The organism is Pseudorhizobium xiangyangii (assembly GCF_020531965.1).
Lineage (GTDB): Bacteria > Pseudomonadota > Alphaproteobacteria > Rhizobiales > Rhizobiaceae > Neorhizobium > Neorhizobium xiangyangii.
On record NZ_JAJAWH010000029.1, the window covers coordinates 1 to 53,475 of the forward strand.

At 59.7% G+C, this 53,475-nt stretch carries 51 protein-coding genes; 27 read left to right on the forward strand and 24 right to left on the reverse strand.

The features are described from left to right. Window positions 1-82: 82 nt before the first annotated feature. The 8 genes from LH464_RS20540 to LH464_RS20575 form a co-directional block, all read right to left on the reverse strand. Complete coding sequence (locus tag LH464_RS20540) at window positions 83-409, reverse strand: hypothetical protein (RefSeq protein WP_226788280.1); 327 nt, start codon at window positions 407-409, stop codon at window positions 83-85. A gap of 11 nt (window positions 410-420) precedes the next feature. Continuing rightward, on the reverse strand, window positions 421-1,329 hold the full coding sequence (locus tag LH464_RS20545; RefSeq protein ID WP_226788327.1) for a 2-hydroxyacid dehydrogenase: 909 nt from the start codon (window positions 1,327-1,329) through the stop codon (window positions 421-423). Window positions 1,330-1,394: 65 nt separating this feature from the next. Beyond that, the gene (locus LH464_RS20550) at window positions 1,395-2,171 is read right to left on the reverse strand and encodes an amino acid ABC transporter ATP-binding protein (RefSeq protein ID WP_315859705.1); all 777 of its coding nucleotides are present in this window, start codon (window positions 2,169-2,171) and stop codon (window positions 1,395-1,397) included. A gap of 28 nt (window positions 2,172-2,199) precedes the next feature. Further along, a complete protein-coding gene (locus LH464_RS20555; protein ID WP_226788281.1) occupies window positions 2,200-3,000 on the reverse strand; it encodes a transporter substrate-binding domain-containing protein in 801 nt (266 codons plus the stop codon). Between the two features lie 49 nt (window positions 3,001-3,049). After that, on the reverse strand, window positions 3,050-3,706 hold the full coding sequence (locus LH464_RS20560; RefSeq protein WP_226788282.1) for an amino acid ABC transporter permease: 657 nt from the start codon (window positions 3,704-3,706) through the stop codon (window positions 3,050-3,052). A gap of 9 nt (window positions 3,707-3,715) precedes the next feature. After that, complete coding sequence (locus LH464_RS20565; RefSeq protein ID WP_226788283.1) at window positions 3,716-4,384, reverse strand: amino acid ABC transporter permease; 669 nt, start codon at window positions 4,382-4,384, stop codon at window positions 3,716-3,718. A 94-nt stretch (window positions 4,385-4,478) separates the two neighbouring features. After that, window positions 4,479-5,513 (reverse strand): LacI family DNA-binding transcriptional regulator, encoded by a 1,035-nt coding sequence (locus tag LH464_RS20570; protein ID WP_226788284.1) that lies wholly within the window; start codon window positions 5,511-5,513, stop codon window positions 4,479-4,481. A 165-nt stretch (window positions 5,514-5,678) separates the two neighbouring features. Then, window positions 5,679-6,332 (reverse strand): TerC family protein, encoded by a 654-nt coding sequence (locus tag LH464_RS20575; RefSeq protein WP_226788285.1) that lies wholly within the window; start codon window positions 6,330-6,332, stop codon window positions 5,679-5,681. Between the two features lie 483 nt (window positions 6,333-6,815). Between LH464_RS20575 and LH464_RS20580 the strand changes: the two genes are divergently transcribed. Beyond that, window positions 6,816-8,429 carry an FAD-dependent oxidoreductase gene (locus LH464_RS20580; protein WP_226788286.1) on the forward strand — a complete coding sequence of 538 codons (1,614 nt, stop codon included), beginning with the start codon at window positions 6,816-6,818 and terminating at the stop codon, window positions 8,427-8,429. A gap of 11 nt (window positions 8,430-8,440) precedes the next feature. Here LH464_RS20580 and LH464_RS20585 read toward each other — a convergent pair whose 3' ends face one another. From LH464_RS20585 to LH464_RS20600, 4 genes are all read right to left on the reverse strand, one after another. Next, the gene (locus LH464_RS20585) at window positions 8,441-9,454 is read right to left on the reverse strand and encodes an acyltransferase family protein (protein ID WP_226788287.1); all 1,014 of its coding nucleotides are present in this window, start codon (window positions 9,452-9,454) and stop codon (window positions 8,441-8,443) included. 51 nt (window positions 9,455-9,505) lie between these two features. Then, window positions 9,506-10,777: an O-antigen ligase family protein gene (locus tag LH464_RS20590; RefSeq protein ID WP_226788288.1), complete on the reverse strand. Its 1,272-nt coding sequence runs from the start codon at window positions 10,775-10,777 to the stop codon at window positions 9,506-9,508. Window positions 10,778-10,784: 7 nt separating this feature from the next. Further along, a complete protein-coding gene (locus LH464_RS20595; protein WP_315859709.1) occupies window positions 10,785-11,975 on the reverse strand; it encodes a polysaccharide biosynthesis/export family protein in 1,191 nt (396 codons plus the stop codon). Window positions 11,976-12,131: 156 nt separating this feature from the next. Beyond that, complete coding sequence (locus tag LH464_RS20600) at window positions 12,132-12,812, reverse strand: sugar transferase (RefSeq protein WP_226788290.1); 681 nt, start codon at window positions 12,810-12,812, stop codon at window positions 12,132-12,134. 717 nt (window positions 12,813-13,529) lie between these two features. Between LH464_RS20600 and LH464_RS20605 the strand changes: the two genes are divergently transcribed. Together LH464_RS20605 and LH464_RS20610 are read left to right on the forward strand one after the other, a co-directional pair. After that, entirely contained in the window at window positions 13,530-13,820 is a 291-nt protein-coding gene (locus LH464_RS20605) for an exopolysaccharide production repressor protein (protein ID WP_226788291.1), read from the forward strand. Window positions 13,821-13,907: 87 nt separating this feature from the next. Continuing rightward, the gene (locus LH464_RS20610) at window positions 13,908-14,906 is read left to right on the forward strand and encodes a glycosyltransferase family 2 protein (protein WP_226788292.1); all 999 of its coding nucleotides are present in this window, start codon (window positions 13,908-13,910) and stop codon (window positions 14,904-14,906) included. On the opposite strand, the gene LH464_RS20615 is transcribed toward LH464_RS20610, so the two are convergent. After that, window positions 14,897-15,838, reverse strand: a complete 942-nt coding sequence (locus LH464_RS20615; protein ID WP_226788293.1) for a polysaccharide pyruvyl transferase family protein — start codon at window positions 15,836-15,838, stop codon at window positions 14,897-14,899. The two genes, LH464_RS20610 and LH464_RS20615, sit on opposite strands and share 10 nt — an antisense overlap. 39 nt (window positions 15,839-15,877) lie before the next feature. Next, window positions 15,878-16,846 carry a glycosyltransferase family 2 protein gene (locus LH464_RS20620; protein WP_226788294.1) on the reverse strand — a complete coding sequence of 323 codons (969 nt, stop codon included), beginning with the start codon at window positions 16,844-16,846 and terminating at the stop codon, window positions 15,878-15,880. 117 nt (window positions 16,847-16,963) lie between these two features. On the opposite strand from LH464_RS20620, the gene LH464_RS20625 reads away from it, so the two are divergent. From LH464_RS20625 to LH464_RS20665, 9 genes are all read left to right on the forward strand, one after another. Beyond that, window positions 16,964-18,439, forward strand: a complete 1,476-nt coding sequence (locus tag LH464_RS20625; RefSeq protein ID WP_226788295.1) for a lipopolysaccharide biosynthesis protein — start codon at window positions 16,964-16,966, stop codon at window positions 18,437-18,439. Between the two features lie 337 nt (window positions 18,440-18,776). Then, the gene (locus LH464_RS20630; RefSeq protein WP_226788296.1) at window positions 18,777-19,934 is read left to right on the forward strand and encodes an acyltransferase family protein; all 1,158 of its coding nucleotides are present in this window, start codon (window positions 18,777-18,779) and stop codon (window positions 19,932-19,934) included. A 3-nt stretch (window positions 19,935-19,937) separates the two neighbouring features. Next, entirely contained in the window at window positions 19,938-20,735 is a 798-nt protein-coding gene (gene exoK / locus LH464_RS20635; protein WP_315859706.1) for an endo-1,3-1,4-beta-glycanase ExoK, read from the forward strand. A 53-nt stretch (window positions 20,736-20,788) separates the two neighbouring features. Beyond that, the gene (locus LH464_RS20640) at window positions 20,789-21,982 is read left to right on the forward strand and encodes a glycosyltransferase (protein WP_226788297.1); all 1,194 of its coding nucleotides are present in this window, start codon (window positions 20,789-20,791) and stop codon (window positions 21,980-21,982) included. Between the two features lie 9 nt (window positions 21,983-21,991). Beyond that, window positions 21,992-22,981, forward strand: coding sequence for a glycosyltransferase family 2 protein (locus tag LH464_RS20645; protein WP_226788298.1), 990 nt, complete (start codon window positions 21,992-21,994; stop codon window positions 22,979-22,981). Beyond that, on the forward strand, window positions 22,978-23,910 hold the full coding sequence (locus LH464_RS20650) for a glycosyltransferase family 2 protein (RefSeq protein WP_226788299.1): 933 nt from the start codon (window positions 22,978-22,980) through the stop codon (window positions 23,908-23,910). Before LH464_RS20645 ends, LH464_RS20650 begins: the two co-directional genes overlap by 4 nt. After that, window positions 23,907-24,872 carry a glycosyltransferase family 2 protein gene (locus LH464_RS20655; RefSeq protein ID WP_315859707.1) on the forward strand — a complete coding sequence of 322 codons (966 nt, stop codon included), beginning with the start codon at window positions 23,907-23,909 and terminating at the stop codon, window positions 24,870-24,872. The genes LH464_RS20650 and LH464_RS20655 overlap by 4 nt, the downstream gene beginning before the upstream one ends. Window positions 24,873-24,898: 26 nt before the next feature. Next, window positions 24,899-25,804: a UTP--glucose-1-phosphate uridylyltransferase gene (locus LH464_RS20660; protein ID WP_226788300.1), complete on the forward strand. Its 906-nt coding sequence runs from the start codon at window positions 24,899-24,901 to the stop codon at window positions 25,802-25,804. A gap of 73 nt (window positions 25,805-25,877) precedes the next feature. Then, window positions 25,878-28,190 (forward strand): polysaccharide biosynthesis tyrosine autokinase, encoded by a 2,313-nt coding sequence (locus LH464_RS20665; RefSeq protein ID WP_226788301.1) that lies wholly within the window; start codon window positions 25,878-25,880, stop codon window positions 28,188-28,190. Window positions 28,191-28,272: 82 nt separating this feature from the next. On the opposite strand, the gene LH464_RS20670 is transcribed toward LH464_RS20665, so the two are convergent. From LH464_RS20670 to LH464_RS20680, 3 genes are all read right to left on the reverse strand, one after another. Further along, window positions 28,273-29,556, reverse strand: coding sequence for a TRAP transporter large permease (locus LH464_RS20670; protein ID WP_226788302.1), 1,284 nt, complete (start codon window positions 29,554-29,556; stop codon window positions 28,273-28,275). Between the two features lie 52 nt (window positions 29,557-29,608). Beyond that, window positions 29,609-30,118: a TRAP transporter small permease gene (locus LH464_RS20675; RefSeq protein WP_226788303.1), complete on the reverse strand. Its 510-nt coding sequence runs from the start codon at window positions 30,116-30,118 to the stop codon at window positions 29,609-29,611. A gap of 71 nt (window positions 30,119-30,189) precedes the next feature. Continuing rightward, a complete protein-coding gene (locus LH464_RS20680) occupies window positions 30,190-31,182 on the reverse strand; it encodes a TRAP transporter substrate-binding protein (RefSeq protein ID WP_226788304.1) in 993 nt (330 codons plus the stop codon). A gap of 178 nt (window positions 31,183-31,360) precedes the next feature. Here LH464_RS20680 and LH464_RS20685 point away from each other — a divergent pair, with 178 nt between their 5' ends. The 8 genes from LH464_RS20685 (at window position 31,361) to LH464_RS20720 (ending at window position 39,314) form a co-directional block, all read left to right on the forward strand. Further along, a complete protein-coding gene (locus LH464_RS20685; RefSeq protein WP_226788305.1) occupies window positions 31,361-31,909 on the forward strand; it encodes a sigma-70 family RNA polymerase sigma factor in 549 nt (182 codons plus the stop codon). Beyond that, window positions 31,896-32,669 (forward strand): anti-sigma factor family protein, encoded by a 774-nt coding sequence (locus tag LH464_RS20690; RefSeq protein WP_226788306.1) that lies wholly within the window; start codon window positions 31,896-31,898, stop codon window positions 32,667-32,669. The genes LH464_RS20685 and LH464_RS20690 overlap by 14 nt, the downstream gene beginning before the upstream one ends. Window positions 32,670-32,686: 17 nt before the next feature. Continuing rightward, on the forward strand, window positions 32,687-33,403 hold the full coding sequence (locus tag LH464_RS20695) for a Bax inhibitor-1/YccA family protein (RefSeq protein WP_226788307.1): 717 nt from the start codon (window positions 32,687-32,689) through the stop codon (window positions 33,401-33,403). A 155-nt stretch (window positions 33,404-33,558) separates the two neighbouring features. Beyond that, window positions 33,559-34,542, forward strand: coding sequence for a UDP-glucose 4-epimerase GalE (gene galE, locus LH464_RS20700; RefSeq protein ID WP_226788308.1), 984 nt, complete (start codon window positions 33,559-33,561; stop codon window positions 34,540-34,542). Between the two features lie 140 nt (window positions 34,543-34,682). Beyond that, a complete protein-coding gene (locus LH464_RS20705) occupies window positions 34,683-35,216 on the forward strand; it encodes a DUF992 domain-containing protein (protein ID WP_226788309.1) in 534 nt (177 codons plus the stop codon). Between the two features lie 189 nt (window positions 35,217-35,405). Beyond that, the gene (gene gdhA, locus LH464_RS20710) at window positions 35,406-36,767 is read left to right on the forward strand and encodes an NADP-specific glutamate dehydrogenase (protein ID WP_226788310.1); all 1,362 of its coding nucleotides are present in this window, start codon (window positions 35,406-35,408) and stop codon (window positions 36,765-36,767) included. A gap of 169 nt (window positions 36,768-36,936) precedes the next feature. After that, entirely contained in the window at window positions 36,937-38,034 is a 1,098-nt protein-coding gene (locus LH464_RS20715) for a carboxynorspermidine decarboxylase (RefSeq protein WP_226788311.1), read from the forward strand. A 38-nt stretch (window positions 38,035-38,072) separates the two neighbouring features. Continuing rightward, complete coding sequence (locus LH464_RS20720) at window positions 38,073-39,314, forward strand: saccharopine dehydrogenase family protein (RefSeq protein ID WP_226788312.1); 1,242 nt, start codon at window positions 38,073-38,075, stop codon at window positions 39,312-39,314. Between the two features lie 60 nt (window positions 39,315-39,374). Here the strand turns inward: LH464_RS20720 and LH464_RS20725 are convergent, their stop codons facing one another. Beyond that, window positions 39,375-40,100: a response regulator transcription factor gene (locus LH464_RS20725; protein WP_226788313.1), complete on the reverse strand. Its 726-nt coding sequence runs from the start codon at window positions 40,098-40,100 to the stop codon at window positions 39,375-39,377. A 13-nt stretch (window positions 40,101-40,113) separates the two neighbouring features. Next, complete coding sequence (locus tag LH464_RS20730) at window positions 40,114-41,346, reverse strand: GAF domain-containing sensor histidine kinase (protein WP_226788314.1); 1,233 nt, start codon at window positions 41,344-41,346, stop codon at window positions 40,114-40,116. A gap of 266 nt (window positions 41,347-41,612) precedes the next feature. On the opposite strand from LH464_RS20730, the gene LH464_RS20735 reads away from it, so the two are divergent. The 5 genes from LH464_RS20735 to LH464_RS20755 all read left to right on the forward strand — a co-directional run bounded on the left by LH464_RS20735 (window position 41,613) and on the right by LH464_RS20755 (window position 47,023). Next, window positions 41,613-42,629, forward strand: a complete 1,017-nt coding sequence (locus LH464_RS20735; protein ID WP_226788315.1) for an ABC transporter substrate-binding protein — start codon at window positions 41,613-41,615, stop codon at window positions 42,627-42,629. A 97-nt stretch (window positions 42,630-42,726) separates the two neighbouring features. Beyond that, complete coding sequence (locus LH464_RS20740; protein ID WP_226788316.1) at window positions 42,727-44,190, forward strand: ATP-binding cassette domain-containing protein; 1,464 nt, start codon at window positions 42,727-42,729, stop codon at window positions 44,188-44,190. After that, on the forward strand, window positions 44,187-45,128 hold the full coding sequence (locus LH464_RS20745) for an ABC transporter permease (protein WP_226788317.1): 942 nt from the start codon (window positions 44,187-44,189) through the stop codon (window positions 45,126-45,128). Before LH464_RS20740 ends, LH464_RS20745 begins: the two co-directional genes overlap by 4 nt. Beyond that, window positions 45,125-46,072 (forward strand): ABC transporter permease, encoded by a 948-nt coding sequence (locus LH464_RS20750; protein ID WP_226788318.1) that lies wholly within the window; start codon window positions 45,125-45,127, stop codon window positions 46,070-46,072. The genes LH464_RS20745 and LH464_RS20750 overlap by 4 nt, the downstream gene beginning before the upstream one ends. Window positions 46,073-46,114: 42 nt before the next feature. Further along, a complete protein-coding gene (locus LH464_RS20755) occupies window positions 46,115-47,023 on the forward strand; it encodes an SMP-30/gluconolactonase/LRE family protein (RefSeq protein WP_226788319.1) in 909 nt (302 codons plus the stop codon). Window positions 47,024-47,047: 24 nt separating this feature from the next. On the opposite strand, the gene LH464_RS20760 is transcribed toward LH464_RS20755, so the two are convergent. Then, window positions 47,048-47,335, reverse strand: a complete 288-nt coding sequence (locus tag LH464_RS20760; RefSeq protein WP_226788320.1) for a DUF982 domain-containing protein — start codon at window positions 47,333-47,335, stop codon at window positions 47,048-47,050. A gap of 212 nt (window positions 47,336-47,547) precedes the next feature. Between LH464_RS20760 and LH464_RS20765 the strand changes: the two genes are divergently transcribed. Next, entirely contained in the window at window positions 47,548-48,369 is an 822-nt protein-coding gene (locus tag LH464_RS20765; protein ID WP_226788321.1) for a bifunctional allantoicase/(S)-ureidoglycine aminohydrolase, read from the forward strand. A 22-nt stretch (window positions 48,370-48,391) separates the two neighbouring features. Here the strand turns inward: LH464_RS20765 and LH464_RS20770 are convergent, their stop codons facing one another. From LH464_RS20770 to LH464_RS20785, 4 genes are all read right to left on the reverse strand, one after another. After that, on the reverse strand, window positions 48,392-49,012 hold the full coding sequence (locus LH464_RS20770) for a nucleoside triphosphate hydrolase (protein ID WP_226788322.1): 621 nt from the start codon (window positions 49,010-49,012) through the stop codon (window positions 48,392-48,394). Continuing rightward, window positions 49,009-49,788: an ATP-binding cassette domain-containing protein gene (locus LH464_RS20775; RefSeq protein WP_226788323.1), complete on the reverse strand. Its 780-nt coding sequence runs from the start codon at window positions 49,786-49,788 to the stop codon at window positions 49,009-49,011. Before LH464_RS20775 ends, LH464_RS20770 begins: the two co-directional genes overlap by 4 nt. After that, window positions 49,788-50,867 carry an ABC transporter permease gene (locus LH464_RS20780; RefSeq protein ID WP_226788324.1) on the reverse strand — a complete coding sequence of 360 codons (1,080 nt, stop codon included), beginning with the start codon at window positions 50,865-50,867 and terminating at the stop codon, window positions 49,788-49,790. Before LH464_RS20780 ends, LH464_RS20775 begins: the two co-directional genes overlap by 1 nt. 92 nt (window positions 50,868-50,959) lie before the next feature. Then, a complete protein-coding gene (locus tag LH464_RS20785) occupies window positions 50,960-51,985 on the reverse strand; it encodes a sugar ABC transporter substrate-binding protein (protein ID WP_226788325.1) in 1,026 nt (341 codons plus the stop codon). Between the two features lie 207 nt (window positions 51,986-52,192). On the opposite strand from LH464_RS20785, the gene LH464_RS20790 reads away from it, so the two are divergent. Further along, window positions 52,193-53,431, forward strand: a complete 1,239-nt coding sequence (locus tag LH464_RS20790; protein WP_226788326.1) for an ROK family transcriptional regulator — start codon at window positions 52,193-52,195, stop codon at window positions 53,429-53,431. Window positions 53,432-53,475 lie beyond the last annotated feature (44 nt).

A 53,475-nucleotide genomic window follows, 5' to 3' on the forward strand; every position in this document is an offset into this window, starting at 1 on the left:
TCCGTCAGCATGCTGACGGAGAGTTGGCCGCCGATGGGCTTCAGCGCCCGCGCCCATGCGCGGCAGTGTGGAGCCGGCAGGCTTACGATTGATCAGCGAGATCAAGCACGTGGTGGTGGATATGGCCGTCAAACATGGCCAGCAAACCCTTGGTCATCTCCCGGCTTTCGTATCTCACCGGAGAATCCAGCGCTGCCGCCAGCGCTTCGCGGCTGTCATACATGGTTGAGAGCACCATGGGATAGGCCGGTGCGCCGTCGTCGCGCTCGATGGCGTAGAGAACCCGGACTTCCCGGACCCCCGGAAACCGCAGCCACATCGGCATCAGCTTGTCTGTCACGTAGGCCTTGAAAGCCTCTTCCTGGCCGGCATGGATGGTACCTTCGAAGAAGGCCTGGCGAACGATCATGGCGGATCCGATCAGTTGACGGTGGTGGGCGGCTTTTCGCCGGCGAAGTGGGCTGCCAGATTGGCGAGCACGAGCTCTCCCATCGCGATGCGCGTTTCGAGCGTTGCGCTGCCCTGATGCGGCATCAGCACCGTGTTCGGTGCGGTGAGGAATTCCTCGCGGATCTTCGGCTCGTTCATGAATACGTCCAGGCCAGCACCGGCGATCGTGTTGCTGGTAAGTGCTGCCAGAAGCGCGTCCTCGTTCACCACACTGCCGCGTGCGACATTGATCAGAATGCCTTTCGATCCCAACGCTGCAAGAACGTCGGCGTCGACGATGCCTTGCGTACCGGCATTTGCTGCGATGCAAACGGCAAGGACGTCGCTGTCGCCTGCCAACTCGACCGGAGTGGAGCACGAGGTCCAGTCGCTGTCGGCCACCGGAGACCGGTTCCAATAGCGTACCTCCATCCCGAAGGCCTCGGCACGCCTGCCGAGCGCGCGGCCGATCTGCCCAAGGCCGAGGATACCGATCCGCTTTCCCTTCGGGCTGTTGCCGAGGGGAAAGCCCTCGCCGTTCGCCCAACGGCCTTCACGCACGAAGGCATCGCCCGTTACGACATGACGCAGGACAGCAAGCAGGAGCGCCATGCCGGTATCGGCGACATCATCCGTCAGCACGCCAGGCGTGGTGGTGACGTCAATATTTCGGCCGCGCGCAAGCTTCAGGTCCACCTTGTCGGTGCCGACGCCATTGATGGCAATCACGCCGAGTGCGGGCAGCTTTTCGATCCAGTCACTGGAAAGGCCGGTGCCGCCGCCGGTTGCGACCGCCCGGATGGCGGAAAGGTTCGCCTCGATCGCCGATTGCTGGGCCGGATCGTAGAGCCGGTGGACAGTGTAGGCCTCGTCCAGCCGTGCTTCGATAAGGCCCATCATGGGCTCGACCAGCAATAGATGCGGTTTCACGTTCAATGCTCCGTCTAGGGTATGCAGCAGCGATTTTAAGAAATCTGCCCGAGGAAGTTGCGGGTGCGTTCGTGCTTCGGATTGCCGAAGAACTCGTCCGGCGTGCCGATTTCCACGATTTCGCCGCGGTCCATGAAGATCACCCGGTCGGCGACCTGACGTGCGAAGCCCATTTCGTGCGTGACGCACAGCATGGTCATGCCCTCGTTGGCGAGGTCGATCATGGTGTCGAGCACTTCCTTGACCATTTCCGGGTCGAGCGCCGACGTCGGCTCGTCGAACAGCATGATCTTCGGGTTCATGCACAGAGCGCGGGCAATGGCGACGCGCTGCTGCTGGCCGCCGGAGAGCTGCGCAGGATATTTGGCTGCCTGCTCCGGAATGCGGACCCGTTCAAGATACTGACGAGCCGTCGTTTCCGCCTCGGCCTTGGACTTGCCGCGGACCTTCATCGGGGCCAGCGTGCAGTTCTCCAGCACCGTCATGTGCGGGAAGAGGTTGAAGCTCTGGAAGACCATGCCGGTCTCCTGTCTGATGATGTCGACATTCTTGCCGCCTGCCGTCAGGTCATGGCCATCCACGACGATGCGGCCCTTCTGGATAACCTCCAGCTGGTTGATGCACCGGATGAGCGTCGATTTGCCGGAACCGGAAGGGCCGCAGATGACGATGCGTTCTCCCCGGTTGACGGAAAGGTTGATGTCTTTCAGAGCATGGAACTCGGCGTACCATTTGTTGACGCCTTCCATGCAAACGGCCAGATCGGAAGCTCCTCGCACGTCTGCCGATGCGTTTGCAGTCACCTCAGTCATGCGAGGAACTCCTTTTTGAACGTTGCTGTTACTTGGCTTCGGTCACGAAGTCCGGAAGCGGGCTGCCAAGCCACTTTTCATGAATGGCAGTCAGTTCACCGCTTTCCTTCGCCTTGGCGATGAAGGCGTTGACTGCCTCGAGCAGTTCCGCCGAGCCTTTGCGCACGGCGATACCCTGCACCTGCTGGCTCAGTTCAAGCTTCTGGTCGAAGCGGCCGGGTGCTGCCTGCTCGATCTGCGTGGCGACGACGTTGGACACGCCGATCAGTTCCACCTGGCCGGACAACAGTGCCTGAACCGCGCTTGCGTCATCATCGAAGCGCTGGATCTTTGCATCCTGCGGCGCGACCTTGGTGACGGCGGTATCCTGGGTGCTGGCGCGCGCCACACCGATGGTCTTGCCCGACAGATCCTCCGGCTTGGAGACTTCCGTATCGGATGCGCCAAAAACGCCGATCGAAATGCCAGCGTAGGGCTTCGAGAAATCGACGGTCTTGGCGCGCTCTTCAGTAATGCCCAGAGATGCGACGAGCAGGTCTACCTGGTTGCTCTGCAGGTAGGGAATGCGGTTAGGACCGGTAACCGGAACGATCTGGACCTCGACGCCCAATTCCTTGGCCAGCAGCTTTGCAACGTCTGCGTCATAGCCGTCCGGCTGGTTGCTTTCGTTCATGATGCCGAATGGCGGGAAGTCCACCATCATGCCGATCTTGACGGTGCCTGCCGACTTGATGCTCTCGACGGTCTGCGCTGCCGCCGGGAAGGAGATCATACCGGCCATGAGGCCTGCGCCGATCACCGCCATTGCTGTACGTCTTGAAATGCTCATCGTTTCCTACCCTTTCGGTTTTACCGGCCCTCCCGCCGGCTGGGCTCCATCAACGCTGTGTTGCGCGGGAGAATTTGTTTTCCATCCTTTGCGCCAGTAACGAGAGAGGCCAGCAAAGCACGAAATAGATGGCTGCCACCGTTCCGAAGACCATGAAGGGGCTGAACGTGGCATTGTTTATGATCTGGCCCTGGCGGGTCAGTTCGGTGAAGCCGATGATCGCCGCAAGCGATGTTCCCTTGATGAGCTGCACCAGGAAGCCGACAGTCGGGGCCACAGCAATGCGCGCTGCCTGCGGCAGAATGATGTAGCGCATGCGGTTGTAGTAGCGCAGGCCGAGTGCGGTCGAGGCTTCCCGCTGACCGGGCGGCACCGCATCGATGCAGCCGCGCCAGATCTCGCCGAGGAAGGCGCTGGCATGCAGGGTCAGTGCAATCGCTGCGGCGATCCAGGGATTGATGGCCAAGCCCAGGATGTTCATTCCGAAGAACACCAGGAAAAGCTGCATCAGCAGCGGTGTGCCCTGGAAGACCCGGATAAAGGCGAGAGACGCCAGCCGCAGTGGGCGGATGTCGCAGACGCGGGCAAGGGCAATCAGCAGGCCGCCCACGCCTCCGCCGGCGAAGGCGATAGCGGAGAGCGCAATGGTCCACTGCGCCGCCATGACGATGATGAGGAATTCGTTCCAGCCGAAAGGTCTGATCATTGCAGTCTCCTATCGGCTCAGCGGGTACTTGAACGCCATTCGGTCGATGGCTGCAAAGATCGCAGAGAACCCAATCGACATGGCGAGGTACATCAGGGTGATGATGATATAGACCTCGAAGCTTGCGAAGGTTGCCGACTGAAGGTCGTTACCTGCTGCCGCGAGATCGTCGGCCGAAATCACGGAAACCACGCTCGACGTCAGCATCAGGTAGATGAACTGGCTGGTGAGCGACGGATAAACGGTTCGAAGCGCGGGCTTCATGACGACGTAGCGAAAGATCTGCAGCTTCGAGAGGCCAAGGGCGGTGCCGGCCTCGACCTGCCCCTTCTGGATCGACTCGATGCCGGCGCGGATGATCTCGGTGCCGTAGGCGCCGAAGTTCACGACCAGTGCCAGCAGCGCGGCTCCGTTCGGCGACAGACGAAGCCCCAATGAAGGAAGGCCAAAGAAGATGAAGAAGATCTGCACCAGGAACGGCGTGTTCCGGATGATCTCGATATACGCGTTAATCACAAAACGCGCAGGCGCGGGGCCGGATGTTTTTCCCCAGGCGCAGACGATCGAGACGATCAATCCGAGCAGCATCGCTGCGCAGGAGAGACGTATTGTCAGCCAGGCGCCAAGCAGCAACTGATCGAAAGATGCAACGACAGGCGCGAAGTTAAAATCATACACTTGGTAGCCTCCTCGGCCCGACGCACTCCTATTCGCGTCGATTTAGATCGATCTAAGTCCCCCGCCAGCAGCCGTCAACCGGACAAATTGTCCTTTAGGTCACAAAATGCGGAGCAGGTCCGCAGGATTGGCGGATATGAAGATAGGTCGCGCTTACGTTACGGCGAGCGGGCAGGCCCGGATTGGCAATACGTTCGAGAAGCATCCTTGCCGCATTTTCTCCAATGCGAGCCGGGGCAGTCGAGACGGAGGTCAGGCGAGGCCGCATGGCTTCGGCATCTGTGACGTCGTCAAATCCGACGAGAGAAAAATCGCGGCCTACGGTCAGCCCACGGTCATAGAGCCCTGCCGCTACGCCGTGCGCGATAACGTCGTTGAAGCAGATGACGGCCGTTGCCGGTCGTGGTTGCTCGAAAAGCAGACGTGTCGCATCCGCGATCTGCCCGAGCTGATCCGGCACGCGGATAATCATGTCCTCTTGTAGTGCACGCGCTGTCATCGCTTCGCGGAAGCCCTCGACGCGTTCGTGGTAAGCCGAGTGGACTGGCCCGTGAACTGCGAATGCGATGTCCGTGTGGCCAAGGGAGGCCAGGTAGTCCACGGCCTGGCGCATCCCGGCGGCATAGTCCGCTCCAGCATAGTCGGCATTCGCGGTGACTTGCCGCAGGACCTGCACGGCCGGCAGGCCCCATGCCCCGATTTGTGCGGGGAGCGCCTCTTCTGTGTCTGCAGCCGGGCAAAGGATCAGGCCATCCACTCCGTGCTCGCGCATTCGCCGGATGACCGCGGCCTGGCGCGTGAGGAGGTCGCCGCTGTTGGCCAGGATTACCACCATGCCCGCAGTATCGATGGCGTGCTCGATACCTCCGAGAAGCTCGGCGAAGAATGGGTTGGTCAGATTCGGGACGATGACGCCAACGGTATGGCTTCGTTCAGCGCGCAACCGTGCTGCGCCCATATTGTAGATGTAGCCGAGTGCCACGATCGCATCCTCGACCCGCTGGCGGGTCTCGGCGCCGACCAGGGGGCTCTTCCGGATGACGAGCGAGGCGGTCGCACGCGAGACATTCGCCTGTCTGGCGACATCGAGTAACGTAACGCGGCTTCTTCTGGGATCTTCCGGTGCCATGATGACATCTTCACGCAGTTGCAATGCTATCCCAAGGGATAGGGGGAGCGGTGAGGGACATCAAGTCACAGATATTATGTGATTGGTGGCAAAAGCCGGCAGGCGGCTGCAGGGGCTTTCCCTGATGGGAAAAGGCACGGCGTCGGAACGCCGTGCCTTTCTGTCTTAGAAGCCGATATACGGCGAAACTTCGACATATCCGCGCCAAATCATCTCAAGCGCAACATACAGAATGACGGCCAGACCGACATAGGCAATCCAGCGATGCCGCTGCAGCAGGCCTGCGATAAAGGTTGCTGCAAGGCCCATGAGGGCAATCGACAGGACCAGACCAAACACGAGAACGTTCGGATGCTCTCGTGCAGCGCCCGCAACTGCCAGAACGTTGTCAAGTGACATGGACACGTCGGCGATGAAGATCTGCCATGCGGCCTGAGCGAAGGTCTTGCGCGGTGCCCCACCAGCGACCGTTCCGTCCTTGTTGAGATCCTGGTCTTCCAGGGCTTCGCTGGCATTGACCTCCTCGGCGTGAGTGGTCCGCAGTTCGCGCCACATCTTCCAGCACACCCAGAGAAGCAGCACGCCACCAGCAAGCAGAAGTCCGACAATCTGCAGCAACTGCGTTGTTGCTGCCGCGAAACCGATTCTCATAACGGTTGCGGCGATGATGCCGATAAGAATTGCCTTGTTGCGCTGATCCTTCGGGAGACCTGCTGCCGCAAGGCCGATGACGATCGCATTGTCGCCGGCCAGCACCAAGTCAATCATGATAACCTGCATGAGAGCTGTAAGAGCCTCCTGCGTAAAGAATTCACCCATTTGTCACCCTATCCTCTAACGGGATGCGCCGATTCTGCAGCATTGTTGATCCATTGCCTGCCGCTTGCACGTGCAGGACACAGGTATCAAGTCGATCAATGCGGTTATCCATTCACCACCGGGCACCCATACTGAAATTTCCAGTCCGACATCACAGCGTAAGGCTGCCAGAGGGGCCCGGCCTGGTGACCCACCACTACCTTCACGGCCTTGGAAACTCAAGACCTCTGCGACTGCTCTGTAACACTACTTCCTTGTGGTACAATAGGCGGAAGGGAAGCCTGTTTCCTGGCTGAACTGCTTTCAACCGAGCGGTCATGCTGCGGCGATCAGACGGGCTCCGCTCCAACTTTATGCTATCTCTCAGGGGGCAAGAGGGGGCCTAACCACCATCATCGGAGTGAGCGGTTAATGTCAAAAAAAGCCGCCGCTGCAGCTAAACATCTCATACATTGGGAGGCGATTCGCAGAGATTCGAGATAAATGATTTTATCGAAGGCCGACTGGCCGCTCCCCCATGCAGATGTTTGTGTCGTTGGTGCCGGCCCCGTTGGCTTGGCGCTTGCCCTGAAACTGGAAAGTCTGGGACTGACCGTTCTTCTCCTGGAAGCAGGACCGGCGGAGGGCGATGAAGCGTCCAGGTGCGGCGCGATCGATTTCGCGAACGCGCATCATGCTGCTCCGGTGGCGGCAACCCACCAAGGCATCGGCGGGACATCTGCTCTGTGGGGTGGTCGTTGCGTGCCCTATGATGATCTCGATTTCCAACAGCGAGACCATGTGCCGTTTTCAGGCTGGCCTTTTCCGCATTCGGAAATGAGTCGGCACTACAAAGAGGCCTCCGACTTTCTCCTGTGCGGTTCCAATGCGCATGACCGAAGCCCTGCAGAAGAGGGCCAGCTGGTCCTGACCGACGCTATGGAGCGCTGGAGCAGAAGCCCGGTACTGGGACCTCACTATGAGGAGACGCTGAAGCGATCCAAACGGGTCACGTTGCTGACAAAAGCTGCGGTGACGGACATCGTCCTGAGCGATGACGGAGAGCAGGTTCAAGCGCTGCGCGTTCGTCATGCGGGCGAGGTTCGAACGGTGGAAGCCGGACAGTTCGTGCTGGCCACGGGAGGGCTCGAGATTGCGCGTCTGCTTCTCGCTCTGCAGCTGCGACATCCAGAGATGCTGGGCGGACCAGACGGGCCGCTCGGTCGATACTATCAGGGACATTTGACCGGCTACATCGCCATCATCCAGCTAACCGATCAGCATTTGCAGCGCCAGCTCTCGTTCGAGACGGACGATGAGGGTTACAAGATCCGTCGCCGTCTGCAACTTTCACCCCATTTCCAGGCGCAGGAGCGGCTCCTCAATTCGGTCTTCTGGCTTGATTCGATATCGATCTCGGACCCGGTCCACGGCTCCGGAACCCTTTCGATGCTCTACCTCGCGCTCGCGCTCTCAGGTACTTATGGGCGTGTGTCTCGCGGTCTGGCGCCGCGCTCAGGAAAAGCCCGCAAGGGGCAATTGAGCGCGCACCTTGGAAACATAGTGCGTGAGGGTGCCTCGCTCGGAAAGTTCTACTCCTCCCTGAGGCAGGTCTGGCGAAACAAGAAAGGTCCGGCGCTCGCAAACCCCAGCGGACGGTATCTCCTGCGCTATCATGCGGAGCAAACGCCCAATCCCGATAGTCGCGTGGCGGTCCGCGAGAACGCCGGAGAGGTCACGCTGTCTGTCGACTATCGGATTGCCGAAGACGATGTTACCTCGGTTATCCGGTCGCATTCCCTACTGGATGCCTGGCTTCGTGAGCACGATCTCGGCAGGCTTGAGTATATTCATGACGAGGCGGAGCGGAGGAGGGCGGTTCTCAATCAGGCGTTCGACGGCTATCACCAGATCGGTCTTGCCCGGATATCGCACAATCTGAAGGACGGCGTGGTGGATGCGGATTGCCGCGTGCACGAACTCTCCAACCTTTCCCTCGCCGGCGCCTGCGTTTTCCCGACGGGAAGTCATGCCAATCCGACATTGCCCGCGGTCGCACTGGCACTTCGGCTGGGAGAGCACCTCGCGGCTACCGTGCGGCGTCGGCAGCAAGCTTGATTATAGAGGGCTTACGGTGTGGAGCTGCTCACTGCGGGGGAGCGGATCGGCGCTCGCTTGCCCTTGATCATCGCCTGGATAGGCTTCTCCACCCATTCGTATGCCATCAGCCCCAGTAGCGTTCCCGCCGCGACGCCCCCTGTCGCGGTAAGGAGAATTGGCAGGCCGAGGATCGCGCCTGCCTTCACCACCACGGACAGCGCAAGCGTGTGCCACAGATAGATGGAATATGATGCATCGCCGACATAGGTGGCGATCGGCAGGACAGGGAGCTTTCCGTTGCGTTCGACGGCAAGGGTCCCAGCGACCAGGAGGACCGCAAGCGGGCCGCAGTTGATAGCGTCGAAATCGAGCTTGAGCAGGTGGATGGCGGCAAAGCCGGCGATTGCAAACACAACCATCAGCAGGCCTGCGGGTGCTGACGGCAATATGCCTTTCTTCCAGAGCTTTGCGAGGGCGGCACCGGCCGCAAACTCAAGGATCAGGGGCTGTGTATAGAAGTGGGCAAGCGCATTCTCTGGCCCGAAGCTGAGCCCTGCTATCACCAGCAGCAGCATCATTGTCGTGAGGGCGACCAGTCGCAAGCGAGGCCGCAACACCAAGGCCACCGCAAATACGGCATAGAAGAAGATTTCGTAGTTCAGCGTCCACCCCTGCACCAGCACGGGCCAAAGGTGACCGCCATTCGGCGAGGCGACCGGGATAAACAAGAAGGATCCCAGTACGTGTGCTGCGTCCAAGGTCAGATTGGGGAAAAGGCCTGCCGCTGCTCCCAGGATCATGATGCCGGTGACGATCCAATAACTCGGAGCAATCCGCAGCAGGCGATCCCGCAAAAACGCGACCGGCGTTGTAGGGCGACGGTCACTGATCGCCATCATGATGAAGCCGCTCACGACGAAGAAAACGTCAACGCCCGCGGCGCCTATCGCGAAATGCTGGCCGGTACGTTCGGCTGCGTGGAACACAACGACGGCCAGGGCCGCGAAGGCCCGAAGGTATTGAATTCCGTAAAGCGTCTTCATTCGTTCAGTTCACCTTGTCACTCTGTTGGCAGTCGCGGCGTTCCTGCGGCTTCAGCCGATCATCGCCTGGCGACGGAGGGAAACCCGCGGCGAGACGGAGCCGAGTACAGCTTTGGGTTCCTGGAGAGTGAGCTTTCCGACCGCGAAATACAGAAGGAACGATCCGACGTGATAGGGGTGCATGATATCGATCTCCACGAAGGAACGTACGACCAGCAGCGCGAGGATTGCGACCAGCACAAGCGACTGGGGGCTTCTGTCGAAGATCAGGAATCGCCTTAGATGCGCCACCAGCGATGCGAACAGGACACCTGTCAAAAGAAGCGTTCCTATAACCCCCGTCTCCACCATGGTTTCGATGTAGGTGTTGTGGAAATGGAAGCCGCTGCGGGACGTGATGAAGAAATCCTGCCAGAGCCGCTCTGCCTCGGAAAAGCCCTGCACCCAGTAGCCCTGGTAGCCGACACCGAACCACGGTGATTGAGTTGCCGCGAGAATGCCCTGTTGCCACAGATAGGTTCGACCGGTGAGCGTGGAGTCCTTGCCGAAAACCCCCAGCACCGCGTCCATCGCGCCGAATTGTAACGCGGCAACAGCGCCGCCCGCAGCCACGACCAGAGCGGCAAAAAACAGCAGTCGCCGCTGGCGCGGGGCGAGAAACAGTGTCGCCTGCATGCCGAGGCAAGCCGCAAGGATTGCCACGGTCGTTATCACCGAGGTCGCGGATTGCGACGCAAACAGTGAGTAGAGGGAAAGTAATCCTGTCCCTAGGCTTCCAAGAAGCCAGATGCCGCGTGCGCGGAAAATCAGCACGTTTGCGTAAGCGAACAGCACCCCGAGGGACGCATAGAGGCCAAGCTGGTTCTTGGAGGAAAAGGCACCGACGAAGCTATAGGTGCCATCCAGCGCGTCGTAGAGATAGTTGCCGAAGACAAGCGAATAGAGAAGGACGACCGCGCTGCCGGCAAGGGCGCCACGCACCAGTGTCTCTGACGTCAAAACCCGCATGGCAATCAGCGCGCAGACGACATGCGTCAGGTACTGGACGGCTGCTCGCAGCGAAACGGACGGGGCGTCCGACCAGAAAGCAGACAGGAAGCAAAACAGCGCGAAGGCGAAGATCCAGCCATATCGCAGATAGTTTCCGAGAACCCGCCGATAATCAACGACGACCAACGGCAGCCACACACCGTAATAGGCGAGGATCGAAATCTGTCCGAAGCGCGACGAGTAAGCGAACACGAAGAAGGAGAGGGCGACAGCCGCCACTCCGTAGATTTCGTTTCGGCCAGGCTCCACCAGGGCAGATTTCGCGATCCTCATGCCCACCTCATTGCATCAGCAATTCGGACGCGACCTTCACGACGTCGCCCGGCCTCAGCGAGGTCGATTCATCGACGGCAATTTCCTTCGGCCCATCGCCTTCGTCGCGCACCACCGAGTACTTGATCGAGGCAGCCTTGCCGCTGGCGTCGAACCGGAGTGCTTCGGCCGATTGCGCCAGCGCCTCGGACATGAGCTCGCGGCTGGTGGTGAGCTGCAAATGCAGCTTTTCCATTTCGGCTTCGGTGTCCTGCAACTCCTTGGCGCGCTGGGCTTCCCAGTCGTTTCTCAGGTTGATCTCGTCCTGCGTGGCCTTGCTGATGTCCTGTTTTGCCCGCAGTGAGGCCGTATCGATATCCAGCAGGGTGGACTCGACGTCGGCCGTACGCTCCTCGATGGAAAGCCTGCGCTGGCTCGTTGCCAGACCCTGCTCGCTCAAGCGGCTGATACGATCGCGATCCTGCTTGACGAGTTCCAGCTGCTCGTTCTGTGTCTCGGACTTCTTGCTCAGCGACTGCACTTCGCTTTCGAGAAGTGCCCTGAGATCGGCGAGCGCCTCGAGTTGAAGCTCATACCGTTGGCGCCTCGATTTCAGCAGCGATGTTTCGCTGGCGATCAATTCCTTCGCATTCGGAATCTTCTCGAGTTCAGGCGGCATCTTGATTTCGGTGGCGTTTTCCACCTCGGCAAGAAGCCTTGCCTTGCGTGCGATGAGCCGGCTGCGCTCCGTGTCGTAGACGGCGGAATCGCCTCGTGCATTGATGAAGTCACGCGCGAAGCGCTGTCCCGCCTCCGAGCGCCGCAGTCCTCCGGCCAGGCTGACGGCTTTCAGGACGGTGATGTTCGGCGCGTAGGGATATTCTCCAGGCGTCGTCACGTCGCCGGCAAGAAAGATAGGGCGGAATTGAGCAATCTCGACAGAGGCGGATGGCTTCGTTCGCAATGCGAACTCGCCTTGAAGTCGCTTGCCGATTTCCTCGGCCACTTCCGCATTCGTTTGGCCCGCGACCTGGAGTTCGCCGATGAACGGCAGCGAGATCGCGCCGCCCGGGCCCACTGTGTAATCGCCGGCGATTACCGCCCAGTCACGGATGGTTCCTTCCGCAGGTTGCCACTCTGCAACCCGCACTTTGAGTTTGTCCATGACGCCGAGGCGATAGCCGCCTTCTTGTGCGAATGCGGAAGGGGTGACCGCCATCAGCAGTGCCCCAAATAGACAGCCAACGGCCGATTGCCGGCGCAGGGCCGGGGCTCGTTTAAGCATGGTAAGTCCTCGTAACGAAAGATTAAGTGGACGGAAGAGGTCTTCCGTCCGCATCATCAGTTATCGCTTCTGTGAGTAGGCGGCTGAGTTTCAGTAACTGCCGCGGGAGAAGCATACCGCTGGTATGGTCTTCACGATGATATGCAGGTCCCGGACCAGTGACCAGTTCTGCACATAGTGAGTATCGAAGGCGATGCGGCTCTCATAGGAGACGTCGTTTCGCCCGCTGATCTGCCACAGGCCTGTCAGGCCTGGGCGTGTGCGCAGGTAGTAGACAGCATGGCTGTCGTAGAGGCCGAGTTCCTCATCCACAACCGGTCGAGGTCCCACGACGCTCATATCACCCCGTAGAATGTTTACGAGCTGGGGCAATTCGTCGAGGCTCAGTTTGCGCAGTACACTGCCGACTACCGTTACCCGTGGGTCGGTGCGGAGTTTGCGGGTCGCCTTCCATTCTTCGGCGGCCTGCGGGTTCTTGCTCAGATATTCCCGTAAAACCTCGTCGCCGTTCACCACCATGGTGCGGAACTTGAGGCAATGGAAGTACCTGCCATTGTGGCCAACCCGCCGGTGTCCATAGAACATGGATCCACCGTCGGTGAATTTCACCAGCGCCATGATCAGAAGAAAGATCGGGCTGAAGGCGATGAGTGCCAATGCGGCGGCTGCGATGTCGAAGCCGCGTTTCGCGAGGCCGCCAATCGGGAATCCCTGCTTGGCCTCGTCGGTTGTCATGAACGGCGATCCGGCCGAACGTGTCGCTGACTTCATAGAGAGGTCTCCATTTATGCTTTGCGATTTCGTTGCCTATGCGGCGCGTCGTGCGTGGCAATGGATAATAAGTCTGTGTTCGGAATTTGATGCCAGAGATTTTTTTTGGCATCGCGGGGCTTGCCAAAAGCCACCGGCTGGACAGCTGTTTATTAGGGAATCGAAATTCAATGTAAAAATTGAGAAAAATTCTCGTAATTACAAACTTTATTTTCGTTAATACGTTGAATGTTTTAGATGTAGTAAGAAGACATGAGGGTATAGTGATTGTTGCTTTACTAGAAGTCCGGATTTGTTTTCAGCAACGGTCTGCTTTCGGTCTGAAAGAAGCTTGAACAAGCAGCTTCAAAACACAAAATGCTGCACTGCAATACATTGCTGCAACGCAAAATGGCGGATGTGCGAGAGTTCACCAGCGTAACAAAAGTTGATTAACGTCAGGACCAATCAGGGTGCCCGGCAGACCTGATCGCCTTCGCCCGGACGAAGTTGGGCGATAAGGTGGCGGAATTGAAGCCTCTTTGGGTGAAGCGGTAACGCAGGTCGGCGAAAAACTTGCCCGGAACATTACAAAGGTTACGAAAGTTTCACGAACAGTATGCAACAAACCGAATAAGACAACTTGAACGTTCGTATATAGCTCAATATGCTTCCAATGATTGGAGAGGAGCCAAGCGACCGAGTAGCCCGATTAGAGTGAATCCGGGAGGACGGATTATGTATGCACCCCGCTTTTTCGTAAGCATGACCGCCGTACTGCTGTTTTTTGCAGGCGTGACTTACTGGATGACAGGTTCAGTGTACGCGACGGTTCTGCAAACAGTTATCTGCGCGGTGATCCTTCAAGTGGGTTACTTCATCGGTGTGCTTTATCTGGTCCGGCGTGAGACGATCCAGCGCAACAACTCCGGGGCGGACCCGATGCAAAACCAGCGCTTAAGCGATGCAAGGAATAGCGACGGTATCCCTGCCGACGCTGCGCATCAACTCGAGATAACGGACAGATAAGCCTCTAACGGGCCTGCCTATTCCATATCCTGGACATCTTCCTAGCTTCTATTGCCGGACAAGAGACGACGGAAACAGGAGCTGAAGGTGAGTTATGCCGAAGCCGTCTGCGTGATTATCGCAGCAAAAAATGCAGCCAACACAATTGGTACCGCCATAAAATCTGCCCTGCGGGAAACTGCAGTCAGCGAAGTTGTCGTCATTGACGATGGTTCACAGGATGCGACCGTGTCTACGGCATCGGCCGCTGACGACGGCACAGGCAGGCTCAACATCGTCTCTTTTCAAGAGAATCGCGGTCCGGCGGCGGCCCGCAATCACGCCATCAGTGTTTCCACCTCGCCCCTCATAGCCATTCTGGACGCCGACGACTTCTTCTTTCCGGGTCGCTTCGACGCCATGCTGGAGCAGGAGGACTGGGATTTCATCGCGGACAACATTGCCTTCACCCAGGAGACGGAGGGCACGACCCAGCCTCAGTCATTCCAATCCCGGGCGCATCGTTTGTCCACCGTCGACTTTATCGAGGGGAATATTTCGAGCCCGGGAGTGCGGCGCGGAGAGATCGGCTTTCTGAAGCCGGTCATGAGGCGGAGCTTCCTGGCGGCGCACGATCTGCGTTACAACGAAGCCCTCAGGCTCGGTGAGGATTACGATCTTTATCTGCGGGCACTGATCAAGGGTGCGCGCTATACGATTATCGAACATTGTGGCTACGGCGCCGTGGTTCGCGCCGACTCCCTCAGCGGCCAGCATCGGACGGACGACCTCCGCCGTCTATGGGAGGCGGATCAGGCGATCCGTCGCGCGACAGTGCTGCCATCCGATGTGGATGAAGCCCTTGCCAGGCATGAGAAGCACATTCGCGACCGATACGAGCTGCGGGCGTTTCTGGATGAGAAGGCGCAGCACGGCAAGGCGGCGGCCATCCGGCGGGTGCTGAAGAACCCCGCTGCCTTGCCGGCGATCGCCGCCGGAATTTTTCGCGACAAAACACGCCAGTTCAGAACGGCGAGCGAAACCGAAGCTGCGCCGCCGTCTGGCCTGCGATACCTGTTGCCTGGCGTTCCCGTCGCTCAGAAGTAGTCGCGGCGAATGCCGACGAGAACCTCGTGAAAACGGCTCTTGAGGTCGTAGAGAGCACCATCCGGGCTGAGTTGCGGTTCAGCCCGGCTCGCCTGCCAAAGCGCCAGGATTGATGGTGCGGCCAGGACCTGTTTTGCCATGCCACGAAGCCCTCCCTGCGGAGGAGGAGGCTGCGTCAGCACGTCGCCGGCCGGGGCGTCAGCGACCGATGCACTACTGTTCGGCTTTTGAAACTGCACACCCCAGAAGCGTGAGCTCTTGGCGACCGCCTCCGCGCGCGTGGAGACCGGCACGAAGTTCGGCCTGTATGTTACGCCCACGCTGCTTGCCCAGTCGTTCCATTTGAAGTCGTTGATCGAGCGCGACGTGGTCACGGCGATCCACGGCACGCGAAGTGCGTCGGCGAGAATGGCGCCATGCATGGATTCCGCCACGATCAATTCCGACTGTGCGATGGCGCGGATGACGGCTTTCGCTTCTCCGCGCGGGTCCAGATAGGTCATGCCGGCAGGCTCGCAGACGGCCTGCCACATCCCGAACTCGGCGGATTCCCAGTGTGGAATGTAGGTCTTCTTGTATCGTTTCGGCAGATTTTGGAATTCCGGCATCTCGGTAATCATCACCGCCGGGTCGACTATACCCATTGCCGGGGGCAAGCCGAGCCGTTCCGCTGTCTTAGGGCCGCGAACGCAGCGTACGTCCCATTCGCGCGCATCGCTGATGTCCGGAGGTGTGCCATAGCCGTAGCCGCTACCGATGACGAGCTTGCGGATGCCGCTGGGCAGCAGGGCCGGATTTAGTACGGTTCCCACTCCGACAAGCAGCGTCTCCTCATGCACATCCCTTAGTCCGGGCAGCAGGAAGTCCCAAAGCCAGAGATTGAGATCGTCGCCGAAATTGCCGTGGTGAGATTCCCAATGATAGGGCTTCATCGTGTTCTCCGCAGGAAGGATCTGGACAGTGAGCGCGGGCTATTGCTTCGCGCCTGAAAACTTTCTGGTACCAAGTTCGACGACCGTGCGCAGAAGGGCAGGGTCCCGCCTGACCCATTGGACGAGCAAGCCGAGGTCTGGCGCTTTGCCGCGACGGACGCGACCTGCCTGGCTCCACAAGGCCTGTCGCCGCGCAGTGTTCTTATACGATGTGATCGACGCCACATCCTGTGGTCGCCGGGCGAAGCGGGTTTCGAGCGTATCAAGCGCGACCCATGTGTTGAACTGCTGGCGCAGGAACTGCGGGGACTGGTTGTCGATGCTGTGGAAGATGTTCAGGCCCATTCCGCGCATGGCGCCCGGCTCGTCGCAAAGGAGTGGTCTTTCTGCTGCAAGAATGCAGTCGCAGAAGAAAAGAACGTCTTCTGCCGCAAGACGCAAGGTGGGCTCGAAACGGATCTTCTCGAAGATGCCGCGACCGATGACCATGCAGGACAGGTGCAGAAAGCTCCAGTTCTTCAGCATCACGCTTGCAAGGTCCGGAATTTCGATCACCAGCGGCGTCTCGCTCAGGCGTGTTCCACCTTCAGCCTTCTCCAGCTCGGCCATGCCGAAGTGGTAATAGAACTCCTTGCTTGCCTGCATCGAGGCCCAATAGCAGTCGCCGCCAAAGCCTGTCATGCCCTCGTAAGCGTTCTTCAAGTGATCAGGAAGCCACAGGTCGTCGGAATCGAGAAAGGCGACGAAGCGCGTAGACGAAGGCACGTTGTCGAGGCCGGTGTTGCGCGCGCCGCCGGGGCCAGCATTGGGTTGCTTGATAACTTTTATCCGCGATTTCTGAGCTTCATCAAGAGGTTGAAGCTCGACATCCGCCGGTAGAGGCGACTCGTCGTCGACCACAAGGACGTCGAAATCCTGGTAGGTCTGGTTGAATACTGATTTCAACGCCCGACGTAGAATGCCGGGCTCTTTTTGGAAGAATGGGATAACAACGGTGATCGTCGCCATTTTTTCGCCCCTGCTTTTTCAAAGGATTGGAAGCCATTGATGCTTCGTGCGGACTTGGTGTAGCGGCAAGCGGTGCCGTTGGATCTTAAAATAGCCTCCAGGAACAGGACTTCATCTATGTCTCCAATTCACGGCGTGAAGACTGTCACGACAAATGTCGGCTGGAGTGTGCTCTCAAAGACAGCCACATTCGGGCTGAAATTTGTCACCGTGCCTATTCTGGCACGCCTGCTCAGCCCTAGCGAGTTCGGTACGGTGGCCGTTGCCCTGACGGTGGTCCAGTTCCTGACGATGATCGGCGGCGCCGGGCTGACGTCTGCATTGATCATGGAACAGCAGGATGATCCAGAAACCACGCACAGCGTTTTCTGGGCCAATCTCGGCATGGCGATCGCGATGTCACTCGGCCTCTATCTCGGCGCCGTGCCGCTCGCCGCTATGATGGGAGCCCCCGAAAGCGTCACCCTGTTGAAGGTGATGGCACTGCTGATCCCGATTCAGCTTTCCGGCGACGTGGCCTACTCGTTGCTGGCGAAGCAGATGAATTTCAGCAAGGATGCGATGTGGAGCACGATCTCCGAGTCGCTTGCTGCGCTGATCGCCGTGGCCATGGCATATCTCGGTTACGGCGTTTGGGCGCTGGTCATTCAGCTCTTTGCCTCCGCTCTGATCCGGTTATTCGGGCTGTACGTGTCGTCTGGCTACATTCCGCGGCTGGTTATGCGACCGCGAAAGCTGGTGCCACTTCTGTCGTTCAGTTCCGGGGTGATGGGATCCGAAATCGCCAACTTCGTCACTTTCCAGTCACCCATGATCGTCATCGCACGCATCCTGGGCCTGGCTGATGCGGGAGCGTATTCCGTTGCCAACCGCTTCGCCAGCATTCCCAACCAGGTCGTTCTGTCGGCCGTGATGGGTGTCCTGTTTCCCGCTTTCAGCCTGATGGGGAATGACCGCAAACGCCGCTCCGATGCGCTGATGCTGAGCACGCAGGTGACAACCGTATTGTTGGCGCCGGCGATGTTCGGGCTATGGGCTGTTGCCGAGCCGGCGATGCTGGTGATCTTCGGGCGGGACTGGGCCTATGCCTGGCCGGTCCTGGGACTGCTTGCCTTGTCCAAGGCTATCATTACCCCCTGCAGCACTTTCATTCCCTATCTCAAGGGAACGGGGCACGGGCGGGTTCTCTTCTGGTCGGCCGTCATCCGCGCGATCGTCACCACTGTGGCGGTTGCCGTGTCGGCCAGCCGCGGCGATCTGATCGATGCGATGGTTGCGCTCTGCGTTGTGAATGCAGTCACCCTCATCGGATACTCCTGGGCCGTCTTCAGGGTCGACGGCATTCCCTTCTTTCGCGGTTTGCTTACGAGCAGCCGATCGATGATCAGTGCTCTCATCATGGCTGTCTGTGTCCGACTGCTGCTGGAGTTTCTGGAGGGACGGGTTCAAAATCCCTATGTGGAGTTGCTGATCGGTGGTGCCGCTGGAGGCGTCCTCTATGCTGCCTTCGTCTTGGCGACGGAACGTACCCTGTTGAGGAAGCTGGTTGAACTTGTCAGATCCCGACGCGCGCCGGTGCAGGACGGAGCCTGATATCGTGAATTCTGCCTTTGTTTGGACAGATTTCGCTCCGCGCAGACCAGAGTACCGCAGTGGACGGTAGGGCCGGGCGTGCTGCCCGGCCTATCTGCATGAAAAAATGCACTCCTCTCCGGCTGCTCTCGAATTCGTGAGTTCTCCTGCCTGGCAGACGGATGGCGCATGGTGCGGTGCAGCAAAAAAATGGCCAGTGCTAGATTTAGGGGTGGCTATTTTGCTGCGCTGCCACATTTTGCTCTCATGTAAAGCCGATCTTTTTCGAGCGCGGGCTCTTGTCTGCTCTGATTGAAATGGCAGCGACGGGAGGCGCCGCCTGATAGAGGTAACTCGTTTGACGGTCGATCAGAACATATCCTCCCGCATCAATTTGATGCGCATTCTACTGATCTCGGGCATCGTGTTCGTTCACGTGCCCCATAATCCTGCGACGAGCCCGTTCACCGGCACGTTCGGGCTGTTCGACTGGCTTCGGGTCTTTCTCGGCGACAGCTTCTTTCGCGTTGGCGTGCCCTGCCTGAGTGCCATCTCCGGCTACCTGCTATTCCAGCGAGGGATGCCCGCGTTCAACTACGGGAAAGTCCTGAAATCCAAAGGCAGGACGGTGCTGACACCGTTCCTGTTGTGGAACATGAGCCTCATCCTCCTTGTTCTCATCATTCAAAAGGCCGGCATAGGCATCGGCTATTTCCCCGATCTCTGGCAGGCTTCGTTTCGTGAATTCCTCAGTCACGCCTTCGGTCTGGAAGGGCTTCCGGTCAATCTGCCGCTCTATTTCCTGCGCGACCTGCTGGTCTGCATCATGCTTTCGCCGATCCTTGCGTTCTTCGTGCTTCGGGCGCCGATGGTGACGTGCGGGCTGTTGTTCGTTCTTGCGGTGTTGCCGGATGTGACGATCGGCATCGTGCTGAAGAAATCGATCCTGTTCAGCTTCACGTTCGGGATTTTCCTGGCGCTCCGCCGTATCGATACGAAAGCTGCCGACCGCCACGCCGTCGCCGGTGTCGCGCTGACGATCACGGCTGCCGCACTTCTTGCGGTAGGTCTCTACTGGACAGGCCCGAGTTTCCCGTTTGGTCTTGATCTTGCGCGAAATACGCTGTCGATCCTGGGTGCTGTCGGTTTCTGGCTGTTGTCGGCATTGCTGATCCGGACCCGGGTCGGGCAGAAGCTCGCCGGCACCGGAAGCCTGAGCTTCTGGATTTTCTGCGCGCATTATCCGCTGCTAGTGGTGCTCTGGATGGTCTGGAACCGCGTCAACGGAGACGATCCCGCGCTCTACCCGTATTTCTATGCCGGCTCCATCATCACGACATTCGTCGTGCTGACCCTGACAAATCGCTTCGTGTCCGGTCGCCTTCCCGCTCTCTATCAGGTTCTGACCGGAAGCCGGGGACGGAAGAAACCGGCTTTTACGCAAGCCGAAAACCCCAATTCTCCGGCCGGTGCAGGTGCACCGGGCGCGGTCGCCATGAGCCAACAGCAAAGGTAACTCATGACAAAGAAAACGACATTCGCCAGCCTTGGACTGAACATTTTCGCCTGCGCTGCCGCGTTGGCGGCGGGAACGTTCAATGCTGCAGCTCAAGCCGGTGCGACGGGAACATCCTTCGTCGAGAACTTCGACCAGATGGACAAGTCGTTCTGGTACGTCTCCGATGGCTGGAACAACGGCGGCCACCAGAATTGCACTTGGTCCAAGAAGCAGGTCTCGGTCGAGAGTGGGGTCCTGAACCTCGGTTTCACGGCAGGTCGGCTCGGCGAGCGGGACTACGCCTGCGGTGAAATCCAGACCCGGGCGCGCTATGGCCACGGCACCTACGAGGTGCGCATGAAGGCTGCCACGGGTTCCGGGCTGAACTCGGCTTTCTTCAGCTACATCGGCCCCGTCGACAAGAAGCCGCACGACGAAATCGACTTCGAAGTGCTGGGCAAGAACACCAACGAGGTGCAGCTCAACCAGTACATCTCGGGCAAGGGTCACAACGAAAAGCTGGTGCCGGTCGCCGGCGGAGCCGACAAGAACTTCAATGACTATGCCTTCATCTGGGAGGAGAACCGCCTCCGCTACTTCGTCAATGGCGAGTTGGTCCACGAGGTGACTGACAAGTCGAAGATCCCGTCGAACGCGCAGAAGATTTTCCTGAGCCTTTGGGGTTCGGACAACCTGAAGAGCTGGATGGGCCCGTTTTCCTATGCCGGACCGACCGGTATGGGCATCGATCGTATCGCCTTCACCAAGCTTGGCGAGGACTGCCAGTTCCCTGAATCAGTGCTCTGCAGGCTCGACTGAATGCTCAGCCGATCGTTCTTGAGAGTTTCCAGGCCCGGTGGAGGTTGGATCAGGTGACATTGCAAATTCTGTATCTTGCGCATGACCTTGCCGATGCCGCCATCCGCCGGCGAGTTCTCATGCTGAAGCATGGCGGCGCGCGCGTTACCGTGGCCGGCTTTCAGCGGGCAGGGAATGTGCTGGCCGACGATGCGGACGTGCGGACGATTTCGCTCGGACGCACGTCGGACGGTCGTTTTGCCCAACGAATCGGCGCTGTTGTCACGGCGAGCCTCAACCTGAAACGTCAGCTGTCCGACGTGGGCAGGCCCGATGTCATCATCGCCAGAAACCTGGAGATGCTAGCACTTGCGGCGCGTGCTTCTGCGGTCTTCGGCCCGGACGTGCCCGTTGTCTATGAGTGCCTCGATATCCACCGGCTGCTTCTGGACGAAGGTCTGAAGGGCAAGGCGCTGCGGGCCGTGGAAGGTCATTTCGGCCGGAACGCGCAGCTGCTGATCACAAGTTCGCCGGCCTTCATCGAGCACTATTTTGCGCGACGGTCGCAATTGCGGCTTCCGAGCATGCTGCTGGAAAACAAGGTGCTGGCACTCGACGGGCAGGTGGGTACGACACTGCCCCAGCCACGTCCGCCGGAACTGGGAGAGCCATGGAAGATTGGCTGGTTCGGCGCCATCCGCTGCCGGAAGTCTCTTTCGATCCTGTCGGAATTCGCAGCCCGCATGGACGGTCGGGTCAAGGTCGTTCTTCGCGGGCGGCCCGCCCATAGCGAGTTCGAGGATTTCGACAGGCAGGTCGAGATGGCGCCGCATGTGGAATTCCTCGGTCCATATCGCAATCCGGAAGAGCTGGATGAGATTTACTCCGACATACAGTTTGTCTGGGCGATCGATTTCTTCGAGGAGGGGCTCAATTCGGAATGGCTCCTGCCGAACCGGCTCTATGAAGGTTCGCTTCATGGAGCAGTTCCGATCGCGTTGAAGTCCACGGAAACGGGGGGTTTCCTGGCGCAGCGCGGGCTTGGCCTGAGGCTCGACAGGGCACACCCCGACGATTTGGTTAGCCTGTTCGAAGCCATGGATCGCCGGCGCTATGGAGAACTCTTCGATTCCATAGCCGCGACCGAGCGCGACGTCTGGCTGGCGGGGCGGGAGGACTGCCGGGCTCTCGTGGCGCGCCTCGCTGCGCTGAATACCAGACCTATCACGGACATGGCATCTGCCACTGTCTCTCCTGTTCGATCCTGAGGTGACGAGATGATCGAGGACCAGATGAAGACGCTTATCGTCATCCCCTGCCTGAACGAAGCTGCGACTATCGAGCCGTTGCTACGGCAACTTTCCGCAAACCGCGGAAACATGAGTTTCAAGATTGTTGTCGCGGATGGTGGCAGCATGGATGGGACGCGGGAGATCGTCGGGCGGCTGGTTTCCGAGCTTCCGGATCTTGTCCTTCTGGATAACCCCAAGCGCCTCCAGGCCGCTGCCATCAACCTCGCAGTCGAGCGCTTCGGCGAGGGATGCGAGTATCTCATCCGCATTGATGCTCATGGTGACTATCCGGATGATTTTTGCCAGTCCCTGCTCCAGGAGGCGGCAGCCTTGCAGGCCGATTCCGTCGTCGTCGGAATGAAGACACTGGGCTTCGGCCTTTTCCAGAAGGCGACAGCGGCGGCGCAGAACTCAAAGCTCGGCAACGGTGGTTCGAAGCACAGGGATGGCGGTGGCGGCCAGTGGGTCGATCACGGTCACCATGCTCTGATGCGGATTTCGGCTTTCCGTGCCGTCGGTGGTTACGATGAAAGCTTCAGCCACAACGAAGACGCCGAGCTCGATCTTCGGCTGAGGCACGCCGGGTTCCGGATCTGGATGACCGGCAAGACCTTCATGACCTACTATCCGAGGTCTACGGCCCGAGGACTTTACCGCCAGTACCTTGGTTACGGCCGAGGGCGAGCCAGGAACCTGCTCAAGCATCGTACCTTTCCGAAGGTCCGGCAGGCCTTGCCGCTCCTCGTCGTTCCCGCCTTTGCGGGGGCTCTGCTTGCATTCCTTCACTGGATCGTCGCCTTGCCCTTCCTTCTCTGGGCAGGTCTCTGCCTCGCCTATGGTTTCTGGATGGCGATAGGGCAGCGCAATCCTTACGGCCCGCTGGCCGCCGTCTCGGCGATGATCATGCATTTCGCATGGTCCGCAGGCTTCTGGTCCGAATTGTTACTGCGTCAGCCGAAGAGGGCGATACAATGAGCAGCTCTCCTCTCCTGAACGCGTCCATCGATATCGGGATCTGCACGTTCCGCAGGCCCGAGCTTCGCGAGACCCTGATGTCGCTCTTCGCGCTGGTGATACCCGCTGGTGCCGGCATCCGGCTCATCGTGGCCGACAACGATGCCCAGCCGAGCGCTAAGCTGCTGGTCGATGAGTTGCGCGGCCTGTCCCCGCACGAGATCACATATGTGCACTGCCCGAAGGGCAACATCTCTATCGCACGCAATGCCTGTCTTGCCGAAAGCACGGGCGATTTTCTCGCCTTCATCGACGACGATGAAGCGGCATCACCGGGCTGGCTGTTTGAACTCTACACCGCCGCGCGTGACACGGGGGCCGATGCCGTCCTTGGTCCCGTCCGCGCCATCTACGATAGCAAGTCTCCGGAATGGATGCGTGCTGGTGATTTTCACTCGACGATGCCTGTCTGGGTCCGCGGCGAGATTATCACCGGTTATACCTGCAATGTCCTGCTGGACATGCACTCGCCTCATATCGCCAGCCGTCGGTTCGACCTCGCTCTTGGTCAGAGCGGAGGGGAGGACACGCAGTTCTTCACCGCCATGACAGAGGCGGGGGGACGGATCGCCTTCGCGTCCGGGGCCCTGTTGGAAGAGCCGGTACCCGCCAAACGCGCCAGCCTGGAATGGCTTGCCAAACGCCGCTTCAGGTCGGGCCAGACGCATGGTCGCCTGGTTGCCGAGAAACATCCCGGTGCAGGACGATTGCCGCAGGCCGGACTTGCCGTGAGCAAGTTTGCGTTTTGCAGCCTGTGTTCGCTGGCAACCGCGTTCTCGGCCGTGAGGCGCAATCGCTACGCCCTTCGGGCTGCGCTGCACGCCGGAGCTGTCAGTGGAATTTTTGGTGTCCGTGAAATCCGGCAGTACGGAATGGTGGAGGCATCATGAGCGATGCTGTTAAAAGCCCCGACGTCAGCTTCGTTATTGCCGCTTACAACGCGCAAGAGACACTCGCTCGCGCTATCGACAGTGCACTGGCGCAGACGGATGTCACGGTCGAAGTGGTGGTGGTGGACGATTGCTCCACCGACAATACCGCAAGTGTTGCCGCCTCCTATGACGATCCCCGCGTCCGCCTGATCAAGCAGCTCTCGAACGGCGGACCTGGCAGGACCCGGAACGCCGGCATCATCGCTGCGACCGGTCGTTGGATCGCGGTGCTGGATTCCGACGACGCCGTTCGTCCCGGCCGTTCCCGACAAATGATCCAGCGGGCCCAAGCGACCAACGCGCAAGTCGTCGTCGACAATCTGGATGTCGTCCCGATGAACGGCGGCCCGTCAGAGACGATGTTCGCCGAGAGCGAACTGGCCGGGCTACAGGAAGTGACGCTGGCGGCTTACATCGACTCCAACGTCATCTTCCGCAGCACGTTTAATTTCGGCTACATGAAGCCGATCTTCGAGCGTGATTTTCTGCTTCGCCACGATCTCTGGTTCGATGAGGCGCTACGCATTGGCGAGGACTATATTCTGCTCGTCTCCTTCCTTGCCGCAGGTGCGAAATGCGCCATCGAACCGTCTTCCGGCTACATATACCATCTCCGCGAGGATTCGATTTCCCGGGTGCTGGAACGGCACCACGTTGAATCCATGCTGGCGGCGGATCACGTGTTCCTTTCCCGCTTTCCGCTGCGTGGGGAGGCCATGGCGGCTCAGAGCCGCCGCACCCGCAGCCTCGAAGAGGCTCGAGCTTTCATCACCCTGGTCGAAGAGATCAAGAAAAAGTCTCTCGGCGGGGTCCTACTAACTGCGATCCGCAATCCGCGTGCCGTCCGGCATCTGCGAATGCCGCTCGCTGTTCGCATGCGCCGGCTCGCGAGAGCGGTCGGCGTCAATCCAATCGGATAGGGAAACCCTCCAGAAAGGACCTACTCATGAAGCATTCCAAACCCGTTCGTAAGGCTGTCATACCAGTCGCCGGCAATGGGACGCGTTTTCTGCCCGCGACCAAAGCGATGCCCAAGGAAATGCTGACCATCGTGGATCGCCCGGTTGTTCAATATGCCGTTGACGAGGCGATGCAGGCGGGTATCGAGCACATTATCTTCGTTACCAGCCGCAATAAGACAGCAATCGAAGATTATTTCGACAGCACCCCCGAACTCGTCTCGGCGCTGACGCGATCAGGCAAGACGGCGCAGGTGGCGCAGCTGGAAAAGATGCTGCCGGTTGCCGGTACCGTAAGCTACACCCGCCAGCAGGTTCCTCTGGGGCTGGGGCACGCGGTTTGGTGCGCACGTGAATTGGTGGGCGACGAACCCTTCGCTCTGTTGCTGCCCGATATGGTGTCTTACGGCTCCCAAGGCTGCATGGCCGGCCTGATGGACCTCTACCAGGAAGTCGGTGGCAATGTCATCGCCGTGGAGGAGTGCGCGCCGACCGAAACGTCCAGCTACGGCATTGTCGGCGTCGGCAACACCGTAGAACATGGCTTCGAGGTGACGGATATGGTCGAAAAGCCCGATCCCGCCGTCGCGCCGTCCAACTACTACCTTAATGGACGCTATATTCTGCAGCCAGAGATCTTCGAGCTCCTCGCTTCGCAGGAGCGTGGCGCAGGTAACGAGATCCAGCTGACCGACAGCATGCAGCGTCTGGCCTCTGCGCAGCCGTTCCACGCCCACGCCTATGCCGGGCGTACGTTCGACTGCGGAAGCAAGCGCGGCTTTATCGAGGCCAACGTGGCCTTTGCAATGCTGAGGGCCGACATGGGCGACGATATCGCCCGGTCGGTTCAACAGCTGGTCAGTGACCGCGAAAACCGCATGAAGGCTGCATAAGCGCAGCACCAAACAAACGAAGGCACCGTTCCTGCGGTGCCTTCCAACCATGAGTACCCAAGGCGACATGACCATGGATCAGGTAAATTTCCGAATGCGGCCCAATTTCCGCAACGATCGGCCCGACGGCGACAGCTTCATCGATCTGGATAAACTCTGGAGCGCGGTCGTTCGGCGTCTCGGGGTGATCATCGCCTGCGTGGCGGCGGCGGTCGTTCTTGCGGGCATCTACCTGTTCACCGCCCAGCCGGTCTACACGGCCATGACCCAGATCCTGATCGACGAGAACCTTTCCCGCTTCGCGGAGGAGGAGGACAGCTCGCAGACGGCACAACAGATCGACAATCGCATGTCGAGTGCGGTCGAAATCCTCAAGTCAAAGGCTCTGGCACTGCGGGTCGTGGACAACGCCCAGCTTGACCAGAACGAGATACTCGTCAATCCGCCGCAGGGTCCTGTCGATCTCGCGAAGAGTACCGTGCGGAGCGTGGTTTCCGCGCTGCTGCCGGGCGGCCCTCCGGCAACGGAAGAAGCCATGCGGGCAGGCCGGCGCGAAAAGGCTGCCGCGATCCTGCAGCAGTCGCTGACGGTCGAGCGCGTTGGGCGCAGCTCGGTCATTGCCGTGGCGACCCGCTCTCCCGACGCGAGGCTCTCCGCTCTCATCGCCAAGACTTACGCGAGTGCCTATCTCGAGGAGCAACTGAACGCCAATTTCGATGCGACGGAACGTGCCTCCGTCTGGCTGCAGGAGAGACTGACGGACCTCAACACGCGCTCGCAGCAGGCGTCTCTGGCTGTGGAACAATACAAGACCGAACACGGGCTGGTATCTCCGCGCGGCGAGCTTATGTCGACCCAGCAGCTTTCCGACCTGAACAGCCAGCTTATCGTGGCCCAAGCGGATGCCGCGACCGCATCGGCCAGATACGAACAGTACAAGGTGATCCTCGATCAGGGACAAGAGGCCGCTGTCAGCAACGCCGTTGTCTCATCGAGAGATACAGATAACTCGATCCTGCAGGACCTGCGGAAGCGGTTCATTTCCATCAACGAGCGAGAACAGGCGATCGTTCAGCAGTTCGGCGCTGACCATCCGCAGGCCGTTGCCCTCAAGGCGGGGAAGGCGGACCTGTCGCGTCAAATCTATACGGAGCTGGAACAGCTGACGGGAAGCTTCCGCAACGAATTCGAAGTGGCAAGCTCTCGGGAGAGGTCGCTTCGCGATAGCATCGAGAAGGTTGCTGGTCGGAACTCCGAGGCGAATGTCTCGATGGTCCAGCTTTCGGAACTGGAACAGAAGGCGGCCGCCCTCAAGACGCTCTACCAGTCCTATCTCGCTCGTTTCGAGCAGGCTTCGCAGCAGCAGTCGTTTCCGATCGCAAAGGCGCGGGTGATTTCCGAGGCCGGCGTGCCTACCGCGCCTTCCAGCCCACGCAAGACATTGACGATGGCGCTTTCGCTGGTTCTCGGCCTGCTTGCCGGTGGTGCCATTGCGGGCTTCCTGGAATTCCGCGAACGGTTCTTCCGGACGGGTGAGGATGTCCAGGACAAGCTCGGCATGCGGTTCCTCGGTTATCTGCCGCATATTGGCGGACAAAAAGCCCAGGCAAGTACCGCGACTGAGGCCGAAACCCTGCCGCAAACAATGCCCGAAGGGGAACGGATCGACTTCCGGCAGATGATGCGGGTAGCGGTCGAGTCGCCGCGGTCAAGCTTTGCGGAGACGTTGCGGAACACTCGCCTGGCCTGTGATATCGTGTTGCAAGGTCGCAAGTGCCGGATCATCGGCGTCGTCTCCTGCCTTCCCGGTGAAGGCAAGTCCACAGTTGCCGCAAACTTCGCGGGTCTGCTGGCCGCCAGCGGTCTGCGCACTCTGGTCATCGACGGGGACCTTCGCAATCCGGGATTGAGCAAGATGCTCGCAACCGAACCTGAGACCGGCATTGTCGAAGTGGCGCTCCAGGAAACGGAATGGACGAAAGCGGTTCGCGTCGACCGGCGTTCGAAGCTGGCGATCATGCCGGTTGCGACGCGTGGGAAAACGCTCGCCCACACCAGTGAGCTCCTGTCGTCGAACGGCATGACGAAGTTTCTGGAAAGCGTCCGGGAAACCTTTGACGTCATCGTGGTTGACTTGGCGCCGCTTGCTCCAGTCATCGATGCCAAGGCGTTCGAGCCACATGTGGACGGCTTCGTTTTCGTTGCGAAATGGGGCGTGACGCCCGTGAAGACGGTCCAGAACGTGCTCGATTCAGACCCACAGATCGCATCGAAGGTGATCGGCGTCATTCTGAACGACACCGAGATGTCGCGACTGTCCCGTTACGCGGATGCGGGTGCTCCGGAACAGTTCCGTGAGCAGTACATGGCCTACTACCAGAACTGATTGCCGGTGGAGCGGGTTCGCGCGGCCTGACCGAGGCCACGCGAACGTTGCTCAAACGTGGTGTATGTCGCTGGCTACGGGCTTAGAAGCCTGCCAGCCGCGGCAGCCACGTGGAGAGGGTAGGCATGAAGGTCACAAGCAGAAGGACAACCACATAAGCGAGGAGGAAGGGGGAAATCTCCCGGGTGATCTCGCTTACCCTGATCTTGACGACCGACGACACCACAAACAGCAGCGCGCCGACGGGCGGCGTGATCAGCCCGATCGTCAGGTTCAGGATGACGACCATCGCAAACTGGATCGGGTCGATACCCAGCTGGAAGGCGATCGGTGCCAGGATGGGCACCAGGATCATCACGCCGGGTAGCGGGTCCATGAACATGCCGAACACCAGCAGCAGAACGTTGACCGCAAGCAGGAAGACGAGCGGGCTCAGGTCCCAGCCGATAATGGTATCCGCCATGAACTGTGGCACGCCCTCGATGATCAGCACCCATGCAAAGGCGCGGGCGGAGGCGAGGATGAGCAGGATGCCCACGGTCACCATCGCCGAGCGGAAGATGATGTCGGGCAGGTCCTTCACCTTCAACGAGCGGTAGATGAACATGCCGCAGAAGAGTGCGTAGAAGACCGCGATGACCGAAGCTTCCGTTGGCGTGAACCAGCCCATGCGAATGCCGCCGACGACAATCACGATAAGGGCCATTGCAGGCACGGCGTAGAACGTGTTGGAGATCATCTCCCGCACGGTGGGTCGTATGTCCATCGAACGGTAGTTGCGCTTGCGCGAGATGTAGAAGTTCACGACGCACATCGCCGCCGAGATGACGAGGCCAGGGACGACGCCGGCGAGGAAAAGCCCGCCCACCGAGACCCGCGGGTCCTGCAGTGCATAGATGATCATGGTGATGGACGGCGGAATGATGGGATCGACAACGGCGACGGCTGCAGCAAGAGCCGAGGCATAACGCTTGTCGTAGCCGCTCTTTTCCATCATCCGGATGGACATCGCGCCGGGGCCTGCGGCAGCGGCCAGTGCCGAGCCCGAAATGCCGGCGAAGAGGGTCGTGGAGATGATGCTTGCATAGCCGAGGCCGCCACGCGCGCGGCCGACGAACTGCGCAGCAAGGCGCAGGAGATGGTGGGTAAGCGCCCCACCTGTCATCAGTTCGGCGGCAAGGATAAAGAACGGTACGGCGAGCAGCGGGAAACTGTCCACGCCCGTAAACATCTCCTTGATCACCACGATCTGAGGGTAGTTGCTGCCGAGAACCACCGCCAGCCATGTTGCAATGGCAAGGGTGAAGGCGACAGGCACGCCCAGTGCCAGCAGGATGAAGAACGAGACGAAGAGAATGATGATCATGATCGGGCTTCTTGCAAGGTGCTTGTGCGGGGAGGAGTGAGCGCGATTGCTGTCAGGCAGCAACCGGCGGTGCGTCATCCTCGCCTTGAAGCGCGCTCATGCCGCCCTTCAGATAGGTTTTCAGGACCAGCAGAACGTGGACGATGAGAAGGCCGAAGCCGATCGGCATGGCGAGATAGATGTAGCCGAAGGGAATTCGCGTGGAGGGCGTGGTCTGGAACATGGTGCGTTCCACGTAGCTCTTGCCTGCCCATATCATCGTGACGAAGAAGGCGAGCATGATGATGGCCACGAGGATACGAACGAGGAATGCTTTGCGTTCGCTTAAGGCCAACTGCAGGTTATCGATGGCGACCAGGCCGCCGTGACGCAGTGTCAGCCCCGCTCCAATGAAGGTCAGCCAGATCATCATATGACGAGCGACCTCGTCCGACCACGTGATGGAGTGATTGGTGACGTATCGGAGGGTTACGTTCGTGAACACCAGAATGGCCATCGCGGACAGAATGCCAATCAGCGCCCAACGGTTGGCCTCCAGAAATATTGTTTCTGCCTTGCGCATGGCCATCTCCCCCTTGGCTGGAACGTCGAAAGAATGGCACCCCCGCAGGTTGGCGGGGGTGCCTCCGATTGCTATTTCGTTGCAATGATCTGGTCGATGAGTTCCTTCGAATAGGACTCATAGTACTGATCATAGGCAGCCTGAATGGCCTGCTGGAATTGCGCCTTCTGCTCGTCGCTCAGCACGTTGACCTGAATACCGGCTGCCTTTGCGGTCTCGACGCCGTTCTTTTCGGAATCGTCGACGAAGGTGCGCATGGCTTCCTTCCCCTTCAACGCGCCATCGGCGAAGATCTTCTTGTCTTCATCCGACAGGCTGTCCCAGAAGGTCGGCGAGACGATCAGCATTGCCGGCGAATAAACATGGCCAGAAACGGTCAGGTACTTCTGCACTTCCCACAGTTTCGCGGAGACGATGACGGAGAGCGGGTTCTCTTGGCCGTCGATGGCGCCCTGCTGCAGGGCCGGGATAACTTCCGGCCAGGACATGGGTGTCGGCGCGGCGCCGGCGGTTTCAAAGGCAGCGATGTGAACCGGGTTTTCCATCGTGCGGATCTTGAGGCCGGCAAGATCTTCCGGCTTCTCGATCGGCTGACGATTATTGGTGATGTGGCGGAAGCCCTGTTCGCCCCAAGCCAGCGCGATCAACTGACGATCGGTGAATTTCGCCAGGATGTCCTCGCCGAGAGGACCATCGAGCACGGCGCGGGCGTGGCCGAGGTCGCGAAAGAGGAACGGGACGTCCGTCACGCCGATTTCCGGCACGAAATTGGACAGTGCGCCGGAAGAAACGACGACGGCCTGAACGCCTGTTCCGAGCTGAAGGCCTTCGATGACTTCGCGCTCGCCGCCCTGAGCGGAGGAGGGGAAGTGCGTGAACGTGAACCGGCCGCCACTGGTTTCAGTGACGTACTTGTCCCAGCCATCGGCAGCAGCGCCGTAATGGGACTCCTTGGCCAATGCGTAGGCGATCTTAACTTCGGTGCTCTGGGCAAATGCGCCTGTAGCCCAAAGGCTGGATACGACGAAGCCGGCAGCGGTGACGCGACCGATAAGCATGTTCATAAGTATTCCTCCTCAACACGAGACCATACGGGTATGAAAGGTCCTTGATGGTCCATCGGTGAAAATGGCGACACGGTCAAGATGTCAGGTAACCGGAGGCGTACGCTCGGCGGGCGGGTGTCCGAAAATTTTTACGCGGTATGCGGAATAAAAGCTCGCGGCGAACGTATATGAAGACATGAGCTCAAGCAGAGACCCTTTCGATGTGATCGGCCAGTTGGCGGCGCTTCGCCGGTACGCGCGTTCGCTCGCGCGAGACGGGGATGACGCCGAGGACCTGGTGCACGACGCTCTGGTTCGCGCCTATGAGCGAAAGCAGACGTTCAAGACCGGTGGCAACCTGAAGAACTGGCTGCTTTCGATCGTTCACAACACCTACATCGATCGCCTTCGGCAGTCGCGCTCGCAACATGCGAGGCTGACTGCAGCGGCGCAATTGACGGAGATCAATGATCGTACCGATCCTGATCACGCGGTCCGTCTGCGCCAGTTGCAGAACGCCTTCTTTGTCCTTCCGGATGAACAACGCGATGCCCTTCATCTCGTGGCAATCGAAGGCCTGTCCTATCAACAGGCGGCCGAGTCACTGGGAATCCCCGTCGGGACCCTGATGTCGCGCATTTCGCGCGCCAGAGAAAAGCTGCGGGCCCTGGAACAGAGTGAGAAAGACGTGCGCCGGAACTCTCACCTGAAAATTATCGGAGGCGGAAAAGATGACACTGACTGATCCGATACTGCCCGGCGACCTTGACGCATATATCGACGAGCAACTTGATGTCAGCCGTCGTATCGAGGTCGAGGCCTACCTTTCGGAATACCCGGAGGCAGCGGCCAGGGTCATGGCCGACCTGCGTGTCCGGGGTGAACTGCGACTGGCGCTTGCTCGATCTGACGTTCACGGTCGCCCGGCGACCCGCGAAGCGGCGCGGCGGCTTCAAGGCGCCTTGTCGAACCGGCGACTCTTCCGGGCATTTCAGCGCTTTGCCGCAGCCCTGGCACTTGTGACGATCGGTTGGGCAGCCAACGGCTATCTCAAGCCCTTCGAACCCCGGGAGGTTATCGCGTCCGTACCGACGCCTGCTTTCGTGGAAGAGGCCGTTCGTGCGCACGGTACCGCGATGTTGCGGGGGCGCATGCCATCGCAACACGAGGCCCCGGACTTCGATGCCGGCGACGTGCGTGCCGCAACGGGCATCGTAATGCCTGATCTGCCCGACGACTGGCAGGTCACGGACGTCCAGATCTTCCCGTCCGCCTTCGGCCCCAGTGTCGAGATGGCAATTCGGCAGGAGGGCGATAGCCGAATTTCTCTGTTTGCCGTGCGGCCCGGCACGTTCTCGGTGGAGCCCGTGTCTGAGGCACAGGTCGCTGACGCACAGGCGTCCTACTGGCAGTCCGGAGACGTCGCCTACGCCCTTGTCGCCGACCACGGCAATGCTGCCGATCTTAAACAGCAAGCCGAAGCGCTTGCCCGTAATCTTCGTTGAACTCACAGGAGAACTATATGAACACTGTTCCACCCCGCTTCGGCTATCAGGCGACACAGTCGCAGGCGCTCTTCGACGAGGGTCTGCGCAAGCACATGCTGCGCGTCTACAACTATATGGGCCTTGGCCTGGTTGTGACGGGCCTTGTTGCCTTCATCGTTGGCACGACGCCGGCTCTCTACGTCCCGATCTTCTCGTCGCCGCTCAAGTGGGTCGTGATGCTCGCGCCGCTGGCCTTCGTGTTCTTCTTCACGTTCCGCATTCAGACCATGTCGGCCTCGGCTGCCCAGATGACCTTCTGGGCCTTCTGCGCGGTCATGGGGCTGTCGCTGGCATCGGTGTTCCTGGTGTTCACCGGCGCAAGCATCACGCGCACGTTCTTCATCGCTGCCACCATGTTCGGCTCCACCAGCCTTTACGGCTACGTGACCAAGCGCGACCTGTCGAAAATGGGCTCGTTCCTGATCATGGGTCTGATTGGCGTGGTGATCGCTTCGGTCGTCAACATCTTCCTCGGCTCGAGCGCGCTGCAATTCGCGATCTCGGTCATCGGTATCGTCGTATTCGTCGGCCTGACGGCCTACGACACGCAGAATATCAAGGAACAGTATGCCGAGAACGTCGACCAGGAGTCCCAGCAGAAGATCGCTGTATTCGGTGCGCTGTCGCTCTACCTCAACTTCGTGAACATCTTCCAGCTGCTGCTGAACTTCACGGGTGACCGGGAGAGCTGATCACCTTCCAGAAGTGAGTTCGAAACAACATGGCGCGGCTTGGTCCGCGCCATGTTTGCGTTATGGGTGCGCAACGGATCGCAGCGCCTTATTTCCATCGCGGTGTCTCCGTCTATAGTGCCGGTTGTACGCAACCTGTCTGGATTGAGATTCGCATGACGCAAAAGAAAGTTCTGGTCGTTGGTGGGGCCGGTTACATCGGATCCCATACATGTCTTGTTCTCGCCGAGCGGGGCTATCAGCCGATCGTCTTCGATAATCTCTCGAACGGCCACGCAGAGTTCGCTCGCTGGGGACCGTTGGAGGAAGGCGACATCCGGGACCGTGCACGGCTCGACGAGGTTTTCGCCGAGCACCAGCCCGATGCCGTGCTGCACTTCGCGGCTCTGATCGAAGTCGGCGAGTCGGTGAAGGACCCGGTTGGCTTCTACGAGAACAATGTCATCGGTGCGCTCACGCTTCTGGCGGCTACGATGTCCGCCGGTGTTGAGGCATTCGTCTTTTCGTCCACCTGCGCAACCTACGGGCTGCCGGAACAGGTGCCGATGGACGAGACCCACCGGCAGGCTCCGATCAATCCCTATGGTCGGACGAAATGGGTCATCGAACAGGCGCTCAAGGATTACGGCACCTACAAGGGCCTGCGCTCGGTGATGCTGCGCTACTTCAACGCCGCGGGAGCAGATTTCGAAGGACGTATCGGCGAGTGGCACTCGCCCGAGACACATGCCGTTCCGCTGGCGATCGAAGCTGCGCTCGGTCGGCGGGATGGTTTCAAGGTATTCGGCAGCGATTACGATACGCGCGATGGAACCTGCGTCCGGGATTACATCCATGTCCTCGACCTAGCGGATGCGCACGTCCGGGCCGTCGACTATCTTCTCGGCGGCGGGGAAACTGTCGAACTCAATCTTGGTACCGGCACGGGCACGACGGTGAAGGAGTTGCTGTCCGCAATCTCCGATGTGTCTGGTCGGCCGTTCCCCGTCGAATATGTCGGCCGGCGGGACGGTGACTCCACATCGCTCGTCGCCAATAACGACAAGGCGCGCGATGTGCTTGGTTGGCAGCCGCAATACAGCCTCGAGGATATCATTCGTTCCGCCTGGAACTGGCATTCCCGAAGCAACCGCGGTTAGGGATGGCTGAAATAAAAGTTAACGAACCGTTATTTGCCCCGATGGATCATTCTCCCATCACAATCGTTCTCTCCAACTGAAATCACGCAGGTCCTCCGCGACGGGGGCATGCCGCAGAATTTCAGAAACGGAGACTGAAAATGAAAAAGATCCTCACGGCCGCCCTTTCGGCAGCAGCAATCGCAACCGTCATCGCTCCAGCCGCTCTGGCTGCCGATGCCGTGCGTTATCAAGAACAGGCGCCGGTCTATCAGGAATCGGACGCTCGCAACGGTGTGAAGATCGGCTATCTGACGTGTGACATCGGCGGTGGAGTTGGCTACGTACTGGGGTCGGCCAAGGAAGTCGGCTGTACTTTCAGCTCGATCGACGGGTCCCGCACTGATAGCTACGCGGGTGCGCTCCGCAAGATGGGCATCGACCTAGGCTTTACGACGCGAGGCAGGATGGTCTGGGCCGTCTTCGCACCGACGGCGGGCTATCACTCCGGTTCGCTCGCCGGGCTGTATCAGGGCGTCACCGCTGAGGCGACCGTTGGCGCAGGCGTCGGCGCTAACATCCTGATCGGCGGAACCTCTGGGTCCATCCATCTGCAGACGATCAGCGTACAGGGCCAGCTTGGACTTAATGTCGCAGCGACGGGAACCTCCATGACCCTCACCGCTGTCAATTGATCGCGGCGAACGTCAGGAACTGAGTAGCAAATCCCGCCATGCCCCGCATGGCGGGATTTGCTTATTTGATCACCATGGAGGGCGGTTTATAAGCAGAATTCCAAAAATTCTGTTCTCTTTTCCATTTGTTTCGCTAATGCAGTGTGCAATTGAGCATTTGTTGTGCGTCAGGCTGATGGAGTAGCTGAAATGGTAAAAGTGGACGAGAAGCTCGAGCCGATCCTGCAGGAGGTGTTGCGGCGCAATGCAGGCGAGCACGAGTTTCACCAGGCGGTCCGAGAAGTTCTGGAGAGCTTGGGACGCGTAATCGCCAAGCATCCCCGTTATCTTGAAAACGCTCTGATCGAGAGGATCTGCGAGCCGGAGCGGCAGATCATCTTCCGCGTCCCGTGGGTTGACGATGAAGGCCGGGTTCAGATCAATCGCGGCTTCCGGGTACAGTTCAATTCAGCCCTTGGTCCCTACAAGGGCGGCATTCGCTTTCATCCTTCGGTCAATGTCGGGATCATCAAATTTCTCGGGTTCGAGCAGACATTCAAGAATGCGCTAACCGGCATGCCGATCGGTGGCGGCAAGGGCGGGTCCGACTTCAACCCGCGCGGCCGGTCTGACGGCGAGATCATGCGGTTCTGCCAGTCGTTCATGACGGAGCTTCACCGCCATATCGGCGAGTACACCGACGTTCCGGCCGGCGACATCGGTGTGGGAGGGCGCGAGATCGGTTACATGTTCGGCCAGTACAAGCGCCTGACCAACCGTTACGAGGCGGCCGTACTCACGGGCAAGGCGTTGTTCTATGGTGGCTCGCGTGCCCGCACGGAAGCCACTGGCTATGGTAACACCTATTTCGTCCAATCCATGTTGGCGAGCAAGGGTCAGAGCTTTGACGGCAAGAAGGTTGTGGTCTCCGGCTCCGGCAACGTCGCGGTCTACAGCGTGGCGAAGGTGCAGTCCTTCGGCGGCAAGGTATTGGCCGTGTCCGACAGCTCCGGGTATATCGTCGACGAAAACGGTATCGATCTCAAGCTGTTGAAGGAAATCAAGGAAGTCCGCCGCGCTCGCATCTCCGACTATCTGCGCGCAAAGGGAGAGGGCAAGGGCGTCTACTTCGTCAAAGCCGACGCCGGCTCGATCTGGGACGTTGCCTGCGATGTCGCAATGCCGTCGGCAACCCAGAACGAGCTTACCGGTAAGGATGCCAAGACGCTTGTCGAGAATGGTGTGATCGCTGTAGGCGAGGGCGCCAACATGCCGTCCACGCCCGACGCGATCCGCATTTTTCAGGAGGCAGGGGTTCTCTTTGCGCCCGGCAAGGCAGCCAACGCCGGTGGTGTGGCAACCTCCGCCCTCGAGATGCAGCAGAACGCGTCCCGCGACAGTTGGACCTTCGAGCAAACAGAGACCCGCCTCGCGACAATCATGCGCAACATCCACGACACGTGTGCAGAAACCGCCGACGAATATGGTGCACCGGGCGATTATGTGCTTGGCGCCAACATCGCCGGTTTCGTCAAGGTGGCTGAAGCCATGGACGCGCTTGGCGTAATCTGATCGCTTCCAGTCCGGACGGCTTCGCCTCTTGGAGGATGGAAGCCGTCCGGACTGCCTGGACAAAGCCGGACAATCCTTCTTGCCGGGCGGATTTGGGTTGAGTCTCTGGACGATCCGGGGTATTCGCCCCCTTCCTGACGGGCATGCTCCGAGGCAAGGCGTCCATTCCATGATCCAGACACCGTATTACCTGATCGACAAGTCAAAGTTGCTCCGCAACCTGGAGACAATTGCGCGTGTCCGCGAAGCGTCCGGCGCCAAGGCGCTGCTGGCGCTGAAGTGTTTTGCGACCTGGTCGGTCTTTGACTTCATGCGCGATTACATGGATGGCACGACCTCGTCGTCGCTCAACGAAGTCCGTCTCGGCCACGAACGTTTCGGCAAGGAAACGCACGCCTATTCCGTCGCCTACGCGGATTACGAGATCGACGAGGTCGTCAGCCACGCCGACAAGATCATCTTCAATTCGATCGGCCAGCTGCAGCGTTTCGACAGCCAGTCCGCCGGCATCGTCCGCGGCCTGCGCCTCAACCCGGGCGTCTCCTCGTCCTCGTTCGACCTGGCCGATCCCGCCCGCCCGTTCTCGCGGCTGGGCGAATGGGACGTGACAAAGGTCGAGCCGGTGATGGACCGAATTTCCGGCTTCATGATCCACAACAACTGCGAGAACAATGACTTTTCGCTGTTCGACCGGATGCTGGGCCAGATCGAGGAGCGCTTTGCGCCGCTCCTGAAGAAGGCTGAATGGGTAAGCCTCGGCGGTGGAATCCATTTTACGGGCGAGGGTTATCCTGTCGATGCATTCTGCGAGCGGCTGAAGCGCTTTTCCGGCGAATACGGCGTGCAGGTCTATCTGGAGCCGGGCGAGGCCTCTATCACCAAGTCGACGACGCTCGAAACCACCGTCCTCGATACCCTTTACAACGGCAAGAACCTCGTCGTGGTGGACTCGTCCATCGAAGCGCATATGCTGGATCTTCTGATCTACCGTGAAAATGCAAAGGTTTACCCAAACCAGGGGCCCCATCGTGCCATGGTCTGCGGCAAGTCCTGTCTTGCCGGGGACATCTTCGGAGAATTCGACTTCCCTGAAGAGATCAAGATCGGCGACCGCATCTCGTTTCAGGATGCTGCCGGTTACACGATGGTCAAGAAAAACTGGTTTAACGGCGTGAAAATGCCGGCAATCGCCATCCGTGAACTGGATGGCAGCCTCAGGACGGTCCGCGAGTTCGACTACGCGGATTACGAACACAGCCTTTCCTAAGGCTTCTGACGATTGGACTTAAGGAGTTGGTCCCCATCATGAAAAAGAACGTTCTCATCATCGGCGCTGGCGGCGTCGCACAAGTCGTGGCTCATAAGTGTGCCCAGAACAACGATGTCCTCGGCGACATCCATATCGCCTCGCGCACCAAGTCCAAGTGCGATGACATCATCGCGTCCGTGCATGAGAAAAAGGCGATGAAGCAGCCGGGCGTGCTGGAAGCGCATGCGCTCGACGCGCTGGACATCGAGGCCACCAAGGCTCTTATCAAGAAAACCGGCTGCGAGATCGTCATCAATGTCGGCACAGCGTTCCTGAACATGTCGGTACTGCGCGCCTGCATGGATACCGGCGTCGCCTACATCGACACCGCGATCCACGAGGAGCCGAACAAGATCTGCGAAACGCCGCCATGGTACGGTAACTACGAGTGGAAGCGCGCCGCTGAATGCGAGGAGAAGGGCATCACCGCCATTCTCGGCGCCGGCTTTGATCCGGGCGTCGTCAACGCCTATGCCCGTCTCGCCAAGGACGAGTATCTCGACAAGGTGACCGACGTCGACATCGTCGACATCAATGCCGGCAGCCACGGCAAGTATTTTGCTACGAACTTCGACCCTGAAATCAACTTCCGCGAGTTCACCGGCGTCGTCTATTCCTGGCAGAACGGCGAATGGAACGTCAACAAGATGTTCGAGATCGGCAAGGACTATGATCTGCCGGTCGTCGGTACCCGTCGCGCCTATCTCTGCGGTCATGACGAAGTGCATTCGCTGGCCAAGAACATGGATGGCGCCGACGTGCGCTTCTGGATGGGCTTCGGCGATCACTACATCAACGTCTTCACCGTCCTGAAGTCGATCGGTCTTCTGTCCGAGCAGCCGGTCAAGCTCGCAGACGGTTCCGAAGTCGTGCCGCTCAAGGTCGTAAAAGCCTGCCTGCCCGACCCGTCGTCGCTCGCTCCCGAATACGAGGGCAAGACCTGCATCGGCGACTTCGTGAAGGGCATCAAGGACGGCAAGGAGCGGACGGTGTTCATCTATAACGTCGCCGACCACAAGGAAGCCTACAACGAAGTCGGCTCCCAGGGCATTTCCTACACGGCAGGCGTTCCGCCGGTCGCGGCCGCCATGCTGGTTGCCACCGGCGAGTGGGACATCAAGAAGATGGCCAATGTCGAGGAGCTTCCGCCACGGCCGTTCCTGAACATCCTGAACCATATCGGCCTGCCGACGTGGATCCGCGACGAGCAGGGCGAGCGTCCGCTGACGTTCTCCTGATCCAGCTTGCATTCCTGATCTGAAATGCCGCGGCGGGTGCCGCGGCATTTCTATTTGTGGCTATGGCTTGGCACCTAGCCATTCGTTCAGTTCGATCTCGGCCCGTTCCAGGGCGCTGTAGTTGATCAGCTTTCGCAAGACCGCCACCGCGACCGCGCGGCTGCGCAGGTTGTAGCGGCCCTCTTCGCTGTCATCCCCCATCCTTTGGTAGATGTTGAGCTTTTCATACAGTTGCTGGAGACGGTTCTGGACACTGCGAAGCGAGAGGTTGTGACGCCGGGCGATCGTCCGATCCGTCAGCCCGAGAGCGATGTCGATGAGGATCTCGTATTCGACGTCGGTGAAGCCATTGACGGTGCCGAGGCTCTTCTGCTGCATGCCGCGCACCTCGCGGTCGATGACGCATTGTGCCTCCATGAAGATGCTGCGTAGCGCAAGCTTGAGCTTGTTATCGGAGGCTGATTTCAAGACATAGCCGTAGGCCGCGCCCTCTGGCACGATCCGCGAGACGCCGCGGACATAAGCTTCATCCGCATAGTTTGACCAGAAGAGAATGCGCGTGTTTGGCCGTTCCTTCCAGATGGTGCGCGCGGCTTCGATGCCATTGCGTTCTGCCATCTGCAGATCCATCACGATGTGCTCCGAGCGGTGCTGCCGCGCCAGGCTTTCGCCGCTCCTGCCGTTGTCGGCTTCGATGACCGCATCGCATTCCGGCAAGGCCGCACGAACGGCGTCATGCAGGTAGGAACGGTGCAGGGGATCGTCTTCGACAATGAGGACTTCCATGTGAATTTCCTTGCTAGATCGTTGTCTTGCTACAGGGCGCTATGTGCAGCGAAAGCCCGATGCAGGTTCCGGAATGTTTCGGATTGCGGCCCATGTCGAAGCGAGCGCCGATCAGCCGCGCCCTTGTCCGCATGTTGTCAATGCCGTGGCCGACCTGCTCCCGTGGGTTATCGATGCCGACGCCGTCGTCGGTTACCGTGACATATAGCTCGTTTTCGTCGCACTGAAGTTGAACGACGACATTCGTCGGCTGCCCATGCCTGATCGCGTTGTTGATGGCCTCCTGGACGATCCGGAACAGGGCGATTGCCACCGTCTCCTCAAGCGCTTCGAGCTTGCCGCCGCATTCATCAATCATCCGCCAGTTGATCGGCAGGCCGCTGTCATGGACGGAACGCTCTAGATGGTTCTCGATTGCCTGCGCGACGCCGAAGAGCTGGAGGACGGAGGGCTTGGCTTCCTCGATGATCTGTCGCAGGTCATGCATGCAGTGCTGCAGGCCGCGCACCAATGGCTCCAGTGCCTCGCCGGAAACATCCGGCAGGTGGGTCAATCGTTCCATGCGGCGGGCGAGCCGGGTCAGGTCAGCCAGTGTCTGGTCGTGCAGGTCCATGCCGATCCGCTGGCGTTCCGCCTCAAGTGCCTCCGTCAGTTTCAGGGCGCCGAGCCTAAGCCCCTCTTCCCGGGCCCGCGCTTCCGTCTCGACGACCGCCGAGCGCTTCGCCTGGTCTGCAGCGCGCAAGGCGAAAAAATACGGGGCCAGAAGGTCGGTGATGGAACGCGCGTTTTCTACGTCAGCCATCGTGTAGTGGTCGGGTTGGCGGCTGGAGCAGCTGAGCGCGCCTATGATATCTCCCTGCACCCGAAGCGGCACATGCAAGCGGCTCTTGAGCGACAGCGCGATGATCGGGCTCGAGAATGCGCCATCGAAGTGAAAGCGCGGATCGCTGCAGGCGTCGCCCGAGAGGAGGTAGTCGACCTCACCGGAAAGCAGGCTGCGGATCGGGCTGCCCGTCAGCAGTGCGGGTGGCTGCCTGCTCCAGGCCGTTTCGAGGCCGCTTTCATAGGCGATATGGTATTTTCCATCGATCATCTTGATGCAGACATCGAGATGATCGTGAGGAATGATGTGCCCGATCTCGACTGCCACGGCCTGAATGATGGAGTTGAAATCCAGTTGGCCGGCCAGCAGCCGCGAAATGCCTAGATAGTGGTCGAAAAGCGAACTTCTCGTCGAGTTCAGCATAGGCAGACGTCCTCCCAGTCGCCAGCAGATCAGGTGGTGCGACACCCGACACGGATTAAGCGCCTCATGACGCCTCTTGTCTTGCGGGATCCCGCATATTTTGCGCGATCATCCGCAGGTGCATTGCCTGGAAGCACCTTTGCAAGATCGAGCTTCTCCTTCATTCTCCTCTTACTGAGCGCGATAGCGCCAGTGCAACATCAATCCATGGGCCGTTGAGGAGCGACCCTGCTGATGAGCCCGGACGGGCGAATAGGGAGGACATCATGACCATTAAGAAGATGCTTCTGGCGTCTATTGCCGTAGCGTGCGCAGCCATACCGGTTTCCGCTTCGGCAGAAACAGCTGACAAGAAGATCGCTCTATCCAACAACTACGCCGGAAATTCCTGGCGGCAGGCCATGTTGACTAGCTGGGACAAGATCACCAAGGAAGCCGTCAGCAAGGGTATCGTCGCTGCTGCCGATCCGTTTACGACCGCCGAGAACCAGGCGACCGAGCAGGCCGCCCAGATCCAGAACCTTATCCTGCAAGGCTATGATGCAATCGTCATCAACGCCGCTTCGCCGACAGCATTGAACGGTGCGGTCAAGGAAGCGTGCGACGCCGGTATTACCGTCGTCTCGTTTGACGGCATCGTAACCGAACCCTGTGCGTGGCGCATCGCGGTCGACTTCAAGGCGATGGGCGAAAGCCAGATCGATTATCTGGCGAAGAAAATGCCGGACGGCGGCAACCTGCTCGAGATCCGTGGGCTTGCCGGTGTTTCCGTGGATGACGAAATCCATGCCGGCATCCAGGCTGGCGTCGAGAAGAACTCGAAGTTCAAGCTCGTCGGATCCGTGAACGGCGACTGGGCGCAGGATGTGGCGCAGCGTGCCGTTGCTGGCATCCTGCCGAGCCTGCCGGAAGTCGCTGCCGTCGTGACCCAGGGTGGTGATGGATACGGTGCGGCCCAGGCTTTCGCCGCTGCCAACCGGCCAACCCCGACCATCGTGATGGGCAACCGCGAGGATGAGCTTGTCTGGTGGAAGCAGCAGAAGGACGCCAGCGGATACGAGACGATGTCCGTCTCGATCGCTCCCGGGGTCTCGACCCTCGCCTTCTGGGTCGCCCAGCAGATCCTCGATGGCAAGGATGTCAAGAAGGACCTCGTCGTGCCGTTCCTGCGCATCGACCAGGAGAACCTTGAGGCAAATCTGGAGAACACCGAAAAGGGTGGCGTAGCGAATGTTGAATACTCGCTTGAAGATGCCCAGAAGGTGATCGGCGCAGCCATGTAATGGAGCATTTGCTCCGTCTCCCTGCCGGGTGCGGTCACAATGGCCGCATCCGGTGGATCTCCTGTAGCCGCTCTCATCCAGCTGATATTTGCCCCTCATGAATGACACAGTGCCAAAACAGGAAGTGGTGGCCGCACGCGGCATCAAGGTCGCCTTCGGTGCGGTCAAGGCGCTCGACGGCGCCGACCTCGTCATCCGCGCGGGCGAATGCGTCGGGCTTGTCGGTCACAACGGTGCCGGCAAATCGACGATCGTCAATGTCATCAACGGTGGCCTCACTCCGCAGGAGGGCAGTGTTTCCTATGACGGAACCCCTGGCCTGCACGGCGTTGCCATGGCACGCGCCCATGGTGTCCGGTGCGTTTTCCAGGAACTGTCCCTCTGCCCGAACCTGACGGTGAACGAGAATGTCCGGGTCATGCACGCCGACCTCAAGGGTGCCAGCTGGCGCCGGAGAGGACTTGAGCTTGTTCGCCGCCAACTGGAGGAAACCTTTCCCGGTCACGGCATAGATTGCGACAGCACTGTCGAAGATCTCTCCATCGCCGAGCGGCAGATGGTCGAGATCGCCATCAGTTTCACGACGGTGAGCCAGCGCCCGCGGCTTGTGATCCTGGATGAGCCGACGTCGTCCCTGGACGCGGGCCTTGCCGCCCAGCTGATGGCCTATGTCCGCCGGTTCGTGAAAGAGGGCGGATCCGTGCTGTTGATCTCGCATATCCTGGGCGAAATCCTTTCCACTTCCGACCGGATCGTCGTGATGAAGGATGGCAAGGTCGTTGCAGACAAGCCTGCCACCGAGTTCGATACGCGACGGCTGGTGGAAACAATGGGCAGTGTCGTGAAGGAACACGGCTGGAAGCGCACAATGGGCACCAAGTCCGGCGCTCCTGTTCTGTCCAGACCGGCGCTGCCAGGCTCGACGATACAGTTGGAAGCCTTTGGTGGCGAAATCATCGGGCTCGCCGGTCTCGGTGGACACGGCCAGACGGAGGCGTTGCTCGATCTCTACTTGTCTTCGAGCAGTAACTGGTGGCCTACGCGGGAGCCGAAGATGGCATTTGTCGCTGGCGACCGTGGCCTGAACGGAACGTTCGGTCTCTGGAGCATCCTGAAGAACCTCAGCATTTCCTCTCTGAAGGCCTTGTCCTCCCGCAATATGATCGACGCGGACTGCGAGGACGAGGTGAGCGAGCGTTGGAAGAAGCGGATCGAGATCCGCACCCCGAACATGCAGAACCCCATCCTCTCGCTCTCGGGAGGCAATCAGCAGAAAGTCCTGTTTGCGCGTGCACTCGCCACGACTTCCAAGGTCGTCCTGATGGACGACCCGATGCGTGGGGTGGACGTCGGCACCAAGCAGGAGGTCTACGAGATCTTGCGCGCCGAGGCGGCGGCTGGACGAACTTTCATCTGGTATTCAACCGAAATGGACGAGATACGTCTCTGCGACCGGGTATATGTCTTTCGCGATGGAGCAATCGCGGCCGAGCTGGTCGGCGAAGCCATTACCGAGCCCAACGTTCTCGCCGCATCCTTTGCCGGAGGTGAAGCAGCATGAAGCTTTCATCCGGTACCGTCCGCATGATCATCCCGGCGGTGTCGCTCGCCGTTCTCCTGTCTGCGGTGTTCTATATGCAACCCCGGGCGATGAGCTACACGGGCCTCAATCTGCTGTTCAATCTAGCGGTGCCGATTGCGCTCGCGACGATTGCCCAGATGCTGATCATGGCGGTCAACGATCTCGACCTTTCCATGGGAACGTTCGTCAGCTTCGCCGCTTGCGTCACCGCCACGTTCCTTCAGTCGTCACCCTTTGTCGGCCTCCTGATCCTGATCGGAGCGATTGCCGTCTATGCGGCCATGGGTGTGATCATCTACCTGCGAGAGCTTCCCTCGATCGTTGTCACGCTCGGCATGAGCTTCGTCTGGGCCGGCCTGGCGGTTCTCCTGTTGCCGTCTCCGGGCGGAAGCGCGCCCGACTGGGCCCGTGCGCTCATGACGTCCAAACCCCCGGTCGTCCCGATGGCTATCGTCGCGAGCGTGGTGATCGCCGCAGTCACGCATTTTCTGGTCATGCGCTCCTCGTTTGGAGTTCTGATCCGTGGTGTAGGTGGCAATTCCCGTTCCGTCGAACGTGCCGGCTGGTCCGTGATCGGAATTCGTGCCGCGACCTACGCACTGGCTGGCCTCTTCGCGGTCCTCGCCGGTATTGCGCTGGTCGGCCTCACCACGGCGGCCGACGCAAACATCGCACTTCGCTATACACTCCTGTCCATCGCAGGCGTCATCCTGGGAGGCGGCGAATTTGTCGGGGGCCGGGTTTCGCCGGTCGGCGCTGTCATCGGGGCTTTGACGCTGACGCTCGCGGGCTCGTTCCTCTCCTTCATGCGCATTTCGCCGGACTGGCAGATCGGTGCGCAGGGGGCGATCCTCATCGTGGTTCTGGGCTTGCGCCTTTTCCTGAACAGGCTTGAGAAGAGGGAGAAGAACCGATGAACGGCTTTGGCCCACTGGTACGCAAGCCCTGGATCTGGTCCTTTGCCGCGACGATCATCGTCTGGGCAGTCACGGTGCTGTTCACCGGCGGTGCCAGCTCCCTCGGCCTGTCGCAGGCTGCGCTCACCTTTGCTGCCTTTTCCGTCATTGTCGGTATCGGGCAGATGTTCGTGATCACGCTGGGACCCGGCAATATCGACCTGTCGGTTCCCGCGACGATGACGCTGTCCGGGACACTTGCCTTGAAACTCATGGACGTCCAGGACGGCATGATTGTTGTCGGGCTTGTCGCCTCCATACTGATCGGCATAGCCATCGGCATCGGCAATTACGGACTGATCAAGCTGCTGCGTATTCCTCCGATCATCGCGACCTTGTCGATGAGCTTCATCGTCCAGTCCATCGCGATCTGGAGCAACCGCGGCCTGCGTATCAAGCCGCCGGAGGTGCTGGCAGGTTTCAGCACGTCCTACAGCTTCGGAATCCCGAACGTTGCCCTCGTCGCGCTGCTGCTGTCGCTTGTAGCCTGGGTGCTGCTCGAGAAAAGCATTTACGGCCGCTGGATTTCTGCGATCGGGCAAAGCACTTTCGCCGCCCGAATGGCTGGCATACCGGTTGATGGCACCCGCTTTGCCACCTACGTACTCTGTGCTGTCCTTGCCTCGATCTGCGGCTATCTGTTGGCCAGCTTTTCCGGCGGCGCCGCGCTCAACATGGGTGCAGAATATCTCCTGATGTCGATTGCGGTCGTCGTCATCGGCGGAACGGCGGTTGCGGGCGGAAACTCCAATATTCCGGGAATTTGGGGTGCTTCGCTCTTCATGTTCCTCGTCGTCTCGATGCTCAATACCTACGGCTTCGGCGCAGGCACCCGGCTGATCCTTACGGGGGTCATCATCATCGTCGTCATTCTGGCGGCCGGCGGCAAGAAGGCTCTTCGATGACCTGCCTCGCCGCCGTTTCGTCATCTCAACCGGACAGATATCATGTCGCAAACCCAATCGATCTATGAAGTTCACGACGAATGCTTCCGGCGGCTGACGGTCGCTAGCGCGGCGCTGGAGGAGCTGTATTCCGGCTGCCGGTGGGCTGAAGGTCCCGTCTGGTTTGCGGACACGCAGTGCCTGATCTTCAGCGATATCCCAAACGAGCGCATGCTGCGCTGGGTGTCGGGCGGCGGCGTCTCCGTCTTCCGGGCACAATCCAATTTCGTCAACGGCAATACCCGCGATAGGCAAGGGCGCCTCATCTCGTGCCAACATGGCGGGCGGCGCGTTGTTCGCACCGAGCTCGACGGATCGCTCACGGTGCTGGCGGATCAATACCGAGGAAAGCGCCTCAACTCCCCGAACGACGTCGTCGTCCGGTCCGACGACAGCATCTGGTTCACCGATCCGACCTACGGCATCATGTCGGACTACGAGGGCTACACGGCGGATCCAGAGCAGGAAACACGCAACGTCTATCGTCTCGATCCACATTCGGGAGAGATTGAGGCGGTTTTGACCGATTTTGGTCAACCCAACGGGCTGGCCTTCTCCCCGGACGAGAGCAAGCTCTACGTCGCCGATTCTTCATCGAGCCACGATATCAATGCACCACGGCGCATCCGCGTATTCGACGTCGCTGAAGGAGGCCGCCTCGCCAATGGAGGTGTGTTCTGCGACATTGACACGGGAGTGCCCGACGGTTTCCGTGTGGACGTCCAGGGAAACATATGGACCAGCGCCGGCGACGGGGTCCATTGCTTCTCGCCGGAGGGCAAGTTGCTCGGGAAAATAAAGGTGCCGCAGGTGGTTGCGAATGTCGCCTTCGGCGGGCCACGCCGCAACTGCCTTTTCATTACGGCGACCAAGAGCCTTTATGCCGTCTACCTTGCAGTCAACGGGATCTAGGGCTTTTCAATTTCAGGAAACGCTCTATCCCGCCAGCGGAAGGTCATCTTCCGGGATATCCAGCATTCTGGCTTCGATGCATGCTTCGATGAAAGTTTGCCGCGCGATGTCTGCTGCAATGCGACCATCGATCGCCTGACCGCAAGCCTCAGCGGCTCGACGGTAGCGGTCACCGTAAATCGCCGGCCAACGGTGCTGGAGATAGGCAAGGGCGTCCTGCGGGTTCCTGATCGTTTCCGGTAGTCCATAACCTATCCGTACTCGGACAGGTGAGGCCCAACGAAGAACGTTGGCTCTGATCATCATGTTCATTTCGATACCCTTGTAGCCGGGACCGAGAACGCAGGTGAATCGAAAAGGTTTCGTCGGTTTAGCGGATTTATTTTTTACCGCTCGGACCTGTTCGTATGAGAGAGAGTCTCGCGACAGGCCGGTCTGTTTCGCCAGACGCAAAGGCGATTGCCTGAAAACGCGCGGCAGCCTAAACCAGATATGCGCAGGTACCAGCCAACCGGATATACACCATGAGTGACGCGACCTATTTTTCCAGACTTGGGGGCCTTCCGGGGCAGACCGAGCTACTTTCGAGCAAAGCGGTATTCACCAACGCCTACGCGGTCATTCCCCGCACTGTGATGACCGACATCGTCACGAGCGTGCTGCCGCACTGGGATAAGACGCGCGCGTGGATCATTTCCCGGCCGTTGAGCGGGTTTTCCGAAACCTTCGCGCAATACGTCATGGAAGTGGAGCCAAGTGGCGGCAGCAGTCGTCCGGAACCGGATGCCCGAGCGCAAGCGGCACTGTTCGTCACCGAGGGCGAGATGACCGTGGAGCTGGACGGACAGGCACATGCGCTTCGGACCGGGTCCTTCGCCTATCTGCCGGCCGGTTCCAAGTGGTCGCTGCGCAACCATTCGTCCTACACCGTCCGATTCCACTGGATCCGCAAGGTATTCCAGGCTGCCGATGGTCTGGAGCCGCCGCCGCCGCTCTTCACGCATGAGAGCGAACGGCAGATGTTCTCCATGCCGGAAACCGATGGAAAGTGGTCAACGACGCGGTTCATCGATCCCGCCGATGTTCGTTACGACATGCATGTCAACATCGTGACGTTCCAGCCCGGGGGCACCATTCCGTTCATGGAAACCCATGTCATGGAACACGGGCTCTACGTGCTGGAAGGAAAGGCTGTCTACCGGCTCAACAAGGATTGGGTCGAAGTAGAAGCCGGCGACTTCATGTGGTTGCGCGCCTTCTGCCCGCAGGCATGTTACGCGGGCGGTCCCGGGCGGTTCCGTTACCTTCTCTACAAGGACGTCAACCGGCACGTCGCGCTCTGGTAGAAGCGTCCGTCGGTGGATGTCGTCAGCTGAAGGCCAGGTCGGCCTTTCGGCTGCGGTCCCTGACCAGCCTGCCATTGGGAAGGTCGTTGCCCTCGACCTTCGCCTGTGCCGCCGCAGGTTCCAGACCAAGTTCCAGCCATCGCTGCATCAACCGGTCTTCCAGCACATCCTCTGATGGCAGGAGCATGATCGAGAAATCGAACAGGGTTGCGAGTTCCACCCAACGTGGTTCGTCAAGCAGCAGGTAGTTTCCCTCGATGAGGACAATCCGGTCTTGTGGGCGGATTGCGCGCGCCGCGGCTATGGCAAGCTCCCGTGTCCGGTCGAAGAGGGGGACAAGCACGTCCTCCGAGCCTTGCCGCAAGGCACGGACAATATCCAGAAGACCCCGGACATCGAAGGTTTCCTGCGCACCCTTGCGTTCCAGCAGACCGCGCTCCCGAAGAATGGCATCGTCCATGTGGAAGCCATCCATTGGCACGATTGCCGTCTGCAGGCCACTTTCAAGCAGCGCTGCCGCCAGCTGCTCGACGATCGTCGATTTGCCTGCACCCGGCGGCCCGGCGATCGCGATGAGAAAGCGTTGCCTGTTCGCCGCTCGTGTGGCGATTTCGTTTGTGATGGCAGCAGTATCAATGTTCATGCAGCGACGGGTTCCGCAGGTGCCTTTGCCCCCGTCATGAAGGCAACAGCATCCGACATGCTATAGTCCTTCGGGTTGATGACGCAGAGACGCCGGCCGAGCCGATGCACATGAATGCGGTCGGCAACCTCGAACACATGCGGCATATTGTGGGAGATCAGCACGATCGGAATGCCGCGGCGGCGGACGTCGAGAATAAGCTCAAGCACACGCCGGCTTTCCTTGACGCCGAGTGCTGCCGTCGGCTCATCGAGAATGATCACCTTTGAACCGAATGCGGCCGCCCGTGCGACAGCCACGCCTTGTCGTTGCCCGCCGGACAGCGTTTCCACGGCCTGGTTGATGTTCTGGATCGTCATCAGCCCAAGCTCGGAAAGCTTGTCGCGCGCGAAGCGCTCCATCGCCGTGCGGTCCAGTTTCCGGAACCATTTCCCCATGATGCCCGGTTTGCGCAACTCCCGTCCGAGGAAGATGTTGTCGGCAATGGAAAGGGCAGGGGAGAGTGCCAGGTTCTGGTAGACTGTCTCGATGCCGGCCTTTCGCGCCTCGATGGGCGACCGGAATTGAATGAGCTGGCCTTCCAGACGGATCTCGCCGTCGTCGGGCGTGACGGCGCCCGAAATTGCCTTGATCATGGAGGACTTGCCGGCTCCGTTGTCTCCGATGACCGCCAGAATTTCGCCGGGGTAGAGATCGAAGTCGGCATTGTCCAATGCGGTGACGCGACCGTAACGCTTGACCAACCCGCGGGCGGTGAGAATGGGTTCCTGTACCATCAGCCTGATACCTTTCTGATCCATTGGTCGATTGCCACAGCGGCGATGATGAGGACGCCGATCAACAGGTATGTCCACTGTGGATCCGTCCCGATCAGGCGCAGGCCTAGCGAGAAGACGCCGACGATAAGCGCACCGAAGATCATGCCGAGGATAGAACCTCGGCCGCCGAAGAGCGAGATGCCTCCGATAACGACGGCAGTGATGGATTCGATGTTGGCAAACTGCCCGGCCGTCGGCGAAACGGAGCCGATGCGGCCGATGAGCGCCCAGCCGGCGAGTGCGCAGATGAGACCCGAAAGCGTATAGACTGAAACGAGCATGCGCTTGACATTGACGCCGGCAAGTTCGGCCGCCTCCGGGTCGTCACCCACGGCATAGACGTGGCGGCCCCAGGCGGTCCTGTTCAGGACATACCATAGCAGCGCCACCAGCAAGACCATGACGATGACGCCATAGGTGAAGACGGCACCGCCAATCCGGATGTTCGACCCGAAGAACTGCAGGATCGGCGCCTGCTGGGCAATGTCCTGCGAGCGGATGGTTTCGTTCGCCGAATAAAGAAAGTTTGAAGCCAGAACGATCTGCCACATGCCGAGCGTGACGATGAAGGGCGGAAGCTTCATCCGTGCGACGAGCTGGCCGTTGATCCAGCCACAGAAGGCGCCTACCGCAAAGCCACAGAGGATCGCTACCGTCGGCGGCAAGCCGTAGCGGAACGTGAACTGTCCCATGACGACGGAGGAGAGGACCATGATGGCGCCGACCGAGAGGTCGATGCCCGCAGTCAGGATCACCAGGGTCTGTGCAGCCCCGACGATGCCGACGATTGCCACCTGCTGCAGGATCAGCGTCAGCGTGAAGGCCGAGAAGAACTTGGTTCCCAATAGCATGCCGAATATGGCGATCGACATTATAAGGACGATCAGGGGTACGGCTGCAGGGCTCGAGTGCAGGAAGTGCTGGCATTTCTGCAGCACCGACCTTTCATGCGTGTCGAAGGAAGCGACCTGTGTCGAACTACCCGACAGGACCTTCTCGTATTCATGATGCGGATTTGCCGCTTGTGGCTCGGTCATGTCAGTACCTCCCGACTAAGCCTTTCCCAAAGGCTCTGGCCCTAGGAGAGGGCGGCTCGACGCCGCCCTCCAGGTTCGTGATCAGGGCGCAATCAGCCCCAGCACTTTTCCGTGGCTTGCTTGGTGTCGATGGATTCGACACCTTGTGCAGGCTTGTCGGTGACGAGGGCCACGCCGGTATCGAAGAAGTTCTTGCCTTCGGTCGCCTTCGGCTTCTCACCGGTGTCAGCGAACTTCTTGATGGCCTCGATGCCCATGGAAGCCATCAGCAGCGGATATTGCTGCGATGTTGCTCCGATGACGCCTTCCGCTACGTTCTTGACGCCCGGGCAACCGCCATCCACCGAAACGATCAACACATCGGCTTCGCGGCCGACCGACTTCAGGGCCTCGTAGGCACCCGCGGCGGCTGGCTCGTTGATGGTGTGTACGACGTTGATGGTCGGATCTTTCTGGAGAAGGTTCTCCATCGCGGTACGGCCACCTTCTTCGTTGCCGTTCGTCACGTCATGACCAACGATGCGCGGGTCGGTTTCGTCGCCGATCTTGTTGATGTCGACAACATCGATCCCAAAGCCCTTCATGAAGCCCTGGTTGCGCAAAACGTCGACTGACGGCTGGGAGGGGGTAAGGTTGAGGAATGCCACCCTGGCATCCTTTGCCGCGTCGCCGAGGGTTGCAGCGGCCCACTTGCCGATCAGTTCGCCCGCAAGCAGGTTGTCCGTCGCGAAGGTCATGTCGGCCGCATCGAGCGGCTCGAGCGGAGTATCAAGGGCGATGACGAGTATGCCCGCGTCGCGCGCCTTCTGGACGGCGGGGACGATCCCCTTTGTATCGGAAGCGGTGAGAAGAATACCCTTGGCGCCATCGGCGATGCAGGTCTCGATCGCCGCTACCTGGCTTTCGCTATCGCCGTCGATCTTGCCGGCATAGGACTTGAGGGTGACACCCAGTTCCTGCGCCTTGGCGGTTGCGCCTTCCTTCATCTTCACGAAGAACGGGTTGGTGTCCGTTTTGGTAATCAGGCACGCGGAAACTTCCTGTGCCTTCGCCGGTGCCGAAAAGGCAACGCCCAGCGCCAGCGCAGCGAACGCCGTAGCGTAAATGGATTTCTTCATGGTCTCCTCCCAGAGTTGAATTTGTCGCCAAAGCGAATGGGTCTGATCCTGGCTAAAGTCTGCGAAGCCTCCTCCAAAGCCCTCAGCCAACCCTCACTCATTAAGAGGAAAGCGATTTCGCTTGTCAATAAATAAATCGGATTGAATTATTAATTATCTGTGCCACTCTCCCAACGGGATGCTGTATAGCGCCCCGGGGAGGAAGCCATGTCTGTCTCTGAAAGTTCAGCTCAACACGCGTTGTCGCCGCTTCAAAGCGGCTTGACCGGTGGTGCGAACCAGGTCCGCGTGCGGGCCTACAACGAACGGCTGGTGCTTTCTCTCGTTCGCCTGCACGGATCGCTGTCGAAGGCGGATATCACGCGGCGAAGCGGGCTATCGGCACAGACGGTGTCGGTGATCATGCGGTCTCTGGAGAAGGAGGGGTTGCTTCTTCGCGGAGAGCCTGTCCGAGGCAAGGTTGGCCAGCCGTCGGTGCCGATGCGTCTCAATCCGGATGCCGTCTATTCCTTCGGCGTGAAGATGGGTCGGCGCAGCGCAGACCTCGTTCTTATGGATTTCGTCGGACGGATCCGTCTCCAGTACCACGAGACCTATGCCTACCCGCAGCCGGACCAGATCATGCGGATCATCACGTCCGGGATAGAGCGGCTCGAAGGCCAGCTTGATGCTGACAAGCGCAACAGGATTGCGGGAATTGGCATAGCAGCGCCATTCGAGATCTGGAGTTGGCCTGACGAAGTCGGTGCGCCCGAAGGAGCGATGGATGCCTGGAAGGACTTCGATCTTCAGGCGGAGGTCGCAGCGCGTGTTCGTCATCCGGTTTATCTTCAAAACGACGCCACCAGCGCATGCGGGGCGGAACTCGTCTTCGGTGTCGGGCCATCCTATGCCGACTTCATCTACCTGTTCATCGGTTCCTTCATCGGCGGCGGGATTGTCCTCAACTCTGCCGTCTTCTCAGGTCGAACTGGTACCGCCGGCGCGGTCGGGCCGCTGCCAGTGCGCGGCAAGGATGGTGAAACACGCCAGTTGCTGGATATAGCGTCGATCTTCGTACTGGAGAACCTGTTGCAGGAGCGTGGCATCGATCCACAACCGCTCTGGTACTCCGCCGATGATTGGATCGACTTCGGCGAGCCGCTGGAAAGGTGGATACAGGACAGCGCCGCGGCCCTTGGACAAGCGATCGTTGCCGCAGCGTCAATCATCGATTTCGGCGCCGCCGTCATCGATGGCGGTTTTCCATCCTGGGTTCGCCAGCGACTGGTCGCAGCCACGATCGATGCCGTGGAAAGGCTCGATCTGCAGGGTGTCATCATGCCGGATATCATTGAGGGAAAGGTAGGTTCGCAGGCACGTGCCGTCGGCGGAGCCAGCCTGCCGATATTCGCCCGCTACCTGATGGACCAGAACGTTCTCTTCAAGGATCTTGCGGAAGTTTGAGCGTCCGGCTCGAATTTCTGGGTTGAGGGGGCCGGAAGATATCT

Bases quoted from the DNA above. Each gene is read 5' to 3' on its own strand.
- LH464_RS20540 (WP_226788280.1), bottom strand. From the start codon at position 409: ATGATCGTTCGCCAGGCCTTCTTCGAAGGTACCATCCATGCCGGCCAG.
- LH464_RS20545 (WP_226788327.1), bottom strand. From the start codon at position 1,329: ATGATGGGCCTTATCGAAGCACGGCTGGACGAGGCCTACACTGTCCAC.
- LH464_RS20550 (WP_315859705.1), bottom strand. From the start codon at position 2,171: ATGACTGAGGTGACTGCAAACGCATCGGCAGACGTGCGAGGAGCTTCC.
- LH464_RS20555 (WP_226788281.1), bottom strand. From the start codon at position 3,000: ATGAGCATTTCAAGACGTACAGCAATGGCGGTGATCGGCGCAGGCCTC.
- LH464_RS20560 (WP_226788282.1), bottom strand. From the start codon at position 3,706: ATGATCAGACCTTTCGGCTGGAACGAATTCCTCATCATCGTCATGGCG.
- LH464_RS20570 (WP_226788284.1), bottom strand. From the start codon at position 5,513: ATGGCACCGGAAGATCCCAGAAGAAGCCGCGTTACGTTACTCGATGTC.
- LH464_RS20575 (WP_226788285.1), bottom strand. From the start codon at position 6,332: ATGGGTGAATTCTTTACGCAGGAGGCTCTTACAGCTCTCATGCAGGTT.
- LH464_RS20580 (WP_226788286.1), top strand. From the start codon at position 6,816: ATGATTTTATCGAAGGCCGACTGGCCGCTCCCCCATGCAGATGTTTGT.
- LH464_RS20585 (WP_226788287.1), bottom strand. From the start codon at position 9,454: ATGAAGACGCTTTACGGAATTCAATACCTTCGGGCCTTCGCGGCCCTG.
- LH464_RS20590 (WP_226788288.1), bottom strand. From the start codon at position 10,777: ATGAGGATCGCGAAATCTGCCCTGGTGGAGCCTGGCCGAAACGAAATC.
- LH464_RS20595 (WP_315859709.1), bottom strand. From the start codon at position 11,975: ATGGCGGTCACCCCTTCCGCATTCGCACAAGAAGGCGGCTATCGCCTC.
- LH464_RS20600 (WP_226788290.1), bottom strand. From the start codon at position 12,812: ATGAAGTCAGCGACACGTTCGGCCGGATCGCCGTTCATGACAACCGAC.
- LH464_RS20605 (WP_226788291.1), top strand. From the start codon at position 13,530: ATGTATGCACCCCGCTTTTTCGTAAGCATGACCGCCGTACTGCTGTTT.
- LH464_RS20615 (WP_226788293.1), bottom strand. From the start codon at position 15,838: ATGAAGCCCTATCATTGGGAATCTCACCACGGCAATTTCGGCGACGAT.
- LH464_RS20620 (WP_226788294.1), bottom strand. From the start codon at position 16,846: ATGGCGACGATCACCGTTGTTATCCCATTCTTCCAAAAAGAGCCCGGC.
- LH464_RS20625 (WP_226788295.1), top strand. From the start codon at position 16,964: ATGTCTCCAATTCACGGCGTGAAGACTGTCACGACAAATGTCGGCTGG.
- exoK (WP_315859706.1), top strand. From the start codon at position 19,938: ATGACAAAGAAAACGACATTCGCCAGCCTTGGACTGAACATTTTCGCC.
- LH464_RS20645 (WP_226788298.1), top strand. From the start codon at position 21,992: ATGATCGAGGACCAGATGAAGACGCTTATCGTCATCCCCTGCCTGAAC.
- LH464_RS20650 (WP_226788299.1), top strand. From the start codon at position 22,978: ATGAGCAGCTCTCCTCTCCTGAACGCGTCCATCGATATCGGGATCTGC.
- LH464_RS20655 (WP_315859707.1), top strand. From the start codon at position 23,907: ATGAGCGATGCTGTTAAAAGCCCCGACGTCAGCTTCGTTATTGCCGCT.
- LH464_RS20660 (WP_226788300.1), top strand. From the start codon at position 24,899: ATGAAGCATTCCAAACCCGTTCGTAAGGCTGTCATACCAGTCGCCGGC.
- LH464_RS20665 (WP_226788301.1), top strand. From the start codon at position 25,878: ATGGATCAGGTAAATTTCCGAATGCGGCCCAATTTCCGCAACGATCGG.
- LH464_RS20670 (WP_226788302.1), bottom strand. From the start codon at position 29,556: ATGATCATCATTCTCTTCGTCTCGTTCTTCATCCTGCTGGCACTGGGC.
- LH464_RS20675 (WP_226788303.1), bottom strand. From the start codon at position 30,118: ATGCGCAAGGCAGAAACAATATTTCTGGAGGCCAACCGTTGGGCGCTG.
- LH464_RS20680 (WP_226788304.1), bottom strand. From the start codon at position 31,182: ATGAACATGCTTATCGGTCGCGTCACCGCTGCCGGCTTCGTCGTATCC.
- LH464_RS20685 (WP_226788305.1), top strand. From the start codon at position 31,361: ATGAGCTCAAGCAGAGACCCTTTCGATGTGATCGGCCAGTTGGCGGCG.
- LH464_RS20690 (WP_226788306.1), top strand. From the start codon at position 31,896: ATGACACTGACTGATCCGATACTGCCCGGCGACCTTGACGCATATATC.
- LH464_RS20695 (WP_226788307.1), top strand. From the start codon at position 32,687: ATGAACACTGTTCCACCCCGCTTCGGCTATCAGGCGACACAGTCGCAG.
- galE (WP_226788308.1), top strand. From the start codon at position 33,559: ATGACGCAAAAGAAAGTTCTGGTCGTTGGTGGGGCCGGTTACATCGGA.
- LH464_RS20705 (WP_226788309.1), top strand. From the start codon at position 34,683: ATGAAAAAGATCCTCACGGCCGCCCTTTCGGCAGCAGCAATCGCAACC.
- gdhA (WP_226788310.1), top strand. From the start codon at position 35,406: ATGGTAAAAGTGGACGAGAAGCTCGAGCCGATCCTGCAGGAGGTGTTG.
- LH464_RS20715 (WP_226788311.1), top strand. From the start codon at position 36,937: ATGATCCAGACACCGTATTACCTGATCGACAAGTCAAAGTTGCTCCGC.
- LH464_RS20720 (WP_226788312.1), top strand. From the start codon at position 38,073: ATGAAAAAGAACGTTCTCATCATCGGCGCTGGCGGCGTCGCACAAGTC.
- LH464_RS20725 (WP_226788313.1), bottom strand. From the start codon at position 40,100: ATGGAAGTCCTCATTGTCGAAGACGATCCCCTGCACCGTTCCTACCTG.
- LH464_RS20730 (WP_226788314.1), bottom strand. From the start codon at position 41,346: ATGCTGAACTCGACGAGAAGTTCGCTTTTCGACCACTATCTAGGCATT.
- LH464_RS20735 (WP_226788315.1), top strand. From the start codon at position 41,613: ATGACCATTAAGAAGATGCTTCTGGCGTCTATTGCCGTAGCGTGCGCA.
- LH464_RS20740 (WP_226788316.1), top strand. From the start codon at position 42,727: ATGAATGACACAGTGCCAAAACAGGAAGTGGTGGCCGCACGCGGCATC.
- LH464_RS20745 (WP_226788317.1), top strand. From the start codon at position 44,187: ATGAAGCTTTCATCCGGTACCGTCCGCATGATCATCCCGGCGGTGTCG.
- LH464_RS20750 (WP_226788318.1), top strand. From the start codon at position 45,125: ATGAACGGCTTTGGCCCACTGGTACGCAAGCCCTGGATCTGGTCCTTT.
- LH464_RS20755 (WP_226788319.1), top strand. From the start codon at position 46,115: ATGTCGCAAACCCAATCGATCTATGAAGTTCACGACGAATGCTTCCGG.
- LH464_RS20760 (WP_226788320.1), bottom strand. From the start codon at position 47,335: ATGAACATGATGATCAGAGCCAACGTTCTTCGTTGGGCCTCACCTGTC.
- LH464_RS20765 (WP_226788321.1), top strand. From the start codon at position 47,548: ATGAGTGACGCGACCTATTTTTCCAGACTTGGGGGCCTTCCGGGGCAG.
- LH464_RS20770 (WP_226788322.1), bottom strand. From the start codon at position 49,012: ATGAACATTGATACTGCTGCCATCACAAACGAAATCGCCACACGAGCG.
- LH464_RS20775 (WP_226788323.1), bottom strand. From the start codon at position 49,788: ATGGTACAGGAACCCATTCTCACCGCCCGCGGGTTGGTCAAGCGTTAC.
- LH464_RS20780 (WP_226788324.1), bottom strand. From the start codon at position 50,867: ATGACCGAGCCACAAGCGGCAAATCCGCATCATGAATACGAGAAGGTC.
- LH464_RS20785 (WP_226788325.1), bottom strand. From the start codon at position 51,985: ATGAAGAAATCCATTTACGCTACGGCGTTCGCTGCGCTGGCGCTGGGC.
- LH464_RS20790 (WP_226788326.1), top strand. From the start codon at position 52,193: ATGTCTGTCTCTGAAAGTTCAGCTCAACACGCGTTGTCGCCGCTTCAA.